The organism is Arthrobacter sp. StoSoilB13, from assembly GCF_019977255.1.
In the GTDB taxonomy this organism is placed as follows: Bacteria; Actinomycetota; Actinomycetes; order Actinomycetales; family Micrococcaceae; genus Arthrobacter.
The window spans coordinates 398961-455540 of record NZ_AP024649.1; the positions used below are offsets into that span (position 1 = coordinate 398961).

General features: G+C 60.4%; 56 protein-coding genes and 5 pseudogenes (2 of these 61 running past the window's edge). 29 read left to right on the forward strand and 32 right to left on the reverse strand.

Going from position 1 to position 56580, the window contains the following annotated elements; genetic code table 11:
- A protein-coding gene (locus LDP01_RS20420; protein WP_224094954.1) for an OLD family protein crosses the window boundary here: on the reverse strand, positions 1-535 show its 5' portion. The gene continues 1292 nt to the left of window position 1, outside the view; only the first 535 of its 1827 coding nucleotides appear in the window; it begins with the start codon at positions 533-535; its stop codon lies off the left edge, out of view.
- A 43-nt stretch (positions 536-578) separates the two neighbouring features.
- Positions 579-830: an ATP-binding protein gene (locus LDP01_RS24025; protein WP_224094956.1), complete on the reverse strand. Its 252-nt coding sequence runs from the start codon at positions 828-830 to the stop codon at positions 579-581.
- Positions 831-1133: 303 nt separating this feature from the next.
- On the opposite strand from LDP01_RS24025, the gene LDP01_RS20430 reads away from it, so the two are divergent.
- The 6 genes from LDP01_RS20430 (at position 1134) to LDP01_RS20455 (ending at position 8194) form a co-directional block, all read left to right on the forward strand.
- Positions 1134-3332 (forward strand): sigma factor-like helix-turn-helix DNA-binding protein, encoded by a 2199-nt coding sequence (locus tag LDP01_RS20430; RefSeq protein WP_224094958.1) that lies wholly within the window; start codon positions 1134-1136, stop codon positions 3330-3332.
- A 318-nt stretch (positions 3333-3650) separates the two neighbouring features.
- A complete protein-coding gene (locus tag LDP01_RS20435; protein ID WP_224094959.1) occupies positions 3651-5465 on the forward strand; it encodes a DEAD/DEAH box helicase family protein in 1815 nt (604 codons plus the stop codon).
- Positions 5466-5507: 42 nt separating this feature from the next.
- Positions 5508-5669, forward strand: a complete 162-nt coding sequence (locus tag LDP01_RS20440; RefSeq protein ID WP_224094961.1) for a hypothetical protein — start codon at positions 5508-5510, stop codon at positions 5667-5669.
- Complete coding sequence (locus LDP01_RS20445) at positions 5666-6760, forward strand: AAA family ATPase (protein ID WP_224094963.1); 1095 nt, start codon at positions 5666-5668, stop codon at positions 6758-6760. The genes LDP01_RS20440 and LDP01_RS20445 overlap by 4 nt, the downstream gene beginning before the upstream one ends.
- A gap of 37 nt (positions 6761-6797) precedes the next feature.
- Positions 6798-7727: a coiled-coil domain-containing protein gene (locus LDP01_RS20450; RefSeq protein ID WP_224094965.1), complete on the forward strand. Its 930-nt coding sequence runs from the start codon at positions 6798-6800 to the stop codon at positions 7725-7727.
- Complete coding sequence (locus LDP01_RS20455; protein ID WP_224094967.1) at positions 7724-8194, forward strand: DNA phosphorothioation-associated protein 4; 471 nt, start codon at positions 7724-7726, stop codon at positions 8192-8194. Before LDP01_RS20450 ends, LDP01_RS20455 begins: the two co-directional genes overlap by 4 nt.
- Before the next feature lie 93 nt (positions 8195-8287).
- On the opposite strand, the pseudogene LDP01_RS24030 reads toward LDP01_RS20455, so the two are convergent.
- From LDP01_RS24030 to dndB, 5 genes and pseudogenes are all read right to left on the reverse strand, one after another.
- A pseudogene (locus LDP01_RS24030) lies at positions 8288-9737 on the reverse strand (DNA phosphorothioation-associated putative methyltransferase).
- Positions 9734-10129, reverse strand: a complete 396-nt coding sequence (gene dndE / locus LDP01_RS20465) for a DNA sulfur modification protein DndE (RefSeq protein ID WP_224094969.1) — start codon at positions 10127-10129, stop codon at positions 9734-9736. The pseudogene LDP01_RS24030 and the gene dndE overlap by 4 nt, the downstream one beginning before the upstream one ends.
- Entirely contained in the window at positions 10129-12102 is a 1974-nt protein-coding gene (gene dndD / locus LDP01_RS20470; RefSeq protein ID WP_224094971.1) for a DNA sulfur modification protein DndD, read from the reverse strand. Before dndD ends, dndE begins: the two co-directional genes overlap by 1 nt.
- Entirely contained in the window at positions 12099-13643 is a 1545-nt protein-coding gene (dndC, locus tag LDP01_RS20475; protein ID WP_224094973.1) for a DNA phosphorothioation system sulfurtransferase DndC, read from the reverse strand. Before dndC ends, dndD begins: the two co-directional genes overlap by 4 nt.
- On the reverse strand, positions 13640-14785 hold the full coding sequence (gene dndB, locus LDP01_RS20480) for a DNA sulfur modification protein DndB (RefSeq protein ID WP_224094976.1): 1146 nt from the start codon (positions 14783-14785) through the stop codon (positions 13640-13642). Before dndB ends, dndC begins: the two co-directional genes overlap by 4 nt.
- Before the next feature lie 102 nt (positions 14786-14887).
- Between dndB and dndA the strand changes: the two genes are divergently transcribed.
- Positions 14888-16078 carry a cysteine desulfurase DndA gene (gene dndA, locus LDP01_RS20485; RefSeq protein ID WP_224094978.1) on the forward strand — a complete coding sequence of 397 codons (1191 nt, stop codon included), beginning with the start codon at positions 14888-14890 and terminating at the stop codon, positions 16076-16078.
- A gap of 1640 nt (positions 16079-17718) precedes the next feature.
- Here the strand turns inward: dndA and LDP01_RS20490 are convergent.
- From LDP01_RS20490 to LDP01_RS20500, 3 genes are all read right to left on the reverse strand, one after another.
- Entirely contained in the window at positions 17719-18042 is a 324-nt protein-coding gene (locus tag LDP01_RS20490; protein ID WP_224094979.1) for a helix-turn-helix domain-containing protein, read from the reverse strand.
- Entirely contained in the window at positions 18035-18472 is a 438-nt protein-coding gene (locus LDP01_RS20495) for a hypothetical protein (RefSeq protein ID WP_224094980.1), read from the reverse strand. Before LDP01_RS20495 ends, LDP01_RS20490 begins: the two co-directional genes overlap by 8 nt.
- Positions 18473-18605: 133 nt before the next feature.
- Positions 18606-18827 carry a helix-turn-helix domain-containing protein gene (locus LDP01_RS20500; RefSeq protein ID WP_224094981.1) on the reverse strand — a complete coding sequence of 74 codons (222 nt, stop codon included), beginning with the start codon at positions 18825-18827 and terminating at the stop codon, positions 18606-18608.
- A gap of 130 nt (positions 18828-18957) precedes the next feature.
- On the opposite strand from LDP01_RS20500, the gene LDP01_RS20505 reads away from it, so the two are divergent.
- From LDP01_RS20505 to LDP01_RS20515, 3 genes are all read left to right on the forward strand, one after another.
- Positions 18958-19794 (forward strand): hypothetical protein, encoded by an 837-nt coding sequence (locus LDP01_RS20505; RefSeq protein ID WP_224094982.1) that lies wholly within the window; start codon positions 18958-18960, stop codon positions 19792-19794.
- Entirely contained in the window at positions 19781-20680 is a 900-nt protein-coding gene (locus LDP01_RS20510) for a site-specific integrase (protein WP_224094983.1), read from the forward strand. Before LDP01_RS20505 ends, LDP01_RS20510 begins: the two co-directional genes overlap by 14 nt.
- Positions 20681-20921: 241 nt before the next feature.
- Positions 20922-21281, forward strand: coding sequence for a tyrosine-type recombinase/integrase (locus LDP01_RS20515; RefSeq protein WP_224094984.1), 360 nt, complete (start codon positions 20922-20924; stop codon positions 21279-21281).
- A gap of 314 nt (positions 21282-21595) precedes the next feature.
- Here the strand turns inward: LDP01_RS20515 and LDP01_RS23815 are convergent, their stop codons facing one another.
- The 4 genes and pseudogenes from LDP01_RS23815 to LDP01_RS20530 all read right to left on the reverse strand — a co-directional run bounded on the left by LDP01_RS23815 (position 21596) and on the right by LDP01_RS20530 (position 24862).
- On the reverse strand, positions 21596-21961 hold the full coding sequence (locus LDP01_RS23815) for an extracellular solute-binding protein (RefSeq protein WP_346658950.1): 366 nt from the start codon (positions 21959-21961) through the stop codon (positions 21596-21598).
- 91 nt (positions 21962-22052) lie between these two features.
- Positions 22053-22964 (reverse strand): annotated as a pseudogene (locus LDP01_RS20520) (extracellular solute-binding protein); the annotation flags it as partial.
- Positions 22965-23020: 56 nt separating this feature from the next.
- Positions 23021-23903 (reverse strand): annotated as a pseudogene (locus tag LDP01_RS20525) (carbohydrate ABC transporter permease).
- Positions 23900-24862 carry a carbohydrate ABC transporter permease gene (locus tag LDP01_RS20530; RefSeq protein WP_224094985.1) on the reverse strand — a complete coding sequence of 321 codons (963 nt, stop codon included), beginning with the start codon at positions 24860-24862 and terminating at the stop codon, positions 23900-23902. The pseudogene LDP01_RS20525 and the gene LDP01_RS20530 overlap by 4 nt, the downstream one beginning before the upstream one ends.
- 463 nt (positions 24863-25325) lie before the next feature.
- On the opposite strand from LDP01_RS20530, the gene LDP01_RS20535 reads away from it, so the two are divergent.
- Both LDP01_RS20535 and LDP01_RS20540 read left to right on the forward strand, forming a co-directional pair.
- Entirely contained in the window at positions 25326-26042 is a 717-nt protein-coding gene (locus LDP01_RS20535; protein WP_224095099.1) for an MgtC/SapB family protein, read from the forward strand.
- 8 nt (positions 26043-26050) lie between these two features.
- On the forward strand, positions 26051-26893 hold the full coding sequence (locus LDP01_RS20540; RefSeq protein ID WP_224094987.1) for a glycerophosphodiester phosphodiesterase: 843 nt from the start codon (positions 26051-26053) through the stop codon (positions 26891-26893).
- A gap of 125 nt (positions 26894-27018) precedes the next feature.
- Here the strand turns inward: LDP01_RS20540 and LDP01_RS20545 are convergent, their stop codons facing one another.
- Together LDP01_RS20545 and LDP01_RS20550 are read right to left on the reverse strand one after the other, a co-directional pair.
- A complete protein-coding gene (locus tag LDP01_RS20545; protein ID WP_224094989.1) occupies positions 27019-27636 on the reverse strand; it encodes a hypothetical protein in 618 nt (205 codons plus the stop codon).
- 331 nt (positions 27637-27967) lie between these two features.
- The gene (locus LDP01_RS20550) at positions 27968-28648 is read right to left on the reverse strand and encodes a DUF6318 family protein (RefSeq protein WP_224094991.1); all 681 of its coding nucleotides are present in this window, start codon (positions 28646-28648) and stop codon (positions 27968-27970) included.
- A gap of 176 nt (positions 28649-28824) precedes the next feature.
- Between LDP01_RS20550 and LDP01_RS20555 the strand changes: the two genes are divergently transcribed.
- From LDP01_RS20555 to LDP01_RS20590, 8 genes are all read left to right on the forward strand, one after another.
- Positions 28825-29388, forward strand: coding sequence for a hypothetical protein (locus tag LDP01_RS20555; protein ID WP_224094993.1), 564 nt, complete (start codon positions 28825-28827; stop codon positions 29386-29388).
- 79 nt (positions 29389-29467) lie between these two features.
- Positions 29468-29905, forward strand: coding sequence for an Asp23/Gls24 family envelope stress response protein (locus tag LDP01_RS20560; protein ID WP_223947702.1), 438 nt, complete (start codon positions 29468-29470; stop codon positions 29903-29905).
- Positions 29902-30093, forward strand: coding sequence for a hypothetical protein (locus LDP01_RS20565; RefSeq protein WP_216922303.1), 192 nt, complete (start codon positions 29902-29904; stop codon positions 30091-30093). Before LDP01_RS20560 ends, LDP01_RS20565 begins: the two co-directional genes overlap by 4 nt.
- Positions 30090-30470 carry a hypothetical protein gene (locus LDP01_RS20570; RefSeq protein WP_224094995.1) on the forward strand — a complete coding sequence of 127 codons (381 nt, stop codon included), beginning with the start codon at positions 30090-30092 and terminating at the stop codon, positions 30468-30470. Before LDP01_RS20565 ends, LDP01_RS20570 begins: the two co-directional genes overlap by 4 nt.
- Positions 30467-31111, forward strand: coding sequence for a DUF6286 domain-containing protein (locus LDP01_RS20575; RefSeq protein WP_224094997.1), 645 nt, complete (start codon positions 30467-30469; stop codon positions 31109-31111). The genes LDP01_RS20570 and LDP01_RS20575 overlap by 4 nt, the downstream gene beginning before the upstream one ends.
- Positions 31108-31719, forward strand: coding sequence for a hypothetical protein (locus LDP01_RS20580; protein WP_224094999.1), 612 nt, complete (start codon positions 31108-31110; stop codon positions 31717-31719). Before LDP01_RS20575 ends, LDP01_RS20580 begins: the two co-directional genes overlap by 4 nt.
- A 171-nt stretch (positions 31720-31890) precedes the next feature.
- Entirely contained in the window at positions 31891-32226 is a 336-nt protein-coding gene (locus LDP01_RS20585) for a hypothetical protein (protein WP_224095001.1), read from the forward strand.
- 202 nt (positions 32227-32428) lie between these two features.
- Positions 32429-33082, forward strand: a complete 654-nt coding sequence (locus LDP01_RS20590) for a DNA alkylation repair protein (protein WP_224095100.1) — start codon at positions 32429-32431, stop codon at positions 33080-33082.
- On the opposite strand, the gene LDP01_RS20595 is transcribed toward LDP01_RS20590, so the two are convergent.
- Entirely contained in the window at positions 33079-33483 is a 405-nt protein-coding gene (locus LDP01_RS20595) for a helix-turn-helix domain-containing protein (protein WP_224095002.1), read from the reverse strand. The genes LDP01_RS20590 and LDP01_RS20595 overlap by 4 nt on opposite strands.
- A 296-nt stretch (positions 33484-33779) precedes the next feature.
- On the opposite strand from LDP01_RS20595, the gene LDP01_RS20600 reads away from it, so the two are divergent.
- The 4 genes from LDP01_RS20600 to LDP01_RS20615 all read left to right on the forward strand — a co-directional run bounded on the left by LDP01_RS20600 (position 33780) and on the right by LDP01_RS20615 (position 38323).
- Positions 33780-35120 (forward strand): ABC transporter substrate-binding protein, encoded by a 1341-nt coding sequence (locus tag LDP01_RS20600; RefSeq protein ID WP_224095003.1) that lies wholly within the window; start codon positions 33780-33782, stop codon positions 35118-35120.
- A 96-nt stretch (positions 35121-35216) separates the two neighbouring features.
- A complete protein-coding gene (locus LDP01_RS20605) occupies positions 35217-36182 on the forward strand; it encodes a carbohydrate ABC transporter permease (RefSeq protein ID WP_224095004.1) in 966 nt (321 codons plus the stop codon).
- Positions 36179-37144, forward strand: a complete 966-nt coding sequence (locus LDP01_RS20610) for a carbohydrate ABC transporter permease (RefSeq protein ID WP_224095005.1) — start codon at positions 36179-36181, stop codon at positions 37142-37144. The genes LDP01_RS20605 and LDP01_RS20610 overlap by 4 nt, the downstream gene beginning before the upstream one ends.
- A gap of 126 nt (positions 37145-37270) precedes the next feature.
- Complete coding sequence (locus LDP01_RS20615) at positions 37271-38323, forward strand: LacI family DNA-binding transcriptional regulator (RefSeq protein WP_224095006.1); 1053 nt, start codon at positions 37271-37273, stop codon at positions 38321-38323.
- A 14-nt stretch (positions 38324-38337) separates the two neighbouring features.
- Here LDP01_RS20615 and LDP01_RS20620 read toward each other — a convergent pair.
- The 5 genes and pseudogenes from LDP01_RS20620 to LDP01_RS20640 form a co-directional block, all read right to left on the reverse strand.
- A pseudogene (locus tag LDP01_RS20620) lies at positions 38338-39255 on the reverse strand (DUF8083 family protein); the annotation flags it as partial.
- A 33-nt stretch (positions 39256-39288) separates the two neighbouring features.
- Positions 39289-40095 carry an exodeoxyribonuclease III gene (locus LDP01_RS20625; RefSeq protein WP_224095007.1) on the reverse strand — a complete coding sequence of 269 codons (807 nt, stop codon included), beginning with the start codon at positions 40093-40095 and terminating at the stop codon, positions 39289-39291.
- Positions 40096-40179: 84 nt separating this feature from the next.
- Entirely contained in the window at positions 40180-40746 is a 567-nt protein-coding gene (locus tag LDP01_RS20630; RefSeq protein WP_224095008.1) for an HdeD family acid-resistance protein, read from the reverse strand.
- A gap of 70 nt (positions 40747-40816) precedes the next feature.
- Positions 40817-41443 (reverse strand): response regulator, encoded by a 627-nt coding sequence (locus LDP01_RS20635; protein WP_224095010.1) that lies wholly within the window; start codon positions 41441-41443, stop codon positions 40817-40819.
- Positions 41440-42768, reverse strand: a complete 1329-nt coding sequence (locus LDP01_RS20640; RefSeq protein WP_224095012.1) for a sensor histidine kinase — start codon at positions 42766-42768, stop codon at positions 41440-41442. The genes LDP01_RS20635 and LDP01_RS20640 overlap by 4 nt, the downstream gene beginning before the upstream one ends.
- Before the next feature lie 208 nt (positions 42769-42976).
- On the opposite strand from LDP01_RS20640, the pseudogene LDP01_RS20645 reads away from it, so the two are divergent.
- Together LDP01_RS20645 and LDP01_RS20650 are read left to right on the forward strand one after the other, a co-directional pair.
- Positions 42977-43556: pseudogene (locus LDP01_RS20645) on the forward strand (heme-binding protein).
- A gap of 19 nt (positions 43557-43575) precedes the next feature.
- On the forward strand, positions 43576-44307 hold the full coding sequence (locus LDP01_RS20650; protein WP_527249109.1) for an ankyrin repeat domain-containing protein: 732 nt from the start codon (positions 43576-43578) through the stop codon (positions 44305-44307).
- Positions 44308-44396: 89 nt separating this feature from the next.
- Here the strand turns inward: LDP01_RS20650 and LDP01_RS20655 are convergent, their stop codons facing one another.
- Genes LDP01_RS20655 through LDP01_RS20665 form a run of 3 tightly spaced genes read right to left on the reverse strand, consistent with a single transcriptional unit; the run spans position 44397 to position 47060 of the window.
- A complete protein-coding gene (locus tag LDP01_RS20655; protein ID WP_224095016.1) occupies positions 44397-45611 on the reverse strand; it encodes an acetyl-CoA acetyltransferase in 1215 nt (404 codons plus the stop codon).
- Positions 45608-46306 carry a CoA transferase subunit B gene (locus tag LDP01_RS20660; RefSeq protein ID WP_224095018.1) on the reverse strand — a complete coding sequence of 233 codons (699 nt, stop codon included), beginning with the start codon at positions 46304-46306 and terminating at the stop codon, positions 45608-45610. Before LDP01_RS20660 ends, LDP01_RS20655 begins: the two co-directional genes overlap by 4 nt.
- Before the next feature lie 37 nt (positions 46307-46343).
- The gene (locus LDP01_RS20665; RefSeq protein WP_224095019.1) at positions 46344-47060 is read right to left on the reverse strand and encodes a CoA transferase subunit A; all 717 of its coding nucleotides are present in this window, start codon (positions 47058-47060) and stop codon (positions 46344-46346) included.
- A gap of 177 nt (positions 47061-47237) precedes the next feature.
- Between LDP01_RS20665 and LDP01_RS20670 the strand changes: the two genes are divergently transcribed.
- Complete coding sequence (locus tag LDP01_RS20670; RefSeq protein WP_224095020.1) at positions 47238-48032, forward strand: IclR family transcriptional regulator; 795 nt, start codon at positions 47238-47240, stop codon at positions 48030-48032.
- A gap of 57 nt (positions 48033-48089) precedes the next feature.
- Here the strand turns inward: LDP01_RS20670 and LDP01_RS20675 are convergent, their stop codons facing one another.
- On the reverse strand, positions 48090-48662 hold the full coding sequence (locus LDP01_RS20675) for a GNAT family N-acetyltransferase (protein WP_224095021.1): 573 nt from the start codon (positions 48660-48662) through the stop codon (positions 48090-48092).
- A 205-nt stretch (positions 48663-48867) separates the two neighbouring features.
- On the opposite strand from LDP01_RS20675, the gene LDP01_RS20680 reads away from it, so the two are divergent.
- On the forward strand, positions 48868-49242 hold the full coding sequence (locus tag LDP01_RS20680; protein WP_224095022.1) for a VOC family protein: 375 nt from the start codon (positions 48868-48870) through the stop codon (positions 49240-49242).
- A gap of 88 nt (positions 49243-49330) precedes the next feature.
- On the opposite strand, the gene LDP01_RS20685 is transcribed toward LDP01_RS20680, so the two are convergent.
- Entirely contained in the window at positions 49331-51103 is a 1773-nt protein-coding gene (locus LDP01_RS20685) for a cytochrome c biogenesis protein DipZ (protein ID WP_224095023.1), read from the reverse strand.
- A gap of 245 nt (positions 51104-51348) precedes the next feature.
- Here LDP01_RS20685 and LDP01_RS20690 point away from each other — a divergent pair, with 245 nt between their 5' ends.
- On the forward strand, positions 51349-52026 hold the full coding sequence (locus LDP01_RS20690) for a fasciclin domain-containing protein (protein WP_224095024.1): 678 nt from the start codon (positions 51349-51351) through the stop codon (positions 52024-52026).
- A gap of 103 nt (positions 52027-52129) precedes the next feature.
- Here LDP01_RS20690 and LDP01_RS20695 read toward each other — a convergent pair whose 3' ends face one another.
- The 5 genes from LDP01_RS20695 to fdhD all read right to left on the reverse strand — a co-directional run.
- On the reverse strand, positions 52130-52315 hold the full coding sequence (locus LDP01_RS20695) for a hypothetical protein (protein WP_224095026.1): 186 nt from the start codon (positions 52313-52315) through the stop codon (positions 52130-52132).
- Between the two features lie 11 nt (positions 52316-52326).
- On the reverse strand, positions 52327-54348 hold the full coding sequence (locus LDP01_RS20700; RefSeq protein WP_224095027.1) for a BCCT family transporter: 2022 nt from the start codon (positions 54346-54348) through the stop codon (positions 52327-52329).
- A gap of 37 nt (positions 54349-54385) precedes the next feature.
- Complete coding sequence (locus LDP01_RS20705; protein WP_224095030.1) at positions 54386-54523, reverse strand: hypothetical protein; 138 nt, start codon at positions 54521-54523, stop codon at positions 54386-54388.
- Positions 54524-54807: 284 nt separating this feature from the next.
- Positions 54808-55614, reverse strand: a complete 807-nt coding sequence (locus LDP01_RS20710) for an IclR family transcriptional regulator (protein ID WP_224095032.1) — start codon at positions 55612-55614, stop codon at positions 54808-54810.
- Between the two features lie 190 nt (positions 55615-55804).
- Positions 55805-56580, reverse strand: partial view of a formate dehydrogenase accessory sulfurtransferase FdhD gene (fdhD, locus tag LDP01_RS20715; protein WP_224095034.1) — the 3' portion only. Its footprint extends 106 nt past the window's final position; only the last 776 of its 882 coding nucleotides appear in the window; its start codon lies beyond the right edge, outside the window; its stop codon occupies positions 55805-55807.

A 56580-nucleotide genomic window follows, 5' to 3' on the forward strand; every position in this document is an offset into this window, starting at 1 on the left:
TGTTGGTGGTGTCACGCGTACTCTCCACAGATCCGCTATCGGAAATGACGTGAACCGGGGAGACTTCAATTCTGCCGAACGCTGAAACAGGCACAGGGAAACGCGATGGCCACTGAGAAAAGTAGTTCCGGTCAATGACTCGGCCACGTGTCGCCACACGGCTCCAAGGCGTCGTGTCGAAGGAACGGATGGGGTTATGAGCCAAGGATTCGACTACCGCGTCCTGGTATTGGCTCTCTCCGGTCGCAATCATCTCCGAGAGAAACTTGCGCTGAAGGTCGTGCCAGTCTTGGAGGTTCTCATGGTCGGCGTCTGTCAGTTGCAAACTCAGGTATGAGCCCCATGCAGGCTGTGCAATGCTGCCAATCGGAACCAAGCTGAAGGTTATGGACTGCTGAGAAGCAAGCGGTTCTCGATCCCAGATCCAGTCCTCGTCGAGTTCTTGGCTCAGAAACTCGTTTATCAGCCATTTCCACCGCGTGAGGCGCGTGTCATGCGAGGGAAGAGATCCCACGACTTCGTCTGCGGGAAGCATGGAACTATAAAGCGATGCCTCAAAGGTGGAGTCTTCGAAGGCATCAGGAGCCTCCTGAAGGGGGCGTTAGCCGCACATGTAGGCACGAGCGATCCGAAGCGACGCCCGAAGATTGGCGCGGACCGATTCCTCGGAGCACCGACTCTGCTTCCTTCAAAATGGTTGATTTGCCACTGCCGTTTAGGCCGTAAAGGACGGAGAGACCTTCGCTGAGGTCGAGGTGGACCGCGTCTACGGGTTTAGGGCCGAAAAGACTGATGCCAATAAGCTCGAAACCTTCTCCTTTGAGTGACACTTTTCCCTTTCATTTGCCTTCCACGGCGGGCCAGTGAGTCCACCCTAGTCTTTGGGTGCTTGCCAGCGCAGGATCGAGGAAGTGGACACGCGGCTCTGATCCTGAAGGCAGCTGGCGATGCCTAACCTGGTACTTCTCCGCTTTATATAGCAGCGCGGTGTCGCTGTCTTCTTGTCTCCCCCAAGACTCCCGGGCTTAACACGTGGCAGTTTTCTGTCACGGTGTGTGGCTTATGCGGTCATACAGGTTCGGGGGAGTAGATTTGGCTGTTGAGAGAAGTATGGGGGAAGTGAAATTCATCGCATGACCGAAGACTTTTTGCCGGGCTTTGAGGACCAGCGTCCCCGCACTTGGCTTGACGCGTTCCCATGGCTACCCGGGGTTGCCGAGCCCAACGCCCTTCCGATGTGGGAGGATGCGATCGACGGCAACACTGTGACGGCCCGTGTCCAGAGACTGGGACAGCTCTCGGGACTTGCTATGGAACGGCTCACTCAGTGGACCCTTGGCCAGATCTTTCCTGGCCTCACCCCTGAGCTGAATCTGCTCGAAATCCGGCTGCCGGCACGCGCGGTCAACGCCCTAGGAAGCCATGGCTGCAATACGGCAGCAGATCTGATCCCTGTCAGGCTAGAAGAAATGATGCGGTGGCGCAGCGTCGGCGTCGGGACTATAGATTCTATTCTGCAAGCTCTAGCGGACGCCTCGACCTCTATGGCAACGCCGGCAGTGACTACTTTTACAACATCGAGTAAGCAGCCGCAGCTGGAAGTGCCCACGCCCCGCTTAACGTCCGTGATCGATGATTTCAAGCGGATTGCTGCTTGGTATGCCCTAGTCGGGCTGCCGAAGCAGCCCTTGCTTGGGGCACCGCTGGCTCCAGGAAGTCCTAAAGAAGTAGTCGAGGCCCGCCAACGGCTCGAACTGCTGCAGGCAAGGGCATTGCTTAATGGCGAGTCCGGGAGTGACGTCGCTGTCTTCTTCGACAAGGCCTTGGCCACTCTGGATGACCGCGCAGTCAACGTTCTCGCGAACAGGGTGTTTGCCGACGTCCCCCTTACCTTGGACGAACTCGGCAGGGTCCACGGCATTACTCGTGAACGTGTCCGTCAGATCGAAGGCAAGGCTCGTGGGGTTATGCTCGGTTTCATTTCGGAGGGCGGCCCATTGGCGATGGTCGCGGATGCCGCCCGAACGCTTATCGGAACGATTCGCCCCCTCGAAGACCTGCTTTCCTTAATCCCTTCCCTTGGAAAGACAGTCGAGGCTGTGGGTCAGCCGGCGTGGCGGGTGCTCGACGGGCTTGACGACGCATACGAGATTGAGGACGGCTGGTGCGCGGTGCCCACCATGCAGTCCGCTGAGACGGTCACTCGGGCGCAACTCGAGGAACGGGTTGACCAATACGGGGTGGCCCGCCTCGTCGAGCTTGACCTGATCGAAACCGGCCGCCCGGAGCAACTGTCAGATCTGACGGCCTCCTGGCTGCGGCGATGCGGCTACATCGTCGAGGATGATGCTGTTTTCACACGTGTGCAGTCTGTGGGTGATTATGCAGCCGCTGTGCTGTCCGTGACAGGCTCCCCAATGGGCGCCCAGGAAATCGTAGACCGCTTCGTATTTGATCGCACTGTTGGCTCACTCAAGAATGCGATGAGTCAAGACGACCGCTTTGAACGAATCGACCGAGACCGTTGGGCCCTCAAGGAATGGGGAATGGAGGCCTACGCCGGCATACGCTCCGTAATTCGCGAACAGGTGGCACGGAACGGGGGACGCGCCAATCTAAACGACCTAATTGAGCACATCACGGGCCGTTACACCGTGACAGCGAACAGCGTGGTCGCTTACGCCAGCATGAGACCGTTCGAAATTCAAAACGGGGTCGTCCGCCAGCATTCTGGAGATCACGAAATTCGGAAGACTCCTGCCAGTACACGCCGTCTCTTCCGCAGGCCTGATGCGTGGGCCTACCGGGTCCGCATCAGCACGGACCACCTTCGTGGCAGCGGCTCAGTCGCTCCCGTCGGGATTGCCGCGGCCGTTGGCCTCCAGCCGGGCGAGTCCCGTCAGTTGCCCTCGTCGCTTGGTCCACAGCTCATTGCGTGGACGGGCACGCAGCCCTCCTTTGGAACCATCCGCCGGTTCCTAATGGATCAAGACATCGCCGCCGGAACAGAAGCATTCCTGGTGCTCGGGGACGACGGTGGCTTCAGCTTCGAGCCCGCCCGTGAACCCGTCGGTGAGCCTCTTTCGGACGCTCTTAGCCTGGTGGGAGCGGGCGAAAATCTTGACCCAGATGCCGCCCGCCGAGCATTTGCCGTAGCTCTTGAAATGCCGGAATCTACCCCCGTTATAGGCCTAATAGGAGCGTACCGAGAGCGCGGCGATGACGACATCGCCGAATTGTTGATCAGCCTCCGTGAGCATCTAGACACCGTGGACAGGCCTAAGCCCCCGGAGCGCCGCGGTGACATCGAAGACATCCTGGACCTGCTCTGATGGGCGCACCGCTCGGACTCCGCTCACTGCGCCTAAAAGATCGCTACCGCAGTGATAGGGAAGATGTCGTCGCAAACTTCTTCGTGCCGGCCTTCACTGTTGCTTCCAGCTACAGCCGCGCAGTCGGTTACTTCACGTCGACCAGTCTGGCACTCTACGCCAGGGGAATTGAGACGTTCGCAGAGCGCGGTGGGACGATGCGCCTAATTGCATCGCCGCATCTGAATGAAGACGACATCGTTGACATCGAGCGGGGCTACGAGCTGCGCGATGTGATCGAGCGCGCCGCACTACGCGAACTCGATTCGGAAGATTCTGATGCTGTGTTGGAGGGCCTCGGGCTCCTGGGGCCGGCTCATCGCCGAAGGCCGTCTGGACATCAAGTTGGCATTCATAGAGCAAGAAGGCCGGATCGGCATCTATCACGAGAAAATCGGCGTATTCCGCGACGATCAAGGTGACCTGGTTGGTTTCACGGGTAGCAGCAACGAGACCTATGGCGGCCTGATGGCCAACTTTGAGTCGGTTGAGGTGTACCAGGGATGGGTGCCAGGCGATGGCGCGCGCGCGTTACGGCTGGAGGACGACTTCGAAGCGTTGTGGTCCAACCAGACACCATCCCTGAGCATCGAACCCTTCCCTGACGTGGCGCGTGAACGCTTGCTCAAGTTGGCAGAGGAGCGTCCGACAGCGACTCTGCCCGGGCGGGACTCGGCCCTAAATCCTCCACCAGAAGTGGCATCGGACCCGTCCCATCTCACCATCCCTGATTGGCTGACGGTCCGCGATTACCAACGCGAGGCCGTCGAATTGTGGCTGCGGAACCAAGGGCGGGGCATCCTGAAGATGGCGACCGGCACGGGTAAAACCAAGACTGCCATGATCGCTGCAACGCAGCTGAGTCGCGCCCTTAGAGAACACGAACAGCCGCTTGTGATGGTAATTGTTGCTCCGCAGTTGCACCTGGTGGACCAATGGATTACAGAGATCGAAGAGTTCGGCGTAAGGCCGATCGCAATATACGATGACAGCAAGAAGTGGCAGCCGACCGTTGAAAGCCAATTGACGTCTCTTCGGATGGGCCAGCGACCACTACTCGTAATGGTCGCAACCAACTCATCCTTCGCAGGTGCTAAGTTCCAGTCAGTGCTCTCACGCATTTCGCAGCCCCTTCTAGTGATAGGCGATGAGGCACACAACCTGGGGTCGGCCACCTACCTAGCGGCCTTACCCCAGAACGCAACGTATCGGCTGGCTCTGTCCGCCACACCGGAACGTTGGTTCGACGACGAAGGCACCGATGAGCTCATCCAGTACTTCGGCAAGATCATATTCGAGCTGCCGATGGACCGGGCAATCGCTATGGGCGCCCTCACCCGCTATCACTACTACCCGCGCCTGGTGGAGTTAGCTCCGGACGAAACTGAATACTACGTCGACCTAACCGGGCAAATTGCCAAACGGATTGCCTCAGGCGAGAGCATCACGGACGCAAAAGAGGATTCGGCACTTGGGCGGCTCTTGCGCGATCGAGCCAACATACTTGGGCATGCCGGGGGTAAGGTGGCTGCTCTCGAAGCAGACCTGAAGGAACATCGTGACAGCTGGTTCCAACTGGTCTACTGCGCTGAAGGTCGCCGTCCACGACCATTCGGCGAAGTTCCGGGCGAACGGCAGCTCTCCGAAGTCATGCAGATGATCGGCAACGGCCTGCTCCTCTCGGTCCACGACTATATTGGCGAGACGCTACGTCCTAAGCGCAAGGAACTACTTAGGAGGTTCAGCTCCGGCGACGACCTTCGGATCCTTGCAGCAATGAAATGTCTAGATGAGGGCGTCGACATCCCTGATGCGCGGATCGGATACTTGCTCGCCAGCAGCTCAAACCCTCGCCAGTTCATTCAGCGTCGAGGGCGACTGCTGCGCCGTGCTGAAGGCAAAACGCACGCCGTCATCTTTGATTACCTCGCGGTGCCGCCCGCTGATGCTCCAATCAATTTCGATGTCGAGCGAGCACTCCTGATTCGCGAATTCCAGCGCGCAAACGAGTTCGGTAAGTTGTCGGAGAACTACGAGGAAACTCTGCAGGTCCTGCGTCCGCTTAAGGAGCGGTACCAGCTGATGGACCTGTGATGACCAAGTGACAAATGCAAAAACCTGAAAGGAGGGAGCACGATGGCTGAGGCACGGAATGAGCGCCAGGTGCTAAATGAACTGACCAAAGAGGAGCAGCACCTGCTTAGGCGAGTGCTAGAGATCGAGAGGTCTAAATTGCACCTGTCCACCTACGACGCGACCGATGATTTGCTCACGGTAGTCAAGGAGATCCTGCCTTGAAATTGCAGTCCATCACCCTTACCAACTTCCGTCAGTTTGAAGGCGAACAAACATTCGACCTCACGACGGACAGTGTGCGCCCAGTGGCCATGCTTTTTGGCGCGAACGGCGCTGGCAAGACCACCTTTCTCAACGCATTCACTTGGTGCTTGTACGGTATTCTCTCGGACGACCTGGAACAGAAGAACCGGCTGGTCAGTGATGGCGCATGGGCTCGCACCGCCATTGGTGCCAGCGCAACTGCTGCGGTCGATATTCGCTTTGAGCACGAGGGGCTCAACTATCGGCTCTTACGCTCGATGAGCTTGCGCAAAGAATCGGACCTCCAACAGAGGGGTGCTCCCGAGCCCCAGTTGTGGGTAACCAACCCGGACGGCTCCTCCGAAGTCGTTGAGGGCCCGCAAGTCAAGGTTTCGAGCATCCTCCCCGAAAGCTTCAGTCGCTTCTTCTTCTTCAATGGCGAACGAATCGAGAAGCTGGTGGCGGGAGGTGCATATGCAGAGGCGCAAAAGGACATCAAGATGCTCCTGGGGCTCGAACAAGTGGAGAGAGCCCTTGTCCACCTCAAGAAGGTCGACAACAAAGTGACGGCCGAGCTGCGTAACAAGAACGGAGGGGCGTTATCGAAGATTCAGGAAGCCATCGACGATCTGAACGAGCGTGAGACAGCAAAAAAAGAAGCACTTATCGTGGCCGAGGGCCAGCATGCTGCGCTCACGGAAGAACGTGAAGGCGTCCTCGCTGTTCTTCGACAGCACGCCGAAGCTGCTCCCATACAAGAGAAGCGCGACCAGGTCGGTAGGGAGTTAGACCTCGCTCGTGATGAGTTGAAAGTGGCCCATGACAGACGAGCTACCCTGATCGGAACCCGCGGCTTTCTAGCCTTCACCGACCCTCTCTGCGAGAAGACAGAGGCAATGGCGCAGAGCCTGTACCGGCGGGGTGCTCTTCCGGCTCCCCTCAAGCGCGAGTTCGTCGACCAGCTGCTCGACGAACGAACCTGCATCTGCGGTACCGATTTGGTCGAGCACTCGCCAGCCTGGAAGCAAGTTCAGGAATGGAGGCACAAGGGCCGGACTCCAAGAGGTTGAGACAGCGTGGCAGAAATTGCGCGGCCAGATTGAGCTAATGGGAGGGGCGCGCAATGATCTTCGCGAAGCGCTTGCCAGTGTCACCCAAGAAATTGATGGCCTGAACGAGCGCATCAGCGAGCTGGTGGCTGAGAGCTCGGAACTTGACTACAAGCTACGAGACAGCAGACATGAGGAGGTCACACTCCTTGAGAGCAAGCGCATTGACCTCGACAATCGGATAGGCGCCCGCCAGCAGGAGATCGGTGGCCTGAAAACCGATCTGCAGACCATCGCAAAGGACCTGGATCACCAGAACCGAGAACGAAGCAAAGCCGAGATCGAGGACGAGCTGGCCGCTCGTGCTTTGGGCCGCTCAAACCTAGTCACTAACGTCCGTAAGGCCCTTGGGGAAATCTTGTCGATCCGCGAGGCGGACATGAGACGGCGCTTGGATGCGAAGCTGAAGGAGATCTACAGCGACATCACATTCAAGAAGTCCTACATCCCTACGCTCAGTGAGAACTTCGAGCTGTCTCTCCACGATGAAGCCACGAACCTTCCTGTCGGCAAGTCCACAGGGGAGAACCAAATACTCAGCTTGAGCTTTGTCGCAGCGGTCTCGACCTTGGCCCGAGAGAGCAAAGAGCTCCAGGATGCGGAAGCCAGCGGTGCACCGGACGCCGGGGTGTACCCGATCGTTATGGACGCCGCATTCGGATCACTCGACGTGAACTATCAGACGGCCGTTTCTAGGGCACTTGCCAAATTGGCTCCGCAATTGGTGGTTCTCGTGAGCAAGAGTCAAGGGCTGGGCACTGTGCTGACCGAGCTTCGCCCATTCCTCAGCCATCTAGGGGTTATCGAGAGTCACGCGGCCGGCGAAGGCGTTGAGGCAGAGGACATCGAGTTTAACGGGACACCTTACCCCTACATTCGGCCGTCGAAGACGGCGCACTCCAAGCTGCAGGAGATCGAAATCCGATGACAAGTTCACAAGCTGATGTTCGCGCAAGGCGCCCGCAAGATCACGCTGTACTCATCGAATTGATGCAGTCAGAGGCAGGCTTCCCGTACTATCGCGATGTTCTTCTCTTCGCTGCTGCCGTTGGTTGGAGTCAGGGTCGGCGGGTTCCGCTAAGTGGAACAGGAGGCGAGGGCATCCGAATCGACGTGCTGACCGGTCCGCTCTACAGCGATTCCTTGATCAGCATGATCGCTGTAAATACCGTCGCGGATGACCCCGAGGTCCTCGATGCACCCCGCCTTGAAGAACGAATTCGGATCTTCGAGGAATATGCCAACGGTGGGTTGGAGTACATCCAGGAGCAGATCAATACGCGCCACCAGACAGCGGCGCTGGTCGTGCTTGATGTAGTGGCCGATGCTTTAGCTCAAGACGGTGGCATCAAGCCCATGAGCGTCGACGAACTACTCGGCGGGGTGAAGTGGTAGACGGAACCACGTGCGCCATTAGACCCCAAATTGGGCTCAGGGGTGAGGAAGTCTGTGACACAGGAGGTCGGCTGCTAGAGCCGACTGCGTTAGTTAGCGACGAACGAGCCGGTGACCCTGAACCGTTACGTGCGCTGCCTCGAGTGTTTCCATCCACCCCTTAAGCGTTCCGATGCGCTCTGGATGGTCATAGAGGCCGGCTTTCATCTCTGCCCGTGTTAGGCGCTCGTACCGAGTTCGATTTGGGTCGTCAGGGCCCAGGAACTCTTCTTTGCGGTGAAGGAGGGGCGGATTTTCCGAAGTGCTGTAATCCCGGAAGTCGACCGTGAGATTCCGGAGGTTGACCGTGATGGCAGACTGAAGCGTCGGATGAGGGTTCCGGTCGAAGTCGGGATAGCTCAGGTATGAAACTTGGGGTTCTGCTACCGAAAGCTTGATCATGTTGGAGCGCTCGACGGTACCAGCAAGCACCCGAGCGCACCCTTCATACACCTGGAGCATGGGTGGGATCTTGGCCATTGCGGACTGGTGCACGTAAAGCGCACTCGGCGTCTGTTTCCCGATTTTTGAACTTCGGGCGCTTACATAGAGCTTTGCTTGATCGCCGCAGGCGAGGAGCAGTCGATCCGCCTCTAGGCATGCTTCCCGATAGGCACCGAAGAGCGTTCGAACGTCGGCCGCCAAGGACCTGTCCAACTGGGAAAAACTAGGTCGGCGGCCGAATCGGGACAGCGCCACGTAGATTAGGAGTTCGGCTCGCCGTCGGGCAGATACCTGTTCCCAGTAATTGTCCGAGGTGACTTGCCGGATCAGGTGCTCGGCGCGGCCCCAAGCTACCCAATGCTTCCTCAAGGGACAGAAGTTCGTTTCGCTGTAGTTCGATTTTCCGAGGCGCGCGGGCGTGCGCTTGCATGAAGGACAGAAGGGGAACAAGCATGTCCTGATGCTCTTCATAGAGGACATGAGGGTCGATTGTGATGCGTGGCCGGTAGGTGTACACCCTCGAAGCCACGAATCTTTGTGCTGCTGCCCCGTCTCGGAACACGTAAAAGATCCCTGGGGCAGCAGCGTATGGTTTGACGGAGAGTGTCTGCTCGATCAAATTGGCTAGTTCCGCTTGTTCGTAAAACTTTTGGAATGTGCCTGTGCGTGTGATGATCCCGTCTCCAAAGGGGCGCCCCGCAAGGTCTCGGCCATCCCACGTCAATCGAGCGGACACCACAAGCAACCCCATTGCGAGAGCCCACGCGGAACGAAGCGTTTGGGCACGTTCTTCCTGATTCTCGATGACGTTCAGAACATAACCCAGGTTCACGACCTCGGCGGAGCATCGGTCAACATTCGGGCGGTGTACCGGATCCCATCCGTCAACGGCGTAACCGAGAGTTCGAAGGTGCCGGATGTCATCGCCCTTGCCGCATCCGTAGTCGAACACGGTGCGGTCAGGAATCAACAAGCCGTCTGCAAGAGCCATTGATATCGGCCGGGAGAGACCGGCGCGCCGGAGCGCCGTCTTGTGACGTGCTACGGGCGGCCCAATCATGTCGTAGCCGGCGGCTCATTCAGACCGATACTGGCCATTCCAGCAACATCAGCGGACCGGGGGTCTCCGACAAGGTAGCTGATGCCCCGGTGCAGATGAAGCCGGAACTGCTGGGCCAGCGTCTCCTCGTCTGATGGGAGCCCATCATTGTGGCAGCGGAGCTTCACTAGGGCCCACAGGACGTCGCCGAAGTCGCCCCCGAAAGTGCGCCAATTCATTTCGACGTTGCTGTCCAGGATGAGTCTGAGAGTCGGCGGGGCGGCAGATTCGGCAAGTGAACGGCAGAGGGCCCAGCGGCAAAGGACATTCCAGTGCTGAATTCCCGTGCGGCGCTTCAGCGTGATGAGCTGGTCCCTTGCTGTTTGCGACAAACGAATGTGTTCGATCGGCATTATTTCTCCCAGAAGTAACCGGTTTCGACACGCGTGGCATTTGCACCGGCGTCGAATTCGAGGTGATATGTGCGGCCAGTGTGCGGGGAGACGCGGGCGAAGGCCTCCTCGTCGATCTCGGTGTCGGTTGACAGCAGCACTACCTGATGACTGGCATTTGGGAAGTAGCGCTCCAGCAAATGCTCACGGTGGGATCCGTCGAGACGACCGAGCGGCGTATCAATTACCACCGGAAGCGGCTGTCCCGATGCGCGCGCCAGGCCCCAGAGGAGTGCCACCGCCAGAAGTTGCCGTTCCCCGGCAGAAAGGTCCTTGGCGGGAAGGGGCCGACCGTTTGCACCGGTAAGCGACACCTCATGTGTCTCAGGGTCTATCTGAACATCGGTGATGAGATTATCCTTGCGGAGCAGCATGCCGAGTGCCTCTAGGATTAACTGCGAAATGCGCTTGAGATGCCGGCGTGCTGCGGCAATGCGCAGATCCTCCAGCGTCGCGCGGACGCGTTCGACGTGCTCAACTAGCCGTCGATCGTCGTCGGCAGCCAGATTCACCGAGGCCGCCTTGTCCAGCGCAGCCTCGTAAGCCGTGCTGGCTTTGGCGCGGCCCGCGCGAGCGGACGCGACCACTTCGAGCGCAACCGCGTGGGTTGCCTCAGCTCGAAGGAACGCGTCGCGAGCATCCTCACGCTGCTGACGGAGTGGGGCAAGCGCTTCTGGATCGGGAATGGCGGCCAGGACTCGCTCAGCCTGGTCTAGCTCAGCCTTGAGTTCTTCCCTCCGATCGACAGCCGATTGTAGGCGTTTGCGTGCTTCCGGGAGGTTCGCCAGCACGGCTTCCAGCCCTGACGGATCGCGGAATCCGATGATTTCCTCGGCATCTGCGACGACGCGTCGCCCTTCTCGATCGCCCCTGAGGAACTGTTCGACCGCGACAACCGTTGCCGTCTCCACGTTGGTGCCTCGAAGTTCCTGGAGCACAGCAGTATCACGCGCTTCGAATGCCTCGACCATCAGTGCGTTGCGCTCGGCATCCGCTTCCCGGCGCACCTGGCCACCCAACTGGTCAAGGAGTCCATCGAGTTGCAGCAGGGGGGAAGCCCCTGAAAGCTCGTGCCGAATGTGCTCTTCACACTGCGCCAGACCGGAGCGCACGATGCCTGCAGCTGCTTCCGCCGATTCGCGTCGATCGAGAAGATCGCCTCCTGCAGCGCGGTACGCTTCGGTTGCTTCATGGAGGACCTTCTGCCGGCGCTCCATTTCGGTCCGTCGACCTGCCTCGGCTTGGACTGCAGCTTCCTCTGCCTGGCGGCTGGCGGTCAGTAGCTGGTTCTTCTCTTCGACGCTTTGACGCAGACCGTCAGGGACCTTCTCACCCCTGTGGCGACGTTTAAGGACAGTGAGGTCTGTGCTGAGTCGTTCCACAAGGTCCAGACCAAGTAGCGCGGCAAGGGCAGAGCTGAGCACTTGACGGGAACGGTCCATGTCGGCGAGGGCCTCGATCTGCTCGCCGTCAAAGAAGAAGAGGCCGGCAATACCTCGCGGGAGGAACGTCTCAACGTGCTCACTCCAAGTCGAGGTCAATGACTGGTCGTACCGGCCGTCGACTGAAACCAGAAGGAGTTCACGGATCGAGGCACCCGCGCTCTTCCAGCTGCGACGCAACGTATACCTGTGTTCTTCTCCTTCCTGATGTGCAGTGAAGGTAAGTTCGATGGCAGCGCCCTCACTCACAGGAACGCCACGGTGAACCAACCCCCGGAGGTAGTTTTCGTAGCCGCCGGCACGCCGTCCTGTGCCTTGCGCGAGTGATCCGTAGAGCGCCAACTGGATGGACTCCAGAAAGGTGGTCTTGCCGGCACCGTTCAGTCCGCCAATCAGTACGATCGGCTTGTCTGCCGAAGGTGGAGTTAGGTCAATGACGTGACGCCCGGCAAAGGTGCCTACGTTGTGTAGGACGAGTTCATTCAGAATCACGAGGCCGGCTCCGAGACGGCGCGCACGTAGCCATCGGCGATGTCGAGTGGGTCAGGGTCACCTGGTTCAGTATCCTGCTCAGAACGATCCATGGCGGTCTTGCGCTTCTGCGCCCGAAGTGTGGCGTCCTCTTCATCGTCATAGAAACCACGACGAAGAGCTTTTTCCAGCGACTCAAATAGACCAGCGCGCCGCACTTGGGAGCGGTGGCGCTGCTCAATGTCCAAAAGCTCACGCACTAGCTCGAAATGCAAGCGATCTTCCCCGACGACATGCTGCAGAGCCTCGATCATGTCGGATCCGAGAGGCAGATGCTCATCGAGCGGTTTGCCTGGATATGGCTGGCCAAGCGCGGCCTGATAGAGACCGGGAAGATGGTCCTCAAATTCGTGCTTGTCAACGACCCAAATCCGCCGGATCTCCTCGAGCTCAGCCAGGGTCACCAGCTCCAGCGAGCGTACGTATTCCGGCCCGTTCTCCTGTATCCAGGCCTGTGCTTCCAGTAACCGCCTTAACCAGTCCTCACGCGCGGACTGCTTGTAGGGTCCCGGGATCGGCCGGTCATGGAAAAGCTGCACCGAGCCGTTCATGCGGCGGAAGTCTCTGAGGTGGCGGTCATCGCTGATATCGAGGGCATTGCGGAGTTCCAGAAGGGGCAGCATCCACTCCTTCTCTTCGTCGTTTTGGATCATGGCTGCCATGGATTTGTCCTGCTCCACAAGCGTGCAGGTCCAGCAGCCGAAGCGGCTGTCACCACAGCTGGGCGTCGAGGAATCTACGACAAGCGGGCACTCAGCGTCGGCCGAGGCGCCCTGGTACATCGTCAGGAGTTCCTTATTGGAGTATCCCCAGGGATTGGGGGACTGCATGAGGAACGTCCAGACGTCATCGGTCGTCCAGTTCTCAACTGGCGAATAGACAAGGGAGTTAGGCAGGGAGGCGTTTGGGCTGAGAAGGTCACGGACCCTCCGGGACTCAAGGGCTGACATTCGAGCGTTTCGACCGGAACTCTCAGCCTTGCGGGTGCCGAGCACCAAAATAGCCTCACCGTGGGAGCGCACCATCTCGCGGATGAAGGAGTTCGAGGGCTTGATCTTCAGCCGTTCGGTGCACCAGCGGAATTTCGGGCGGGGCGCCGGGTAACCGCGACCAATGAGATTTACCCAAAAAGTGTCGGTCACGGCAGGCGTCAGTCGGTGCGGAGTTAAGGGAAGTTGGTGGGTGTCGGCAGCACTGGCCATGACTTCGAGTGAGTGAGTCACCCATGCGGCGACCACGGGATTCTCGACAAGAGTATCTGTACTAATGACATGCACTGGCTTTGTTCGCTGCTGTGGTTCCAAACCCTGCAGCGCGAGCCAGACGAGCTGGAGCGTCGCCGTGGAGTCCTTACCGCCGGAGTAGCCGACAACCCAAGGTACGCCGTCAGCTAGATACAGCTGTTGCGTCTGGGCCACAAGCGCATCGACGGTAGCGGCGAAACCGAGTTCATCGAAGGCAGACCGGGTCTTGGGACGGATCGGCAATTGGATTGTCGTCATTTCTCTCCTCGGGTAAAAGCATCCTCGGCGCGCTGTTCGTCAGGGGGCAACGGCATGCCAAGTGCGGTTCGAATGTACGCGGTGGTCAGTTCCACGTTGGTTCGGCTCTTGCTGACCTTGCCAGCGGTTGTCGCGCGGCCTTCCCAGGTACCGGCGTTGTTGCGGTGCCAGTCAATGATGCGCAGCTTCTCCAATCGCTCCTCCCAGGTGGACGGGATGGGGTTCTCGCGAAGCAACGTATTGCCAACCCGCCCCAATGCGTGCAGGGCGATGCTGTGGGTGTGGATGAAGTCTTGACGCACTTCACCAGCCGTGACTTCGCCGCGGTAGACCTGTTGCCACACTGGGAACTGACCAGCAACAAGGCGCCAGAAGTCGGCCGCGAGGTCGACTCGTTCAGTCAACGAGTCGGGTTTAACTTCATTGAGCAGGGCAGTCGTGGCGGTGTGCAGCGCGGAGAGTGTGAAGAGCTTTCGCGACCGCGGGGCCAGGTTGCTGCTCTCCATCTCCGTCAGGTCGCTGAGGAGGGGGTTCTGGGAGACCACAAGCCTTGAGATGGCCGCCATCGGATCACGATGGTCATAGAGCACGCCAATCGACTTTGCCGGACGAATCGCGTAGCGATTTAGGTCAGCGAACATCTGCTGACAACGGCTGAGACCGACGTCAATGAACATGACGATTGCGATTGTCTCGTCACCAAGAGCGGGATTTTCGGTCAAAGCCTGCTGAATGGCGGCGCGGCGGTGCTGCCCGTCGTTGATCACAAAGGTGGCTGACATAGGGATCGTAAGCGTGCCGACGCGCTCCGTGGGGCCGATATCTCCCGAGGGCGACTCGAACCGCACGTCGGCGTTCACCGAGGCGGTTAGCGCTGAGAAGATGTAACTGTCCGGGTTTTCCACAATGTAGCGAGCCATCTCGGGCACACGGGCTTTATTGAGGGAGCGCTGCGCACGCATCTCCGGAGGCAACTCCTCCTCGTTGTATAGGAAGAGGCGGGGGACGATCCGCAGCGGACACATCGTCACGTAGTACTCGTGCCCTGCCTGGATCCCACGAATGGCGGGAAAGACATACTCAAACTCGCCAGCTTTGGCGCTGGTGCCCGCACCGCCATGGGCGTCGGAGCGTGACCTCATTTGTGGCATGCTCTGATTTAATCATGTTTGGATCAATACATCCAAACAACACTCAACGTTAGTTCCAAACAATAGCCCGTACGCTGAGCTAGGCTACTAGACATGACCGAAGTGCCCAATTCCGATTTTCATGCCGATACACCCTTTCCACCACACGCGCCCGTCTACTTGGACTTTAACGCCACGTCACCCGTTGATCCTCGCGTTGCGGAAGAGGTCATGACCTACATGGCGCATGAGTTTGGCAATGCCGGTAGTAGGACGCATTCGTACGGGCAGCGGGCGAAAGAGCGCGTAAAACAGGCCCGCGCCGAAGTCGCAGCTGTGGTAGCAGCGCAGGTCGACGAGGTCTTCTTTACCAGCGGCGCCACCGAGAGCAACAACCTAGCCATCCTAGGGATGGCCGCGCACGGCGAGGACACCGGCAAGCGCCACATCATCTCGACGCAGATCGAGCACAAAGCGGTCCTAGAGCCTCTTGAGGTTCTCCAAGCGCGCGGATTTGACGTCGAACTGCTGCCACCGACGGACGGAGGCTGGGTATCACCCGAAGCAGTCGCCGCCGCACTTCGTCCTGATACGTTGCTTGTGTCCGTGATGGCTGTCAACAATGAAACCGGGGTCATCCAGCCGCTTCATGAGATCGCCGAGGTGTTGTCTGGTCACGACGCGTATTTTCACGTGGATGCTGCCCAGGCATTCGGCAAGCTGATTGAGCCCCTCCGGAATGCACGGATCGATCTCCTTGCGGTTTCTGGGCACAAGATCGGCGGTCCAAAGGGCATCGGTGCGCTCATTTGCCGGCGCCGGGGTTACACCCGAGCTCCCCTCAAACCGCTCATGTTCGGCGGTGGGCAGGAACGGGGCCTGCGCCCCGGAACCCTTCCTGTCGCTCTCATTGCAGGCATGGGTACAGCCTCGGCCCTGGCGTTGAATGAAACCGAGGACCGACTGCGAGTTGCCATGGAAATCAAGGAAAAACTCCTCGCAGCCCTGGCCCCACTAGGCGTCGAGCTCAATGGCGATGTGCATCGAACGGTTGCCAGCACCTTGAACGTATCTATTCCAGGCGTGGATTCTGAGGCGGCCATTGTGGCGCTCAAGGATGTGGTGGCGCTATCGAACGGATCGGCCTGCACTTCCCAAGCCTACGAACCGAGCCACGTACTAACGGCTGCGGGGTTCCCGCAGAGCCGCGTGGAAGGAGCCCTCCGGCTCTCCTGGGGACCGGGAACCACTCAGGTACCGTACGAAGAGATCGCACGACGGCTGCGCGGACTACAGAAGCGTTAGCAGGGGCGACAGCGTTTTCGCCATAGTTCCGGCCATGGGCACGCCGTGCTCCACCCGGCCGTGTACTGAACGAGTCACCTTGGATGCGTACGCGGATGCGACCGGGAGAACTAGAGGTTGGCCACGCCACGAGGCGAGCGACCACGTGGCTATGCGACACGAATGACTATCGCCTTACTGCCCACTGGGGCCTTCGCCGCGACCGCCGCGCCGGCTGCGTTACAGTTGTCTGCTGTTGCGCTGACGTGACCTAAAGACCAACCCCGGCTCCTATGGTCAAGGTAACTTCCACTCCCAAATTCTAGGCACTGGTTGGCTGCATCCCAGCAATGACCGGTGATGACGTGCTTCGTCTCTTTGGCCCCAGTTCCAAGACCGCCCAGAGCGGCGGCTCATGTGTTCATGGCAGGCAAATTTTGCCACCCTATCCTCGGTCTGCGAATACTCGGCTACGCGTTAGGCCGCGGCCGGGAGAAATGGAGCTTGCGTGTGCCAACTCGATGTTGATCGTGATAACGTCCGCCGCCGTCGAGTTGAGCTTACGTGCCAGCCAACATGCCCTTGAGACAGAGCAACGGTCAACGGGGTTAAAAATCGTCCGCGAACCATACGGGTAAGAAAGGACCCCGACGCGTTCCTGCAGTCGGCTTCAGCAGAGTAAGGGCTTGCTAAACCCGTCTTGGGGGCGTTGTCAGAAATTCGCCGTCTGAGGCTGTTCTGTCCCTTTATCGGGCCGAACCCGCGACGAAAACGGAGACCCGCGACGTGGACTACTCGAACGCCACCCATTCGGCTTCCTAACCGGAAAAGTGTTGACGAGTGGCTGGCACGCTTGGCAGGGTGACTTGGATTGGGAAAAGCCTAACTGGTGGCCCCATGCTTCCTGTGCCGCGCAGCGAGAACAGAGTCCCAGCCTGATGTAGTGACGCTTGTTGGCGTCGAATGTCCTGGCCTGTCGAAGACTCTCCGGGCGGCATCGGGTGTTGGAAGTTTTTCGGTTCAAAGCTCTGCCTTTTACTAGTTAGTGGATGTCGAGGACCGCCGGGGCCCACAGGATTGTGGAATCGTTGAGTACGCGGAGCTTGCTCCGCCCTCCGGGCTGCACGGCGCTCCGCATGCCTTCACCAGTCCACACAAAAGGCGCGCCATTGCTGGGGTAAGCTGCAGGGCTTGCTGCCCTGCACCCGCCGCCGAAGGCAATTCCTCGGAGGAGGTGGGTGGGGACCTGCGGCAGCCAGGGAACCGCCTCCACGGTCGGTGTTGTTGGAATGCCCCGGCGCGGCAGCGGTTTTACGCGGACGTGTCGTCGGGGCCTCAGCTGAGGCCCAACGAACTTTCCTGTAGGGGACAAAGAGTGTCGGTAGTTGATGGAGGTAGTTGTCATTCAGGTAGTCCTCCCTTGGGGTAGTCCTACCTGAGGTAGTTGAGCGGTGACGTAGTTAGGGGGCGCCTTTCTCGGGGTAGCCCTGGATTCGAAAAGTAGGGGTCGGCCGACCGTTATAAATGCATCCGACCTACGCAGATAATTTGTGGGTGGGTGACTTTGTTTCCTTGCGTAGCTCACGTGCTTTGCCAGACCTGCTCGCCGGCTTGCCAGCGAGGGGGCTCGTCGAACGTGAGCCCCTCGCTGTCGCCTCCGTCTATGTCGACTTGCCTGGATCTTCCGTTGGGGAATCCTGACAAGGCTCGGTGATCGTGTAGATGATCGAGTTGTTGTTGCGGCCATTCTTGAGGAGGTAGCCAGCAGCTTCAGCGCGAACCGTATGCCTTGAAATCACCGGCTTCGAAAGACCTGTGGCCTTGGCAAGCGTCGTCAGCGAGGGCCATGCGGTGCCATCGGTATTGTCCGCGTAACTGGCAAGTGCCCAGCAGACGGCCCGAGCGCCCGTGGGAAGGTCGGAATTCGCCACCGCCTTCAGATACTGCAACGGACGCGACGGCCTGCGGGGAATCGGCTCAGTCACGGTTCTCCTTCGGAAGTTGGATCTGCCACTTGCCCGACTGGTTATACATGTTGCCCTGGTGGCGCCTCAGGTACCCTGCCGCCTGAAGCTCACGAAGTTCCGAGTGCACGCGAGGGTCGCGCGGTTCGCGCCCGATGTCGCGGTTCAGGTGCTGCCAATCGGTGAGGGCAGCGCGACCAATGTTGACGGACTGCGACAGAGTATTGGCGACCAGCAATGCTTCGGCACTGATGGCGTTGTCGCCGTTGACCGCAGCGATCCAGTTGTCCAGGTATGGGTTCAGACCTTGGCCCGAAAGTTCTGTGACGCTGCGCTGAGACGTCGAATGCGGCTCGAATTCGGCCTCGCTGAGGCGCCGAGCCAGCATGGTGGCCTGCCACTCGTCATCGCTCACGCGATGGGGATGGGTCTTGCGACGCGGAATAGACACATTTACCTCCATTTATCGAAGTTGCGGGTTAGTGGATGAATCGGCGGTGCGGTGCCGCGCCGATGCGATCGAGGAAGCGGAAGCATTTAACCGGTTGTGTACAGTCGTCCGGCTTCTCGAAGATTCGTTGGGGTCACTGCCGGCACTCATGTGCCGCCATGTAGGCATCCAGAGCCGCCACCGAATACCGCACCAGCCCACCGATCTTGATGAACCGGGGCCCAATCTTTGTGTTGTTGGCGAGCCAATGCGGGGGCACGTTCAGGTAGCTGGCGGCCTGGGGGCGGGTGAGATAGATCGACCCTGGTTGGGTCTCATCGAAGGCCTTGTCGGATCTTTCCTTTTGCTGCGCCACACGGACTCCCCTCACGGTGATATACTTTCATTTAGAGTCGTCGTCTTTGAATGAGTCCAACTTAGCGGCTTCGGTCATACCCGTCAACCCTGAATCCAAGAAGGCAGCTATGATCAGATATTGTGTGATCATGAACTCTGATGCTGCGGGTCCTGCCCTTCGGAAACTCACCGAAAACTTTGTCCGCCTCATGCGCCACAACGCTGGGCCGCGCGATAAGTCCTTGGGATCGCTCGAAAAGATTTATGAGGGCTTTGTTCTTTTGGTATTGCCGGTTGACGGGTGGGCGGTGGGGCTGGGTGTTGAGTTCACCCCCAATGTCTGGAGGATGGCAGAGGTTATTTTGCTCCCGTTTCGGCCAGGCAGCGATCTTCCTCCGCTGGCAGACCACGACCTGAAGTTGTACGTGGATGCGGCTGTCCGGCGCGCACGGGATAGCCAGCAGGCAGCGGCAGACCAAGTCAAGAAGGTGAAGAGAAACGCGGCCTTCGTTCAGGGAAGGTTCGAGGCTTGGCGAGACAAGACTGCCACGAAGACGAATGTCGAGTACGCCGCTTTGGCTGCCAAATATGCAGAACAAATCAGGACGGGTAACTCGCGCCCAACGGCAACGCTCGCAGAACTTGTTGACATGTCGCCCGCCGTGATGGCGCAGCGGATAAAGGAAACGCGCCGGCGATCCCTTCTCACGCCCGGTGAGCAGGGGCGGGCTTCCGGATCGCTGACACCGCTCGGCGCCCTTTTGACCGATCCCGACTTCCCCGGATTCCGTCAGCTGCTAATGGCCGGGATGACGCAGAGTGAAATCGCCAATAAGTACGGCATTAGTGAGCAGTACGTGTGGCATGGCCTCCTGGAAGAACAAGATCCCTGGGTGGACAGGGTCCTCATCGTCGGGGATGAGCAGAAGGTGCTCAAAGATCCCAAGGGCAGGAACGGCTGGAGTAATAGCGATGGGCATACGTAAGCTGGATTGGGCGGTTACCTACTCGGCGGTTTCCGGGAAGCGGCTTCGGCACGAATACGAAACTGAAGCCAAGGCCCGGCAATTTGCCGAGGTCCAAACCAGCCGTGCAAGGGAGCTCGGTTTACAGCTGCCCGCTGTGTCCAAACTCAGGTCCCGTCGCTGGGAGGTTGGTTATCAGGACCCCCAAGGAAAGTGGAAGACCAAGCGGGTCGGGACAAAAGAGCAGGCTGAGGAATTCCACAAGGATCAGACCAGATCGGTGCGGTCGGGGAGCTATGTGGATCCCAAATTGGCGGCGGGTATGACGGTCGCCCAGTTGTATGGAGTCTGGATTGCCAGGATTGAGACTGTTGGGGCAACTGGCAGGCGCCCCGCCACGCCCAAAACCGTCCAAGGATACGAGTGGCTTTACCGCCGCATGATCGAGCCGTATTGGGGCCAATTTCCCCTGAGCAACATAACGTATGCGGGGGTTGCTGAGTGGACCCAATCCATGAAGGGCGTCGATGGCCGGATAGCCGGTCTCGACACGAGGGCTCGTGCGTCGAAGCAATTCTCCAGGATGCTGGACCATGGCGTTGGCGTCCGGGTCCTTGCTGCGAATCCGGCCAAGGATGCCAGTGGTGCGCGTGACTATGTGCCCCTGACAAAAACTGCCCGTAAGCCCGTCTACCTAACGCGTCCTCAGCTCGAGCGGTTGGCCGCATGCTCAGGGCGCCATGAACTCTTGGTCCGCTTTACTGGGCTCACGGGTTTGAGATGGGGCGAAGTCACCGCCTTGGTTATTGGCGATCTCGATCTCGGCCCCAAGCCTTACGTATCCGTGTCCAAGGGCCTACTCAGAAGTCAACGGTCAGCTGGTCTTGGGAGAGACCAAGGGTCATGAATCCCGCGAGGTGCCACTGCCGGGCTCCTTGGTGCGCAGCCTTGGTGACCTTGTTGAAGGAAAGCCCCCGAACGAATTGTTGTTCCCTTCCGCGCTGGGTTCGCCCATGAGGAACTCCAACTTTACAAGGCGACATTTCGAACCCGCGAGGAGCCTGGCGGCCGCAAGTGTCAACCGGGTCCAGTCTGCACTTGGAATCACGGAGACGAGGCGAGGGCTGGCCTACTTTGGGGACTTGACCTTGGCCACCTTGACCGGTTTTCAATACGATCTGGAGTTGCAATGCCAAGGCTCTGTCGACGCTCCCACCTGGCTCGCGTTGTCGTCGCAAACTGGGATTACGGATGAACTTCGTGCCGAACTGCGAAGGTCGTCAAGCATTGCGCTGGAGTACGGGGACATGGATTTCCGTCCGCCGGTATTCCACGACCTTCGACACACGGCCGTTAGCCTGTACCTTTCCGTAACCAAAAACGTTAAGCACGTCCAGCGCATTGCCGGACACAAGGACGCCACGACCACGCTGAATACTTATGCCGAGCTCTTTGAAGATGATTTCTTCACCGCGGCCAACGGGCTCGACCGCTTGGTTGCAGAATGACTCATTGAGCAGGGCTCTGGTAAACCCTTGGTAGCCAAGCAAAAAATCAGGGTAACTGCAGGGAATCTGCCCTGGAAAGCGTTCGACTGAAAATCGAAAGGTCACCGGATCGACGCCGGTCGGAGCCACCACTGGGAAGCATCAGTTCTTCGGAACTGATGCTTTTCTCCTTTAACGCATCGCCGCTTCCGGGGGTTGTTGCTTTGTGATCTTCACGACACCTAAGTTGATCCAAGGAATTTGGGTGTCCGCAGCCATGTCGGGTGCGTAAGCGTAGGCACCCCCAACGATGCCTACGCTTACGCCGCCGGGGCTTACGATTTCAGCTTCGGTTTCACATCCTTGTTGTAAATGCCTTCCAACGTTCCCTTCAGCTCGGTCAGCGTTGCTTGCACATCGGCCTTTTCATTCATGATCCTGGTGGCTGCCTTGGCCAGCTCCTGGTCTCCGCCGGGAAGGAACGTTCGGGCAAAGTCCTGGGTGCGGGTCTCTTTGAGCTGGTCTACGACAGTTTGGAATTCCGGTGTCTGGGCAACAATCGCCGAGATATCTGCCGCCTCGGCCACAGGAAGGTAGCCGGTTGCGGCAGACAGAGTGGACGTGCTCTGCGCGTTCGTCATGAACGTGACGAACTTGGCTGCTGCAAGCTGCCGTTCGGGCGACGTTTTGCTGGCGATCACCAAGCCGGAACCGCCCGTGGGACAAACCTGCGACGCCGCGGCCCGATCCGCCCGGCAAGAATCCGACGTCGATCCTCATGTTTGCTTCTTTCGCAGCCTTTAGGGTGGCGGCGAGGTCGGCGGACGAGCTGATCGTGGCGCTGATTGCACCGGCTTGAAGGTCGGTAATGGCGTTCTTGGAGGAGACCCCGGCCCAGCCATTCTTCACAATGGAGTCCTGCACCCACTGCATCGCGGCAATAGATTGGCTTGAATTCGCCGTAATCTCCCACTCCTTGGACCAGCCGCCGCCTTGGCCCCACAGGACGTTTTGCAGGGTCCAGCCGGCGTAACCTGCGATCGCCGGGTACTGGTAGGCGTTTTGGTATCCGGAAGCTGAAGCATTCGCCGACTTGATCCTGGGTGCCCACTCGGCGAACTCTTCCCAGGTTTTTGGCGCCCGCTCGGGAACTCCGGCCGCCTTGAAGTGGTCCTTATTGAAGTAGAACAACGGGGTTGAACGGGCGTAGGGGACTGCCCACAGCTGATCAGAATATTCGTAATCGGCGATCAAACCGGACTTGTAGTCGGAGGAGCTGACATTGACGGCTTTGAGAAGCGCATTAATCGGAAGGATGGCGCCTGAAACCGCGTATCGGAACCACCACACGTCCGACGCCACAACCACGTCCGGGACTTCGCTCCCGGCCTGGGAGGTTTGGAACTTTTGCGCCACTTCCTCGTAGTTTGAGCCTCCGGTGATGAGGTTGACTTTGATATCCGGATTGGCCGCTTGGAAGGCCTCTATCAGCTTCTGCTCCGTATCCCGGGACTTACCGGGATGGCTGGACATGAAACTGATGCTTGGGGCAGGTTTGATCTTGGACCAATCCTCCGGGGAGAGCGCCTTTGCGGATGTGCTTCCGGCATCAGTCGAGGGACCGCCACAGGCTGCAAGCGCGACGGCGGTGACTGAAGCACCAGCCAAGCCGAGGAAATGCTTCCGGGAAAGTGTTTTTGACATAGGGGAAGTGCCTTTCTAGTGATCGAGGTGCCCAAGCAACCTCGAAGGGTGGAGTTTTAGCCTGTAACCGAGCCCTGGGTGAGTCCGGAGACGATGTATCGCTGCAGTGCGGCAAAGATGAGCAAGATCGGTAGAAGGACGATCACCGCGCCGGCCATGAGCATGCCCCAGTTCTGGGTGCTGCCATCGCTGTTAACCAGCTGCGTTAGACCCACAGGAAGGGTCATCATGTCTGGATGGTCGGTGACGATCAGTGGCCAGATGTACTCGTTCCATTCAGAAACGATTGTCACCAAAGCCACGGTGGCGATGCTCGGCACGGACACCGGGACAACGATCTTCCAGAGCTTGCGCCAGTGGCCCGCTCCGTCGATTTCCGCCGATTCCAGGATTGCCGGCGGCAGTGTGAGGAAATGCTGCCGGAGGAGGAAAGTGCCAAACGCCGTTCCCAGGGCCTGGAAGGATAATTCCCCAATACGTGTTGAGCCCTCCCATGCCTGCGATCAAAACGTAGTTGGGAAGCACGGAAACCTGCGGCGGGACCATCAGCGCAACCAGAATCAGGAGGAAGATCACCCTCTTGAAGGGGAAACGGACAAACACGAGTGCGTAGGCCGTGAAGACTGCAAGTACGCACTTAATGGTGGATCCGATGACCGTGACGATCACGCTGTTGAGGAAGAATCGCGCGAAGGGCACGGTGGATGCTGCGTCTGCGTAGTTCTGAAAGCTGGGGCTCTTCGGCAGCCAGGTCAGGTTTGTTGTCACGATCTCGCCGGGCGCTTTGAGGGAAGACAACATCATCCATAGGAGGGGCACGAAGACAACCATGGTTGCCAGCAGAAGGGGGACGTAACCCCCGGCAATCGTCTTGCCAAGGTTTTGCCAGGAGAACGGGCGGTCACGACGTGGTGTGGCTTTAACGGTGTTGGTGCTCATGAGTAGTGAACCTTTCGCTCCACGAAGCGCAACTGCACGGCCGTCATGACGAGCAAGCCGGCGAACAGCACAACCGAGATGGCCGCGGAGTATCCGGCCCGGTTGTAGGAGCCGAATGCCTGAAGGTAGGAGTCAAAGATCAGCGTGCTGGTTCCGTTGCCGGATGGAGTCATGATGCGGATGATGTCGAACGCCTGCAGGGAGCTCAGCAGTGAGGTGATCAGGAGGAAGAAGGTGGTGGGGGAAAGAAGGGGAAGCACCACCGACGTGAAGCGCCTCAGGCTACTGGCACCATCCAACGCGGCAGCCTCCAGGAGCTGGGTGGGAATGGATTGCAGACCTGCCAGATACACCACTGCGCAATAGCCGAGGTTCTTCCACACGTACACGATGATGACCATGAGCAGCGCGAGCTTAGGATCGTTGACCCACTGGGGACTCGCCTGGCCAACTGTGCGGAGCATCCACGAAAGGACGCCGTACGTCGGATCGAAAATGAACAACCACACCAAGCCGACGCCTACGCCGGAAAGGACATAGGGCGCGAAAACCACTGCCCGGGCGAATGTTGTGCCCTTCAGCCTCTGGTTAAGAGCCAACGCCACCAGCAGGCCCAGCATCATCGCACCGCCAACGGTGGTGATCGTAAATATGGCTGTTACGCCCAGCACGCTTGAAGCGTCGGGGGAGGTAAAGAACTCCACATAGTTACCCAGTCCCACACTCGTTGCTGTGGCTGCCCCGAGCGTCCAGTCGAGGGTGGAATAGTAGAAGTTGGTAACCAGCGGACGGTATGTAAAGAGGAGGATGAGCAGGACATTGGGTGCCGCAAAAGCGGCAAAAACCCATGCGTCCTTGCGTGTTCTCCGGTTCCACCGTCGGTTCTTCGGGGTGCTTATTGGCGGTCTGTGGACCGGTGCCCTGCTGGTTTGCGCATCACTTGTACCTAATCTGCCCATGGAAAACCCTCACGTTGACCCCCTCGTCATCGCTGTCCGGGCGACTTAGCACTTGCAAAAAAGCATTTGTTTCAAATTTGACCTGACAACCTAACTTCAGGTCATGGTCAACCTACACACAAAGATGGCTGATCACAAGACCCGATTTGGCGAGGGTGGAAATAGGCTTCCCTGGCGTGTTACTGGGTATTTTCAGTCACAAATACTGGCTGAAAATACCATGCTAATACGTCCTTACAAAGTTCCTCGACCAACTTGCACGAATGTGCAGAAGCGTTGACTGGTACGTTCCATGGCTTGAAGAATTAGCTGGAGGACCGGCTCGCGTCGTGCCTACCTTGGGCTGCTTTTGCATGGAACATCCGTATCGGACTGGATCTTCCACAAAGAGGACAGAAGAAGGGGGTTGATAACCGAATCGGAGCAGTAAGTGATCTTCAGCGCGGATACACAGTGGTGGCAGATGTGTCTGGCCTTGGCCGCAGCACTCGTCCTATCCACAGCCATAGGTTTTGAACGCCAGAGCAAGAACAAGTCTGCGGGCATGAGAACTCATGCCATGGTAGGACTTGGAGCCGCACTGTTCATGGTGGTGAGCAAATATGGCTTTAGCGACGTCCTGACAGTGGACCTGGTGAGGCTGGATCCCTCCCGCCTGGCGGCTCAAGTGGTTTCCGGCATTGGCTTCATAGGGGCGGGGCTGGTGTTCGTGCGTAGGAACCAAGTCCGCGGATTGACGACAGCAGCCTCCATCTGGGTTACAGCAGCAGTCGGAACGTCCGCCGGGGCAGGCCTCCTGCTTCCCGCGGTATTCGTCACCGCAGCCCACTTCGTCATCGTCTATGTCTATCCCGTGGTGACTGCGAAGCTCCGCTTTGGTTTGCCAAGCCAGTGGATGTTGAAAGTTACCTATATGGACGGTGTCGGAGCCCTGAGGGACGTGCTTCGAACGTGCACCGAGCAAGGTTTCCGTGTTCAAGGTTTCGCTACGACGCGGGGTTCGGCCGAGTCCAAGGGCGTGATGGACCGGTTGATGACTGCTACCGAAACCGCCGCCGCAGCTGACCTCATTGAGATAGAGCTGGAGATTGAAGGCACCATGGCAGCGTCGGACATCGTGGCCCAGCTGTCCCAGCTCACCACCGTTATTGAAGTTTCCGTCGTGGACGAATCGGAATAGGAAGATCAATGATCGAAATTCAGGGCCACCGGGGCGTTCTTGCCACACGGCACGGGAATACGTTGGCGAGCTTCGTCGAGGCACTTCGCCTTGGCGTTGATGCCATAGAAGTCGATGTCTGGCTCACGTCTGATATGCAATTGGTATTGAGGCACGACGCCGTCATCGGAACCGCCGACATCAGGTTGGAAAGCATGCTTCAGGCTGTAGTTGAGAAGCACCCGGCGACGATTACCGACGTCGATCCTGAAACGCGAGCGCCGTCGCTGTCCGAGACCCTTGCGTTGTTGCGATTCGCCAATGCCGCCGACGTCGTTCTGGACATTGAGGTCAAAACTGACGGTGCGGCCTGGGACCAGTATGGCCACGGAATGGTGACTGAATTGTCCAGGCTGCTGAAGGCTCACCAGGGTGAACAGGCCTTGCGCGTCCGCAGCTTCGATCCCCAAATCATTCGGGCACTGTCAGGAATGTTGCCTGGAGTTCCGCTGGTGGCGCTGAGCAGGGAGAGCCCCGTCCGGTCGGTAGGCCTCTATCCTTCTGCCGTTAAGGAATTTGTGATGGCTGCTTTGGCAACCGGCGCTTCCGCCATTGCGCCCGCCTTTGAAATTCTCGACGCCGGATTGGTCGCCGAGGCTCATGGCGCCGGCCTCAAGGTGTTCCCTTGGACTCTGGCGACAAGTGATGAAATCAGCGCAGCCGTCCAACTTGGAGTCGATGGGATCTGCGTCAACGATGTGGCCCTGGCCCGGCAAGTCCTGGGCGAATCGGGCGAACCTCTTGCCCCGTCCCGCGCCATCGCGTTGCCATTGCTGCACACGGTTTCGCCGCCGGACACGTGGTTCTCCTGATCCCCTTGGGTGTGTTCCTTTTGGGTGCTGTGGTTTCCTGACCTTCTTTGCGGGTCAACGCTGCTGTTTTCCGGCGATCTGGCTCCCTTTTAGTCTCAATGAGGGTCGGGAAGCTGCGGGCTCCGTCATTTTCCGGCGTTGGGGCAGCCCCAGGATGTGGGGTTTTCCTGGCAGGTGTCGGCGACGAGTGCTTTTTCTGTTTTCCAGACCTGGATGGTTTTCGGTGGGGTGGTCAGGTCCAGGGTTCCGTTGATGGGCAGGGGCGGGCCGTTGTTCACGGAGTAGGTGCCGGTGAAGCTGGTGGTGATCGTGGCGGGGTAGTTCCCTGTAGCCGTGTAGCTGTGGCTGGTGCGGGTGTCGTTGAGGAGCCAGTCGGCTTCGGGGATCGAATAGCCGGCTGCCGGGGTGGGGCCGAGGCTGGTGCCGTCGCCGAAGGTGTAGGTGAAGCTGGCCGGGGTTGCTCTCAGGTGGACGGTTTGGCCGAGGATGGTGATGTTGAAGGCTTGTTCGGTGCCGGTGGTGTAGAAGTTTGTTGGTCCGCCTTTGAGGGTGTGGGGGAAGGGTTGGGCCTGGAGGGTTCCCGGGTTCACGGGGAGCTGGCGGAAGTCGTTCAGGATCCGGGCTGCGATGTTCGCCAGGACGTTCTCGGGTTGGGCGTCGTACAGGCAGGTGGGTCCGCTGACGGGGATCCAGTTGGTCCAGCCGGGGTTGGTGATGGACTTGGGGGCTTGTTTCCAGATCACCGGTGTTCCTTCATCACCGCCCGGTGTTGTGGCAGGGCAGCTTAAGGCCAGGCAACCGGGATCGACGGTGTCGGGGCCGTCCGCCCGGCAGTGGGTGTCGGCCATGTACTGGTTGGGGTCGTCTGGTGCGGACGGGGCACCCTCAAGACTTGCATTAGCTTTCCCAGTACTTGGGTCTAGTTTGAACCGTGCTTCAACATCAACACCTCCATTGCGGGTGTTGTTTGACGCCCATAAGTCCTCGGCCTCGGCTGCCGCTGCCAGTACCAATGCCCCGATCAGAGCAAAAAAGATGGCCATCGAAGTGATGAGGTGTGCCTGATACAGCTCACTACGAAAGCAGGCCAAGGTCCACCACAGTCCATTTGTCATCTGCGAATTTGGCGAAGAATGCAAAAGCGTCGTTGCTCTGTTCGTCACTAGCTCGTCCCGCAGTTCCATCAGCGTTGTAATAGTTGATTGCTTCTTGCACTACTTGCACCTTCGCCCACGGGCCGCCGTTCTCTGCACCCCATTGCACTTCCACGACTGGCACGGAAATCTTGCCGCCAGCCAACCAACGCCCCTTGGTATATCCGTCTTCTCCCGATTCCTGAAGTCGAATGCAAAGCCTGCAGTCGCGGGAGATCAATGGAAGCCACGAGGACATGTCGCCCGTTTCATCCACATAAGAGAGTTGTGCGTACCAATACCGGATAAACGCCTCCAGCCCCTCCTTCGTGTTCTCCTTCGCCAACTCGGGCATAACAGGCACGGGCACGTTCTGCGCTTTGCCCTTCGCATTCGCGGGCTTGTAGACGCCGGAGGGAGCGGTGGTCGCGGAGGAACCAGCGGCGGAAGGTGAGCCGGACGCACCAGAGGTGGGGGACGCCGTCGTCGGGCCTGTTTCTGACGATGGTTTGCCCGGTGGGCTGCCGCCCTGGCAGCCAGTGAGCAGCAACGAAACCCCGAGCGCAGCAGCTGCCACGCGGACGATGAGAACAGTAAAAGAGGCAAACGAAAGGCGTGGCATGACAGGCTCCCCTGCGGCTGTTTGGTGATGTGTCCGCCAGTCTAGGTGGCGCGGGTTTAAAGGACCCTCTCGAAGAGAACTGCCTGTGGATAACCCGACCTCTGTTCACTGCAGGCCGCCAGGCGTATTCTTGCCCTCGCCGGTTCGTCATCGCACGCAATCCAATGGGGGACACCATGATCGAAACCACAGGCTCCAGCACGTCCAGGCTTCCTGGAAGGAATCGCAGGAAAGGTGCCGGCCGGCGAGGTACAAGCCCGCTGCTGATCGGGTGTCTTCTGATCGGAACGCTGGCGCTTAGTGCCTGCTCTTTCCCGCTGCCGGTTGCACAGCCCACGCCCATTGCGTCGTCGAACGCCCCAACGGCCAGCGGCCCACAATCCAGTGCCGAGCCGTCCGCGGAGATCAGTGCAAGCCCGGACGCGACCACAGGCACAGGCGGCGTCTATGGCGAGTTCGCTTCCTTGTCTGAAGCGTGCATCTCCGTCAGTGCCGCCATGCTGAGCGTGACCATCCTTCCGTTGGCGGCCTTGGTGGGCGGCGACCCGGAAGATATCAAGAAGGCCAAGGAAGAACTGTCGCAAATGCAGGGCAAGGTGCCTGACGAACTGAAGCCGAGCTTTGAGAAGCTGAGGGCGTATACGGAGTCCGCAGGAACGGATTTCCGCAAGTACGGGGAGCCTGAATTCGAGGAACTTATGAAGCCGATCCAGGACTGGATGGATAAGAACTGCAAGTAGCCGCCGCGCACACTCGCTTCTCTCACAAAGCGTCGGAGCTAGACGCTAGGGTGGTACTCAAGAGAAGGGGAGTGCTTCGATGTCAGATCAGAACTTGCAGATCGACCCTGCGCCTGAGGGCGAGGTCCTCGGTACCGGACGCACCATCATCTCCGAGGCGGCAGTGGCAAAAGTAGCCGGCATCGCTGCACGCGCGGTTCCAGGTGTCTACTCCCTGGGCTCAGGTCCATCCCGCGCGCTTGGCGCAATCCGTGACGCTGTTGGCAGTTCGGACCATGCCGCTGGTGTTCGCGCCGAAGTGGGCGAGACCCAGGTGGCGGTGGACATCAACCTTGTGGCTGTCTATGGGCATCCCTTGCACAGCGTCGCCAACCAGGTCCGCGCTGCTGTTTACCGGGCTGTTGAGGAGCTCGTCGGGCTGCAGGTCATCGAGGTCAACATCGAGATCAACGATGTCTATGTGGCCCCGCCACCCAAGCCCAAAACCGTCGTGGTCGAAAGGGAGGCACTGCAATGAGCATGACCGTTGTGGGAATCGCGATTGGCGCCTTCGTGGCGTTCATGTCCTTCCAATTCGGGCTGTGGGGCTTCCTTATCTCCCTGCTCTTCATGGGCATAGGCGCCCTCCTGGGCCGTGCAGCTGAAGGCAAGCTTGATCTTCGCAGCGTCCTGGACGCCATTACGGGCCGGCGCTCTTCGTCATGAGCGTGGCTGGGGCTGTGGAACCTACCACCAGCCTGGCCGGACATAACCGGATCAGTACCCAGGCTTTGACATCGCTGGCACAGGCCGCTGCCGCCGAGGCTCTCGGCGTGGAACCCAGCGACATCCGCGCAGATTGGTCGGACGACGACGGCCTGCTGGCTTTGTCTATCGTGGCACCTATCAGCATCCCCGCGTTGAGTGAAGTACTGCGCAATCCGGAGCGTGTCCAGGGCTTCGGCGGCTCCATCTGGGACCGTGCTGTGGCCGCAAAGGCAACGGTGTTGGAGCGTGTGACCCGGCTCAGTGGTTTCCGCATAAGCAGAGTGGATATCAGGATTAGTGGAGCCCACGTTTCAGAGGGAGGCCGCGTCCGGTGACACAGGACCAGCAAACAATCATTGAACCTTCTGACGCTGGCTCCGGAGCCAGCCCCATCGCCGGCGAGGACCCGGCAATGAGCCGTGTCCTGCGCAGGGAAACGCACTCGTCCCGGGCTGGAGCAGCCACCATCGCCGCCGTGCTGGTGATCATTCTCTGCGTCCTCGCGCTTCTGGAATCTGCGCTCCGCGCCATCGGCCAACCGCCATGGCTTATTGACCCAAGCACGGCAGCGGAGCGAATCATCGCACTTCCGGCGGGCATGCCGCCTCTTCTGCTTGGCGCCAGCGGTGCTGTCATTGCCATGGTCGGACTCTTTTTCCTCCTTCACGCTGTTTTACCAGGCAGACGGGCCCGGCATTTGCTGCGGGACCCACGCACCGCCGTCGTCGTTGATGACGAAGTGCTGGCCTCGGCACTTGCTCGTCGTGCGCGGACTGCCGCCAACGTGACACCGGAACAGGTCATGGTGATTGTGTCCAGGCAGTCAGTGGTGGTCAACGTCCGGCCCACCTCCGGCAGCAGGGTCAGCGAGGAAGCCGTCCTACAAGCAGTGCAGTCCGAACTCGATGAAATGTCCCCCTTTCCCATGCCCGCTGTTCGGGTGAACCTCTCTACGTCGGGGGTGGTCGGCGCATGAACGAAACACCGCGTGCCCTCAACCGGGTGCTTCTCTTCATCATTGGCGTGAAACTCCTGGCCGTTGGGCTGCTTCTTCTCCTGCTGGCGACTGTTCCGGCCGTAGCAACGTGGTGGCACGGCTGGGCCGCGGACATGTGGGCCCGTGCCGAGGATGCATTCCAGCGAACCCGGTTCCCCGGCCGTGAGGAAAGTTGGCTGTGGATTGTGGCCGGTGTGGTTTTGGTGGCCATCATTATTGCGATGGTCGCCTGGGTGTCGCAACAGGGTAAAGGCCGGGCCAACCTTCTGGTGGCCAGCGACGACGAGAGCCATGTGGACGGTGAGGTCCAGATCGGTGGCGGCGTCGCGGAACAGGCGCTCCGGGCAGCTTTGGCAGATCGGCCGGACCTCGCCGGCGCGTCTGTGGCCACGTATGAGGTCAAAGGCCAGCCCGGATTAAGGGTGCGCATCCAGCCCCGGCAGGGCGTGGCACCGCACCTCCTTGCTGCCGAAATTTCACGGCTGGTCGAAGCCCTGGACCTGGTGATCGGCAAGAAGACGCCCGTATTGGTCCATATGGCATCAGGGGCCCGTGCGAAATTTACAAAAGCTGAACGGGTTCGCTGACTGTCCTGGCTAATTTTGCCGAATATTTCACTCCTGGTGTTTTGCGTTGCTTAACCAGCGTGGATGCCAATAGTTTGAAAGTAGAGGGGGAAAACTCCCTGATGCGATTGATTGCTTTGTGGGATAAATCCCGGGAGTGATCAGCGTTCAACCGTCACGAAGGAGAGCACCATGAGTGAAGAAACCACGGGATCGGAAGCAGTGGAAGGCGCTGCGGGCAAGGCCAAGGATGTAGCTGGCGAGGCGCTTGAAAATGCTAAGGAATTTGCCGGCGAGGCCGCCGAAAATGTCAAGGAGTTCGCTGGAGCGGCTGCAGAAAACGTCAAGGAATTCGCAGGCGATGCAGCTGAAAACGTCAAGGAATTTTTCTCTGGTGACGTGGGGGAGAATGCTAAGGAACTTGCTGGTGACGTTGCCGGGAAATCCAGGGAAATCGCCGGAGATGTTACCGAAAACGTGAAGGGTCTCGGCTCCAAGATCGCAGGCCTGTTCAAGGGCGGGAAGTAGCCATAACTGCATGGCGCGGGGATGGCAGTTCAGGAACGTGCTGGACCGCACCCTATGAGCTGTCATCCCGCCTGCGGCTAATCGGCGACCCCGCACATCCACGCCTAGTAGGCTGAGTTTCACACGCGATGGACGGGAGGCTCCAGTGGTCGGGAAAACTGCGACTGGTACGGCTGCAACTGGGACGACGCTGGCCGGCGTGATGGCCGAGCTGGCCGCGCTGGAAGACCCGAGGTCGCGCGAGGTGAACGAAAAACACGGTGACGATCACGGTGTGAACCTCAGTAAATTGCGCGCGATTGCGAAGCGGTTGAAGATCCAGCCGGAGCTTTCGCGCGAGCTTTGGGAGACCGATGACACCGCGGCGAAGCTGCTGGCACTGCTGATTTGTCGGCCTAAGTCGTACGGATCCGAAGATCTGGACACCATGCTGCGCGAGGCCCGAACCCCCAAAGTCCATGACTGGCTCGTGAATTACGTGGTCAAGAAGAATCCGCACGCCGAAGAGCTGCGGGTGGCCTGGTTTGCGGACAAGGATCCCTTGGTGGCGAGTGCCGGTTGGGCGCTGACCTCGGAGCGCGTCGTCAAGGATCCGGCCGGCCTGGACATTACCGGGCTGCTGGATGCCATCGAGGAGGGGATGAAGGACGCCCCGGACCGCCTGCAGTGGGCGATGAACACCTGTCTTGCCCAGATCGGCATCGAACACCCGGAGTATCGCGCCCGCGCCTTGAGTATTGGTGAGCGCTTGGAGGTTCTGAAGGATTACCCAACTCCGCCCAACTGCACCTCTCCGTTCGCGCCTGCCTGGATCAACGAGATGGTGCGCCGGCAGCAACTGTCAGCAACCAGCTAGCCCCTGTTGCGGTGCATCATCCGGTACGTCAGTTCTGCGAGGAGCTCCTCGTCTGAAAGATGCGAGGCCCGGGCTATAGGGGCTGCCGGTACCATGACGCGAGGCCCCGGGGACTGCCGTGGCTCGTCGCTGCTGCGCATGTCGTCCGGAGTGATTTGGTCCGGAGCGAAGCTGGATTTTCCCTTGAGGACTTCAGACATGGATCCAGCGCGCCACCCCAGGGCGTGCTCGAGCTTGCGCTGATTGATTTCCTGGGTGCGGCGCGTACCGGATTCCAGCGTCCGTACAGTCTTGATTGCCGTCCCAGCCTGCTTGGCCAACTGCACCTGGCTCAGCCCCTGGGCCAGCCGTTCTTCTTTGATCAGGCGGCCGATAGTCTGGAGTGCTTCAAGTTCATCCACACTTCCCACTGTTGCATAGGCAATACTGGGCAAACAAATCTGATGACGTGCATGTTGGACCCACGACTTCCTCGTGCCCGTGCGGTGGCGGCCGCTGCAGGCGGCGGATTCAAGACGTCGACGACGGCGCCCGGCGATCGCTGCGGTGCAGTTCCGGCGCGATGCAAAGGTTACTTTGTATCGTTGTGGTTACGGTCGGTGTAAGCGCTTGCATTTCTATGGACAACCTCGCTAGTGTGAGGGCCACCACATCAATCGCGCCACGATTTTCTTGTACTCAGCGAGGAGTCTTCAGCATGAAAAAAACCAAGTACCTGCTCCCGGTCGCAGCGGCCGGCGTTCTGGCACTTACCATGTCCGCATGTAGCGGAAACAGCGGCGGCGGCGGAAGCACCGCGTCGGACGACTGTTCCGCATACGAAACCTACGGCAAGCACGACGGCAAGACAGTCTCCGTGTACTCCACGATCGTCGACGTCGAAGCGACAAACCTCGAGGAATCCTGGGCACAGTTCGAAAAGTGCACGGGCATTACGGTCAAGTACGAGGGCAGCAAGGAGTTCGAGACCCAGATCGGTGTCCGGGCCCAGTCCGGTACGGCCCCTGACGTAGCGATCTTCCCCCAGCCCGGTCTTCTGGCCACGCAGGCCAAGGCCGGTTACCTGAAGCCCGCTCCCAAGACTGTGTCCGATCTTGTGGACAAGAACTGGTCCGCAGACTGGAAGAAGTACGGCACGGTGGACGGCACGTTCTACGCCGCCCCGATGCTTGCGAACGTCAAGGGATACGTCTGGTACTCGCCCAAGACCTTCAAGGACAAGGGTTGGCAGGTCCCCAAGACGTGGGACGAAATGATGGACCTGACCAAGAAGATCGCCGACGACAAGACCATGAAGCCGTGGTGTGCCGGATTTGAATCGGGCGAAGCCACGGGTTGGCCGGGTACCGACTGGATCGAGGACGTTGTCCTGCGTGCCGAAGGCCCGGAAGTCTATGACAAGTGGATCACGCACCAGATTCCGTTCAATGACCCCAAGATCGTCAACTCCTTCAACAAGGTTGGCGACATCCTCCTCAACCCGGATTACGTCAACGGCGGCTTCGGTGACCCGCGCTCGATCTTGAGCACCGCGTTTGCCCAGGCTGGCCAGCCGGTTCTGGACGGACAGTGCGCCATGCACCACCAGGCATCGTTCCAGGCAGCCAACTGGCCTGCCGGTACCAACGTGGCCGAAGACGGCGACGTCTGGGCATTCATGACGCCTCCGGTGGATGAATCCAAGGGCACTGCCATCACCGGTGGTGGGGAGTCGGTCGCCGCTTACAAGGACACCCCTGAGGTCCAGGCATACCTGGCATTCATGGCTAGTGCGGACTTCGCCAACAACCGCGTGAAGCTCGGCGGCGCCATCAGTGCAAACAAGGGCCTTGACCCGAACAACGCACAGTCGGCCCTGGACAAGCAGTCCATCAAGCTCCTTCAGGATCCCAAGACCGTCTTCCGTTTTGACGGTTCGGACCTGATGCCGAGCGCTGTGGGTTCCAACTCGTTCTGGAAGGGCATCGTTGCCTGGATCAATGGCAGCTCCGCCCAGCAGGTAACTGACAGCATCGAGTCCAGCTGGCCCAAGGGCTAACTCCGAAAGCGCTGCCTCCCCTGCCTGGTTTGCCCAGTCGGGGAGGCAGCGTTTTTCCCGGAACCTAGTGATTCACTCACGCCCCGGAGGTTGGGTATGGAATTTATCGGAGGAAAACTCCTTCAAGTAGTGATCGCCCTGGCGATCTTTGCCGCTATTATCGGCATCCTCATGCTGGTGGTGGACAGAGCACCGAAATCAGTCAAGGACAAAGTTACGGTGGCAGGATTCCTGGCTCCCGCCGGAATCCTGATGCTGGTGGGCCTCGTGTACCCAGCGGTGCGCACGTCAATGTTGGCCTTCACGGACGCCAGTGGCCAAGGCAACGGATTCGACAACTTTGTTTGGATGTTTACCCAGCCTGAGGCTTTGACCACGCTGCGTAACACCATTATCTGGACCGTCCTGGTCCCCCTGTTGTCAACCTCTTTCGGCTTGGCCTACGCCGTCTTTATCGATAAGGCCCGCGGAGAGCGGGTTCTGAAGTCCCTGGTCTTCATGCCGATGGCCATCTCCTTTGTAGGCGCCGGTATCATCTGGAAGCTCGTGTATGACTACCGCGGCCCCGGCATCGAACAGACTGGCGTGATCAACTTCATCCGTGACGCACTGGGAATGAACCCCAAGCAGTTCCTCCTCGACGCCCCGGAAAACACGGTGTTCCTGATCATCGTGATGGTCTGGATCCAAACCGGCTTCGCCATGGTGATTCTCTCCGCGGCCATCAAGGGTGTCCCCGTGGAACTCATCGAGGCGGCCCGCTTGGATGGGGCCAACGCCTGGCAGCAGTTCCGCAACGTGACGGTCCCGGGTATCCGTGGGGCGCTGGTAGTGGTCCTGACTACTATTACGATCGCCACGTTGAAGGTATTCGACATTGTTCGAACCATGACGGCCGGTAACTACGACACGTCGGTTGTGGCCAACGAAATGTACACGCAGGCCTTCCGTGCCGGTGAGCCGGGACGAGGTGCCGCATTGGCCCTGATCCTGTTCCTCATGGTGCTGCCCATCGTCGTGTACAACGCTCGAGTCCTTCGCAAGCAAAGGGAGATCCATTGACAGCCACGCCAGCCCCGAAAGAGGCGTCCAAGGCCGCCACCCGGCAGCGTCCTGGATCGGACCCCACGGAGGACGCCCAGCCGATGATGCGCAGGGTCAAGACCAAGCTCACTTCCAAGTGGGCCACAGCGGCAGCGATCATCATCGCCGTCGTATGGTCTGTCCCGACTTTTGGCCTCTTTGTTACCTCATTCAGGCCTGCAGCCAAGCAAGTAGGCCCCCGCTCAAACGGCTGGTGGAACGCCTTCCTTGACTGGGACTTCACCTTCAAGAACTATGTGGATGTCCTTACCCCGGCGGGCTCGCAGTCTGCCAACCTTTCCCAGTACTTCATCAACTCCGTGGCGATCGTCATTCCAGTCACCATCTTTGTGCTGGTACTGGCGTCCATGGCCGCCTATGTTTTCGCATGGGGGAAGTTCAAGGGCCGCGACGCACTCTTCATTTTCGTTTTTGCCCTGCAGATCATCCCGCTCCAGATGGCACTGATTCCGCTCCTGCAACTCTTCACGCAAACCCTGCATTTGCCTGCGGGTTCGTATGCGCAGCTGTGGATCGCCCACACCATGTTCGGCCTTCCCCTGGGTATTTTCCTCCTCCACAACTTCATCTCCGAGATCCCGGGTGAAGTTATCGAGGCAGCAAGGGTGGACGGTGCGGGACACAGCACCATTTTCTGGCGGATCATCCTGCCGCTTTCCGTTCCGGCACTGGCTTCGCTGGCGATCTTCCAGTTCCTGTGGGTCTGGAACGACCTCCTGGTTGCGCTGGTGTTCTCCGGCGGAACGGCCGACGTAGCACCTATCACCCAGCGTCTGGCCGAGATTTCCGGCACGCGCGGTGCCAGGGACTACTTGAACCCGGCCGCGGCCTTCGTGTCGATCATCATCCCGCTTCTGGTGTTCTTCGGCCTGCAGCGGTACTTCGTCCGGGGCCTGCTGTCCGGCGGTCTCAAGGGCTAGACAATTGCAGCGTTGGTTACGCAGCGGAACGACTCCGCTGCGTAACCAAGGCCTGCACAAAATAGACTGATTCTTCGCCATGAGACAGAGAACGGCGAAGTGAAGGCAGCCGGAGAGGGGGGGCCTGTGACACGAACAACGGGTAGGTCCCAGCGCGGTGGTCATACAGGCGTCAGCATCGAGGACGTCGCAGCAGCAGCGGGAGTGTCCACGGCTACCGTTTCCAGGGCCGTCAGGGGACTGCCACGGGTTTCGCCGGCAACCCGTGAAAAGATCCTGGAAGTGGCGGCGTCGCTGGGTTATGTGGCGTCGTCGTCGGCGTCGGGTCTGGCCACCGGGCGCACGCGCACCATCGGTGTCCTGGCGCCCTTCGTCAGCCGTTGGTTCTTCTCCAAGGCAATCGAAGGCGCGGACAGGGAACTGCACTCACGCAAGTACAACCTCTCCCTGTTCAACCTTGGCGGCCATGGCAGCAATCGCGAGCGGCTCTTCAGCTCCACCATGGTGTACAAACAGATCGACGCCCTGCTGGTGCTGTGTATGGCGCTCAGCGAGGACGAACTGGAACACCTCCACAAGATCGACATCCCGTTGGTGGTTGTTGGCGGACACGTTGAGGATTGTGCCTACATCGGTATCAACGATTACGACGCCGCAACCACCGCCGTGCGGCACCTGCTGGACCTCGGACACAAGGACATTGCCCTGCTCCATGGCGATGACGAGACAGACCTGAACTTCGACGTTCCCCGCGTCCGGATCCGCGCCTTCCAGGACGTCATGACCGACGCCGGCTTGGAAGTCCGTCCCGAGTGGGACGAATGGGGTGACTTCACGGTTGCCAGCGGGCAGCAGGCATTCAACCGGCTCTGGAGCCAGCCCGGACGCAAGCCTACGGCCATTTTCTGTTCCTCTGATGAGATGGCCATGGGGGTCATCTTCGAAGCCACGCGACACGGCGTTCGGGTGCCCGCGGACCTCTCAGTCATCGGAATCGACGACCACGACTTCTCCGAAGCCCTGGGCTTGACAACGGTGGGTCAACGGCCGGACGACCAAGCCGAACTGGGCACCAAGATGCTTTTGGACGAACTCGATGGCATCGCCGGTGCCGTGCATTCAGAGGTAGCGCCGCACCAATTGATTGTCCGGGAGACAACAGCACCGCCGTGCCGGTGATGACAGCCTACGAGGGCCCGCGCCAACTGCCGGATGGGGATCCAGCGCGAGGCCAGCCGGCGATAGGCTGCCGCTGCGCCCGTCATATCTCCCTCAGCGAGGCACTCGATCCCGAGGCGAACATCCATGGGGGATTCGTCCGGGTACACCTTGTCCGCCACAGCTCCGTAATCCAACTCCACCATGGACTGGACATGGAACAGCTCCAGCCACTCGGTGAGCTGCGTGAGATCGTCCAGCATGTCCAGGTCCGGGGCTGCCAAAGCCAGATGGGCTACGGCGAAGCGTGCCCTGTCCAGGGCCTCCGTCAACGGCGTCCACACCCGGACAGTGAGGATGTGCCCGTCCGATTCCACCACATCCTTGCGGTCAGACTCAGCGAAAAGCGAGAACCAACTAAAAGGGATACCCCAGGTGGAGGCCCGGGTGTGGACCCGCTTGGCTTCCTCCCCGGCGTTGATGCGATCGATCCGCGCTTGGTGCTTGTCCCGCTGCGAAACCGGAATCAGCAGATCGGCCAGCGGGCTGTGCACACCATCCATGAGGGCATTCGCTGCCAACCCGGCGCGAATCACCAGTTGGCTGGGGCAGTAAAGCAGCCGTCCGGCGTCGTGGGCGTCCTTATCCTGGGCCGACGCGCCGGTGGCGGCATCTGTGGAACTGTCCGCCGCAGTGTGCCGCCCGCCAGGGACGCGCGTCATTCGCACCAGATCAGTCCGGCCGGTGGGGAAGGGGTCCCCGCCCGTCCGGGTGATGCGGCCCAGCGAGGCTTGGAGCTCAGCGTTTTCGACGGCGGCCCGGGACCGGATCTTGCTGCTGTCCGCCACGAGCTGGCGCTGCTGCTCCGGCGGAAACGCCTCAAGGGGCTCGTAGATGCGCAGGGACGAAGAGAACGGCAGTCCTGCCTGGCCCCTATACAGGTTTCCAGTCATCTCCAGCCGGCCCCTTTCGTCCATTAGCGGTGATTAGTCTGCAAGCTCCACGATCACGGGAGCATGGTCGGAAGCGCCCTTGCCCTTACGTTCCTCGCGGTCGATGGAGGCACCGGTGACCCGGGCAGCAAGCGCCGGGGAAGCCAGGCAGAAGTCGATGCGCATGCCTTCCTTCTTGGGGAAGCGCAGCTGCGTGTAGTCCCAGTACGTGTAGACGCCAGGGCCGGGTGTGTAGGGGCGAACGACGTCGGTGTAACCGGCCGCTTCGAAGGCGTGGAAAGCGGCGCGCTCCGGCTCGCTGACGTGCGTGAAGTTGTTGTTACGGAACAGTTCGATGTCCCAGACGTCGTCATCGAACGGTGCAATGTTCCAGTCGCCCATGAGCGCCACCTGGGCGGTGGGCTCGGTCTTGAGCCACTCCGCGGCGTTGCCTTGAAGGACGTCAAGCCACTTGAGCTTATACGGCATGTGTTCGTCGTCCAGGGAGCGGCCATTGGGAACATACAGGCTCCAAATGCGGATTCCGCCGCAGGTGGCGGCAATAGCGCGGGATTCCTGCGCGGGATCCTTGCCTGCCTTGCCGAACATCGGCTGGTCCAGGAAAGTGCGTTCTACATCCTCCAGCCCAACGCGGGACGCAATGGCGACGCCGTTCCACTGGTTCACGCCGAAGTGCGCAACCTCGTAGCCCATGCGCTCAAAGAGCTCCCACGGGAAGTTATCGTCCTTGCACTTGGTCTCCTGGATGGCCAGGACATCACAGTCACTGCGCTCAAGCCACGCTTCCACGCGGTCGGCACGGGCACGGAGGGAGTTCACATTCCAGGTAGCTATCTTCACAGCCACTAACTTACCGAACTTGGCGCCAAGCGCATCCCCTCATGAAGGATTGCCCGCCGTGACAAGTTCGCTGCGGGGGGGCTATCAGTGGGCGTACATGAAGGCAGACGAGGCGCCCCTGCGCATCTTGATGCCGCAAACGATCAACAACAGCCCCGCAACAGCGGAGAATGCTGCCAGCAAACCCACCACGCCCAGGAAGCCGAGACCGGGGTTGATCAGGACGAAGAGTCCAAAAAGTGCAGTCACAAGACCCGTCAGCAGCCAGACCCCCCATCCATTAACGGAGTTCCTTGCAGCAAAGGCGAAGACGATTTCGGAAAGCCCCAGGACCAAGGCCCAGAGCCCAATCAGGATGCCAAGTGCTGCAGCTGTGATTCCCGGCCATGCAACCGCCACCAAACCCGCGGCGATGGAGATGAAGCCGCCCACCATCGTCCAGCCGGAATGGCGTGAAGGGTCATAAAAGTAGTGGGCTACGTTGGTGAGGCCGTCCACGATTGCGAAGATACCGAACACGATAACCAGCCCGAAGACCGTGGCTACCGGCAAAGATGCCACGAGGAAGGCAAAGAGTACGGCCAGAATTCCGCGGACCAGCAGGGCGGTTCCGGAATGTTTGAACATCTTGCGTGCCGAAGCGTCGGACATAGTGCCAGCTTAATCGAAGGCGGGCTGTGGATATATAGCAATGAGCCTTGAATCGTCAGGCGCGGCCTGCCTACCGCATGCCCTCACGACGGATGGCCGTTGCGATGGCCGCCGCCCGCGTCTCCACGCCGAGCTTGGCATAAATGTGGGCCAGATGGGTTTTGACGGTTGCTTCCGAAATGAAGAGGCGTTTGCCCAGATCGCGGTTGCTGAGGCCCTCCGTCAGGAGGCTCAGGAGCTCTGCCTCCCGGGGTGTGAGGATTTCGTCCGGGTTCCGCAGCTGTTGGAAAAGCCGGGACGCAACGGGCGCGCTCATCACGCTTTTGCCCTGCACGGCGCCTCTCACAGCTGCAAAGATCTCTTCCGGTGCAGCGTCCTTGAGCAGGTACCCCATGGCGCCGGCATCGACGGCACGGACGATGTCGGCGTCGGAATCGTAGGTGGTGAAGACGATCACCACTTGGCGGGGATTGCTCTGCCGCAACTGTTTGATGGCCTCGATGCCGTCCATTCCCGCACCCATCGCAAGGTCCATGAGAACCACTGCGGGTGAGTGCTGTTGAGCCGCTTCCAACGCTTCCTCACCGGATGCCGCTTCGCCGACGACGACGATATCCGCCTGGGTGCCCAACAGCGCCTTCAGCCCGCTCCGGACCACCGTATGGTCGTCCACAAGGAGTACGGAAATGGTAGTCACAGGGACTCCTTCGATGAATCTTCGGGCGAGGTATCTTCCGTCGGGGTATCTTCGGCCGGGGTATCTTCGGGCAGAGCCGGCAATGGCAGCTGGGCCGCGATGATCGTACCTTCACCCGGGGTGCTCTCCACGGACAATTCTCCGCCTAGTTGCTCAATGCGTTGCCGCATGGCGCGCAGGCCGTATCCTCCCGATTCCGACGGCGGAGGTACCGCTCCTGGATCAAAGCCGCGGCCGTCGTCGAACACGTCCAGGGTGATCGCATCCGGCAGGTACCCAAGAGTCACGCTGGCGTTGTCCGCGTGGGCATGAAGTTTGATGTTGGCCACGGCGCTCTGGGCCACGCGGAGCAGGGCGTGCCGGACCTCGGCCGGGATGGGACGGGTCTCGCCGGTGACCTGCACGCGGACGTGGTCCAGATACGTCCGGGCGGCGCGTTCCAAGGCCTCGTGAAGGGGCGCAGTCTCCAGGCCAGGTGCCGAGAGCTCGTGCACCAGGCTCCGGGTGTCGGCAAGATTTCCGCGGAGGAGGCTGGTTGCTTTGCTGACCTCGTGATGCGCCGCAGGATCAGGCCAGGAACGTTGGGCTGCCTCCAAGTGGAGCAAGCCGCTCGCGAGGCCCTGGGTGATGGTGTCGTGGATTTCACGTGAAACACGCTCGCGCTCCGCCGCGATCCCTGCCGTCCGTTCACTCGCCGCCAGCTGTTCCTGAGCTTGGGATACGTCTTCGAAGAGCATTCGCTGGAGGGCACTGTCGCGCTCGATCTTGTCGTAAACCAGCGTCAACAGCGCGCCGGCAGCGAGCGGTCCCAGCAGCATGGCGACGTCCGTCCATCCGCTCATACGGAAAAGCCCGACGGCGGTGGCCGCCGCCGTCGCGCCACCAGCCAGATACGCGGTCCACCCTCGGAACGCGGTGCGGCTGAGGAAGAAAATGGCGAATGAACACCACGCGAAGCTGGGTGCCGCGATCACCAGAGCCGACCAAACCCCCACCAAGGCAAACATCCACAGCTTGCGGTTCAGGGTTTGTTGGCTCTGCCCAGCCTGGCGGTGATCGGTGAGGTGGCGGTGTTGGGTGGGCTGGCGGTGTTGGGCCAGCAACGCCGTCACGACGTACAGAGCACACACGGCGACCGCCAAGGCCACAGTCCACAGGTTGTCCGCGGGGGAGTGGCGCATGACGTAACGGACAGCAGAGGCGACTATCAGCACGGCAAAGCCCAGGTGCACCACCGCATCGATGCGGGTATCGATCCGGCTTGGCTCGATACTGCTGGGCTCGGGCCGGGTGCTGGAATCCGGCCGCTGAAGGGCTTCTGGCATTGGGTGGTTCCCGTTTCCGTTCCGGTCGGTAGTAGGCGCTCTTTCCATGCTAGATCCCGTGTGATTGCTGGTCTCTCCACCTTTTGGCTGATACGGCTGGCGGAAAGGCTGACCTTGGAACCGGCTCACGGCCGATGCCTGCCCGGAGCTGCCCCGGAAGCATGGATATGTACCCGAAATTGCCGATGCGTGCCACGAGGAGAACTCCATGAAGAAGTCCAACAAGATGATCGCTGCCGCCGCTGCTGGAGCGCTGTTGCTCACAGGCGGGGTTACGGCAGTAGCCAATGCTGTGGCCCCCGGGGGCCGCGCCTGTTACCGCACCTGCCGCACCGCTAGCTGGGGAAGTCCAGCCTGCTCCTGAGAATGTGGTTGCGCAGAACCGAATCACGGTCGGAGCGTCGAGTGCGGCGGTAAATGCGGCGCTTGCCAAGTGCCAGGCGGACAAGCTTCCGTTCGTGACCGTCGCCCTTGTAGATCGCTTCGGTACGGTCCAGGCCCTTCTCCGCGGCGACAACGCCGCCGAGCACACCATCGAAGCCGCCAAGCAGAAGGCTTACACGGCGGCTGCCTTTGGTGCCCCCACCAGCGAACTGGCCAAGCGCATCAACGGCACCGGGCCTTCTATCGCGGACCTTCCCGGCACGCTTTTCCTGGCTGGCGGTGTCCCGTTGAAGGTCAACGGCGTATCCGTGGCTGGCATCGGCGTCGGCGGTGCTCCCGACGGCGCCATGGACGAGGCGTGCGCGACCGCGGGTGCCGAGGCTTTGGCCACAGCTGCGAAGTAGCCTCGAAGGTATGGGTTCCATGAAGGCGCGCGGTCTAGCTGTGAGCTCCGCAATCGGCGCAGGTTTGCTGGTCGCCGGGCTTCTGGCTGGCTGCGCGCCGTCCTCGCCTGTGGACTCACAGACGTCCGGTTCGCAAACAGCGAGTACGACGGCGGCCGCCTCACCTGACAGCCCGGCACCCACCCAAGTGACGCCGTCGAGTGTCAGTCCGGTCCCGACGTCGTCCGTTGCCTTGCCACCCAAACTGTCACCGGAGGCCCAAATGGAAACCGACAGGCTCCTGATCCTCGCCGCGAAAGCCAACGATCCCGTGCGGGTCCGCGAGCTCATCGCCGCTGGCGGCAACGTCAATGCCAAGGACGACATCCAGGACTCGGCGTTCTTGTACGCAGGGGCCGAAGGCTTCAACGAGGTGCTGCAGCTGACCCTGGCTGCCGGGGCCGATGTCCGTAGCATCAACCGATACGGCGGCACAGCCCTGATTCCCGCGAGCGAGCATGGGCACACCGAAACTGTACGCATCCTCATCGCCGCGGGCGTGCCTGTGAACCACGTGAACAACCTGGGCTGGACGGCCATGCAGGAAGCCATCCTGCTCAACAACGGCGGCCCGAACCAGCAAGACGTGGTCCGGCAGCTGCTGGCCGCGGGAGCTGATCCGGATATCCGTGATCCCCAAGGCCGAACCGCCCTGCAGAACGCAGAGCGGCTCGGGTTCACGGAGATCGCGGCTCTGATCCGGAACCGCTGACCGCCCCCGACCGCCCCCGCCAGCCCAACTAGGTCGCATTAGTGCGCGTTTTGACGGCTCTAAACGCGCACTACTGCGACTCAGATGGGCTAAAGGGACTCGAGGATGCTGACGTAGTTGGCGATGCCCACTCCGCCCATGTTCTGGACGGCGCCCCGCCGCGCATTGGGAAGCTGCATGTCGCCGGCGGTCCCCGTGAGCTGCATGGCCGCAATGACATGCTGCGACACCCCAGTTGCGCCCACAGGATGCCCCTTCGCCTTAAGGCCTCCAGACACGTTCACGGGAAGTTTGCCGTCCTTGTATACCCAGCCCTCCTGGACAGCGCGCGAGCCCTCGCCGCGGGGAGTCAGGCCCATGGCCTCGTACATGATGAGCTCGGCGATGGTGAAGCAGTCGTGGACTTCGGCGAAGTCCAGTCCATCGATGCCCACCCCCGCCATTCCCAGCGCGCGCTCCCACGATGCTCGGGTGGCGGCGAATTCGGTGGGATCGCGCTTCTCCGCGGGGAAGAAATCGTTCGCATGACCGAAGCCAGCCAAGCGCACAGGCGAGGTCGCGCCGGCGGTTGCCGACGTTGAAATCACGACGGCGGCCGCACCGTCCGAGACCGGCGAACAGTCCGTGCGGCGCAAGGGGTCCGCGACCATCGGGTTCTTGTCCGAGATGGTGCGGCAGAATTCCTCCCCAAAGTCCCGGTGCATCTGGGCGTAGGGATTGTCCATTCCGTTGTGGTGGTTCTTGGCTGCAATGGAACCGAGGACATCGCCCAGGCCCCCGGGGTAGTTGGCGGCGTCAATGCCCGTGCCGTACCGCTTCCCGTAGTGCTTCGCCACCTCGGCGAACAACCCCGTGAACCCTGTGGTGGAGGCCTTGCCCGCCATCTCGTACGACGCACCAAGCAAAGCCGCCCCCACGACGTCCGCTCCGGCGTCGGTCATTTTTTCCGCGCCGATCACCAAGACATTGCGGGCAGTTCCAGCGAGCACAGCCTTCACGCCTTGCTGAAACGCCGCGGAACCGGAGGCGCAAGCGTTCTCCGTGCGCGTTGCAGGGACATTGGCCAGGTCTGCAGAGAGTTGCAGTGCCAAGGACGACGTGAAACCCAGCGGTTGCATGCCCGAGTTGAACTGGCCGAGGTAGATCTCGTCGATGTCCTTCGGTTCCAGCCCCGAGTTACGAATGGCTTCCCCGGCTACATGGACGATCAGGGACTCCAAAGTCTCGTCCGTGAGTTTGCCAAACTTGCTATGGCCCCACCCGGTGAGCAGGATGTCCTTGCCGAACTGGTCTTTCAGGCTCATGCGTTTACTCCTTCGAGGGTGCTTTCTTCTTCAGACTCGAGCGCAACAGCGAACTCGGCTTCGGTCTTACTGCGTATCTCTTCCACGGTGACGCCCGGGGCGAGGCGGGTCAGCAGAAGTCGCGTGCCGCCGTCGTGGTTTTCCGGGTTCGGCGCTATGTCGAAGACGGCGAGGTCCGTGATGATCCGGTCAACGCACTTGAGCCCCGTGAGCGGCAGTGTGCATTCGGTGACGATCTTGGCCGAGCCGTCCTTGGCGTTGTGCTCGGTGAGGACCACCACCCGAGGCGTCCCGGCCACCAGGTCCATCGCGCCGCCCATGCCCTTGACCATCTTGCCGGGGATGGTCCAGTTGGCGAGGTCGCCGCCGCCGGACACCTGCATCGCGCCCAGGATGGCCACCTTTACATGCCCGCCGCGGATCATGCCGAACGAGGTAGCGGAATCGAAGATGCTGCCTCCCGGGGTGATGGTCACGGTCTGCTTGCCGGCGTTGATGAGGTCGGCGTCTTCCTCGCCCTTGTACGGAAACGGGCCCATTCCGAGCAGGCCGTTCTCGCTCTGGAGGACAACCCGCACGCCATCGGGCAGGTTATTGGCAACCAGCGTGGGGATGCCGATGCCGAGGTTGACGTAGTCGCCGTCGTTCAATTCTTCAGCCGCAATGGCGGCCATCTGGTCTCGTGTCCAAGCCATGATTGTGCTCCTTGTTCCTTAAACCGTTAGCGCTTCTTTAGACCGTTACCGCTTCGCGCCGGGGGCGGACTGTGCGCTGTTCGATGTCCTTAACCCGTGCGCTGGCCTGCACCAGTCGCTGGACGTAGACGCCTGGAGTGACGATGTGATTGGGGTCGAGCACGCCGGGCTGCACAATGACCTCCGCCTCAGCGATGGTGACGGCGCCGGCTGTTGCCACCACCGGGTTGAAGTTCCTCGCCGTGTAGCGGTAGATCAGGTTTCCATCAGTGTCCGCGGTGTGCGCATGAACCAGCGCGACGTCGGCGGTGATGGCGCGCTCGCGGACGTAAGTCACGCCGTCGAACTCCTCCAACGGCTTGCCCTCGGCAACAAGCGTGCCCACGCCGGTCCGCGTGTAGAAGGCAGGGATGCCGGCGCCGCCCGCACGGAGGCGTTCGGCAAGGGTGCCTTGGGGAGTGAACTCGACGTCGAGCTTGCCGGCGAGGTACTGCTCGGCGAAAAGCTTGTTCTCGCCGACGTAGGAAGCGATGACTTTCCTGACCTGGCCTGCCTCGATCAGCACACCGAGCCCCTTGCCATCCACCCCCATGTTGTTGGAGACGATGGTTAGGTCCTTGGCGCCCGACTCACGGACGGCATCGATCAGGTCGGCGGGGATGCCACTCAGGCCAAAACCCCCGACGGCGATCGTCAGGCCGTCTGCCATCAAGTCCTGGAGCGCTTGGGTTGCGCTGGCGTGCATCTTCGACATGGGAGCTCTTCTTTGAGTGTTCGTGGTGGACGTATCCACGTTGTGGACCTGTGACCTGTAGAGGAGCCTAGGTTTCATCCCACCCAGGGTCAACGAGCAGACTGCTTGGCTACTCACGGTGTGGACTGTAGGCTCAATGGTGTCCATATTGTGGATGAAATCTTCAAAGGAGCACCTGTGCCGGAACAGAAATCCACGCAAAACCCAGTCCAGGGCGCCCAGGTCGTAGGCCGGGTTGCCCTGCTGCTGAGGCTTGTTGGGCGCAAACCCGAGGGGACGTCGTTGGCCGGGTTGGTTCGGGAATCAGGGCTGACGCGGCCAACAGTGCACCGGCTGCTGACGTCCCTTGCCGCGGAGGGTTTGCTGGAGCACGATTCAGCCGCCGGGAAGTGGGTTCTGGGGCCGGAGATCTTCCTCCTTGGATCGGTAGCGGCGGCACGCTTCCCCATGGAGGATATTGCCCGGCCCAGCCTGCGCCGGCTCGCCGCGGAGACTGGCGAGAGCGCGTTCTTCTCCATCCGTCGCGGCAACGAAACCGTCTGCGTGTTGCGCGAGGAAGGCTCGTTCCCGGTGAGATCCTTCGTGCTGCATGAAGGCGTACGTTTTCCGTTGGGAGTTGCGTCGGCAGGAACGGCCATCATGGCTTTCCTGCCCGCCGATGAGCAGGAAACCCTGCTGAAGGACTGGCCCGCGCACGCTGGCGACTTTGCCGTGGGACACCCGGCCGACGTGGTTCGGGACAACCTTGAGCGCACCCGGCTCACGGGCTACTCGGTAAATCCGGGGCTGATCCTTGAAGGAAGCTGGGGGATGGGCGCGGCCGTTTTTGACCAGCAGGGGCGCCCCGCATGGGCCCTTTCCTTGACGGGGATCGAACCCCGGTTCCGTCCTGATCGACAGGAATTCCTCGGCAAATTGCTGCTTGAGGAAGCTCACCGGATGACCGCGAAACTGCAAGGCTCACCCAACTGAGTCGCAGTTGAGCGCGTTTTGACGGCTCTAAACGCGCTCTAATGCGACTCAGTTGGGTCAGCGCAGGTCCAGGCGCATGAGTACCCTGGGGAAACCGTTGAGGACGGACGTTGTCTCTGCGACCTTTGTGAAGCCGGCTTTCTCGAACAGTCTGCGGGTCCCCACGTACGCCATGGTCAAGTCCACCTTGCTGCCCTTGTTGTCCACTGGATAGCCCTCAATGGCTGGCGCGCCGTACTCGCGGGCCATCTCGATGGCACCCTCCAGCAGATGATGGGAGATGCCCTTGCCTCGATGCCCGGGCCGCACCCTGATGCACCAGACAGACCAGACGGCGGCGTCGTCCACATGTGGAATCTTCCGGTTCGTTGCGAAGCTGGTGTCGGCCCGGGGGTGAACGGCAGCCCACCCAACTACTTCGCCGCCGTCGTAAGCGAGAACGCCTGGTGGCGGATCCTCCGCCACCAGCTTTTCCACGAACTTTCCCCGTTCCTCCCGCTGGAGCGCAAGATTTTGTTTCGAGGGAATCCGGTAGCTCAGGCACCAGCACACGTTGGCGTCCGGACGTTTGGGGCCGACGATGGTTTTCACGTCCTCGAACACCGTTGCCGGGCGAACCTCGATTGCCATGCCGCCCATCCTGTCACCGCCGCCCAACTCTTCGCTAGACTGGCGGACGTGATGACCGGATCGGGCACCTGCCCTGCACGGATTGGCTACCCGGCCGACCTCTGACGCGCTCTGTCAGCCAGAGCGGTGGCGTCCCGCGCGCTCCTCCCTGTGGATCGATGAATTTCAGCCCATCGATTTCTAACCCACATCCAAGGAGTCATGCATGCCCGCACATTTCAACCACACCATCATTGCGTCCATCGATCGCGCCGCCTCGGCCGGGTTCTACAGGTCCATCCTCGAAGCGGACGAAGCACCCGGTTGGGGACCCTTCACCAACCTGACCTTGGCTGGCGGCGTAATGCTCCAATTCGCTGAGCCCCCGGTCGAGATCCAGATGCAGCATTATGCCTTCCTCGTTGACGACCAGCATTTTGACCGTGCCTACCAGCGGCTGGTGAGTGCCGGCGTCGAGCATTGGGCGGATCCTCAGATGACCCGTCCAGGCGAGACCAATACGGAGCACGGTGGCCGCGGTGTCTATTTCAAGGACCCCTCTGGCCACGCGCTGGAGCTGATCACGAAGCCGTATTTCTAACGATGAAGCGGAAGCTGGATAGGGGGCCGCGGCGTGGAGGGCATCGCGAAGCGGGCACGGCCCCCCTATCCAGCTTCCAGCGTGCACCCTATCCGAACGTGAAGGAGTACGCCTGGATGCCCTGCGGGACCTTGACCTCGAGCTTGCCCTCGCGGATTTCGGGGTCGTCCACGATCTGATGTAGTGTGGGCGTCCCTGAGACCGCCACGGACGTGGTCTTGCCATCGCGGACAACATCGATCATGCCTTCACCACTGACCACGATGTACACCTGTTTGGCGTGGTAGTTCAGGGCAATGGAAGAGCCGGCGCCGGCAGGAGTTATGGATTGTGTTCCGAGATCCCACGGACCCTTCAAGGAAAAGCTGTCGCCGGGTTGGTCTGCCGGCACTGTATACAGCCCAACCCCGGCTTTATAGGGTTCCGTGCCCGCATAGTTGACCTTCTTGGTGGTGCCCAAGTACGTCTCCGGAGTGGTGGCACCTGCTACCGGGCCGTCGTCGGACGCTTCAGTGGGCGCGGGGAGTGCCGCTGAAGGGTTGGCCTCTTGCAGGAGTTTGCGGATCAGTTTCTCAGTGGTCTGGTAGCCGCCCTCGCCGAATTTGATGTGCCGGACAGTTCCCTCGGAGTCGATCAGGTAGTGGGCAGGCCAGTAACGGTTGCGGTAGTTGGTCCACGTGGAGAGGGTGTTGTCGATGGCTACGGGGTAGGTGATGCCCAGGTCCATCGCGCCGGACATGACGTTGCGGGTTTCTTTCTCGAACGCGTACTCGGGGGAGTGGATCCCGATGATTTCCAGGCCGGAGTCCTTGTACTTGCTGTACCAGTCCGTGAGGTGCGGAACGGAGCGCTGGCAGTTGATGCAGGAGTAGGCCCAGAAATCCACCAGGACTACCTTGCCCTTAAGGTCCTTCAAGTTCACGGCCTCCCCGCCGGGGGTGTTGAACCATTCCTGGATGCCCTTGATATCCGGCGCTATGCCGCACGATTCGAGCTCGGTGGCACCGTTGCTGCACTTGTCCAGTTCACGGTTTTGGTCATTTACCAGTCCACCAAGATCGAGGGCCTTCTTCACGGCCTCGTTGTCCTGAACTTGTTCCTGGAGTGTGGAGGTGTAGTCGGGCACGAGTTTTTGCAGTAGCTGGGGAAGGTTGAACACCAACCCGATTGCCAGGGCGATCATCATGATGCCACCGGCTATGCGGATCTTGCGCTGGTTCTTGCGAAACGCCTTGACCCGCTCTGCGACGCGACGCCCAGCCAGCGCGAACACCAGCAGCGGAATGGCTGCCCCCACGGCAAATGTCAACGTGAGGACGATAGTTTCGGGGCCCACTTGTCCCGTGGCGCCGGCCACGGCAATGGCGGCAAGCACTGGTCCTGCACAGGGGACATAGACGACGCCGAGCGCCAGTCCCAGCACCAACCCACCGTTCTCAGTACCAACCTTTCGCTGCGGGATCCAGGAGAACGGCTTCTCCAGGATGTGCTGGAAGCGATCGAAAATCAGGCCGCAACCAATCAGCACCAGCACCACCAGCCCGATCCATCGAAGCAGGTCCTGCGGCAGGTTCACCAGGGTCAGCAGGAACGAACCAACCAGCGTAAAGGTGCTGAAGCTGATGACCAGGCCCAGGATCACCAGGTACGGGCGCAGGCCCGCCCGCCGTCGCTGCCTGGACCGGGTCTTAAGATCGACGGCGGATGGCGGCACCTCTGTTACCGCGGAGCTGGTTGGAGAGCCTTTGCGTGCACCCTGAACACCTCCGGAAAGAAAGATGACGGGCAGGACGGGCAGGATGCAGGGCGAGATACCTGTAATCAACCCGCCCAACAGGCCGATAAGTGCTAGTTGCAGCATTGCGTCTCCCAACGTTCGCCGGACCGGCCCTTAAGGGTGCCGGCTCCGGATATCTGTAGGCAGTTCGGAGCCGCAGCCGCGATGGCTTGGTTTAAAAACTTTTTCAATCCGCACCCATCCACGCCGGTGCGACCTCCGAATAGCTGGTGAGGCACAAACCGCCGGCAACGCAGATGCAGCGCCGGGGAGCCAGTGCCCACACCCAATGGACCCAATGCCCTGGTTCCACGAACAAGGAGAATGACATGTTGTCCACAAAGCGCCCCGCCCTCGCCTTCGTTGGCCTCACTGCCGCCGCCCTTCTCGGACTCACCGCTTGTGGTGGTTCAAGCAGTTCCAGCACACCTTCGTCGTCGTCCGCCGCCCCGGAGATGACGTCCGCGGCACCGTCGCCGTCGGCTTCATCCATGACCAGTGCCGCCATGGATCCCGCGCGTGATCTTGTTGGCCCCGGCTGTGCCGGTTACGCCGCACAGGTTCCGGATGGTGCCGGTTCGGTGGTGGGAATGGCCCAGGACCCGGTGGCCGTTGCCGCTTCGAACAACCCGCTGCTTAAGACCCTCACTGCCGCTGTTTCCGGCAAGCTCAACCCGAAAGTGGACCTGGTCTCCACCTTGAACGGCAGTGAATTCACAGTCTTTGCACCTGTTGACGATGCTTTCGCAAAGATCGACCCCGCCACGATTGAGACGCTCAAGACGGACGATGCCCTGCTGAGCAAGATCCTCACCTACCACGTAGTCCCAGGCCAGCTGACTCCGGACCAGGTGGTCGGAACACACAAGACGGTCCAAGGTGGCGAAGTGACGGTTGGCGGTAGCAAGGATGCCCTCACAGTTGACGGAGCCAACGTGATCTGTGGCGGCGTCCACACGGCCAACGCAACGGTTTACCTGATCGACTCCGTGCTGATGCCCAAGTAACCCGATGCCCAAGTAACCCGCCAGTCCGCAAACAAAAAGCAGGCGCCGGAATCTGAACTGCTCAGATTCCGGCGCCTGCTTTTTTGGGTCTGGAAATGAATGGTTAGTGCTTGCCCAGGTCGCTATCGACGTAGGAGCCCTGGACCGTGGCGGTGGTTCCACAAGTGCAACCACCGTCGACCTGGAGCTTGACCGTTACGGGTTTCGTGGCATCCAGGGTGAAGCTCACGGTGTCCCCGGAATCGCTGGAGACACGCAGGGTGCTTTGGTGTTCATGGGTTTGCGACATGGCGGGATACCTTACTTGTCGGTCGGCTGGGTGCGGGGAGGCTGAACCGTGGGGATGGTTCCGGTCGGAGTTCCCCCGGGACAGTCGGAATCCGGGCAGTCTTCCGCGCACTCGTGCCTGGTGACCAGATCGAATTGAACGCCCCGATGTTGTTCCACGCCCGTACGAATCGCACGTTCAACAACGGATGTCGCCAAGCGCTTCCGCAGTGACAGAGGATCACGGCGCAGATCCTTCGTCAGGGCGAAACAGAGCAGCAGCATGACAATGACAAACGGCAGGGCGGCAACAATCGTGACTCTTTGGAGCCCGGCCAATGCCTCGGATGGTTCGTCGCCGCCGGCCAGGAGCATAACCGCTGCTACTGCACCGGTAAGGCTTCCCCAGAAGATCACTACTCCGCGGCGGGGATGTTCGGCTCCGTTGGAGCTGAGCGACCCCATGACGATGGAGGCTGCGTCGGCACCAGTGATGAAGAAGATTGCCACCAGCACCATGGCCAGCACGATCACTGCTGCGGTGGCCCAGCCGGGCATGCCCAGGTTCTTGACGAGATCGAAGAGTGCGCCGTCGAAATTGACGGAAGGCACGCCGTTGGTCATGGTCACCAGGCCGGGTGTGCCGGCCTTGTCAGCTTCCTGCTGGACATGGAAGGCAGCTCCACCGAAGATACCGAACCAGATAACGCTGACGATGCTTGGCACCAGCAGAACGCCGGTCACGAACTGGCGGATGGTCCGGCCGCGGCTGATGCGCGCAATGAACATGCCGACGAAGGGCGTCCAGGAGATCCACCAGGCCCAGTAGAAAATGGTCCAACTGGTCATCCAGCTACGCAGTGCTTCGTCCCCGACCGCTTCGGTCCGGGACGACATTTCTGCCAGGTCCCTGGCGTAGTCGCCGATTGCGGAAGGGATCAGGTTCAGGATGAACAGGGTAGGGCCGGCAACAAAGACGATGATTGCCAGGACGACTGCCAGCACCATGTTGATGTTGGAAAGCCACTGGATGCCACGGCTGATTCCGGAGACTGCTGATGCGACGAAGCAGAAGGTGAGGATGGCCACGATCACCACGAGTACCGGGGTGCCGATCTCGCCCACCCAGCCGTTGGAGGTCATGCCGCTGCCGATCTGGAGGGCGCCGAGGCCCAGGGAAGCGGCGGTACCGAACAGCGTGGCAAAGATGGCCAGGATGTTGATGAATTTCCCGAGGGGGCCTTCCACCATCCTGATGCCGAACAGCGATGTGAACGCTGCGGAGACCAGCTGTCTGCGGCCCAGGCGGTAGGTGCCGTATGCCATGGCAATGCCCACCACTGCGTACATGGCCCATGGGTGCAGGGTCCAATGGAAGATCGAGGTGGCCATCGCAGTCTGGATGGCAGCAGGGGTGCGGCCGTCCACAGTGCCTGGTGGTGGCGAGATGTAGTGGTAGAGCGGTTCAGCCACGCCATAGAACATGAGCCCGATGCCCATGCCGGCGGCGAACATCATCGCTACCCAGGAGACAGTACGGAACTCCGGCTTCTCGCCATCCTTGCCCAGCGGGATGTTGCCGAACTTGCCCAGGGCGAGCCAGAGGACGAAGACGACGAACAAAGAGGCAAGAACCATGAAGAGCCAACCGGTGTATTCCATGACCCAGTTCAGGGCGCCTTTGGAAGATTCGGAAAGGCTGTCCCGGCCGACGAAGCCCCAGACCACGAAGGCGACGGCGATGGCGCCCGTGATTCCGAAGGTGACTTTGTCCAGCGTAAGTTTGCGGTTCCGGCGGGCGCTGACTGCCTGCTCGGTCCTCGCATGGCGCAGTTCTTCCAGGATCTGTGCGTATTCCTCAGTATCCGGCAGTGCTTCTGCGCCTTCGCCCTCATCGTCGAGGACTGCGGGGTTGGTTTCATCCGGGGAGACGCTGATGACGTCTCCAGGGTTCTCCAGACGGTTTGTCTTACGTGATGAGGGAGTGTCAGCCAGGTTATCGTTGGCGGGCAATTCCTCGGGAGTTAAAGGCTTTAAATCACTATTTATAGCCATGAGCGGGTCCTTTGCTCGGCGAGTCATGGGCTTGGGTTTATACATGGCCCTGGAGGGTGGGGCCGGATGGAAGGTTGGGGGCTTCCTCCGGTTGGATGACCATGATGGTTGGAGCAGTATCGAGCCGTAGCGCCTCCCCGGGAGCGAGTTCACCAGTGGGGCAGGCCTTGCACATGTGCACCTCTTTTAGTCGGGGAACGGGTTTCTGGTCGCTTTGGCTGAATCGCCTTCGTGCGTTTCGCAAGAATCAACAGTTCTCGCGCTAAGCAACAGAGTGCGCCCCGTCACAGGGCAATGTCAAGGTGTTTCTGCTCCATTTCGCGGCACCTTGACAGCGCCGCCGACATGCGCAGTCTGTTGCACATCGTGGCTACTGTTGCGTAACAAGCGATTTTCCCGCCCAAAAATGGACATGCTGTTGCCCGCGGTTTGAAGCGTCTAGAAGCGGCCTGGCAGCGCCTAGCGGCGCCGGTAGCCCATTTTGGCGCTGATGGTGAAGCCAGCCTCACGGAGGGCGTCTATGAGCCCTGGGTGCTCCTCCGGGGCAAAGCGGAAGGCGGGGCCGGAGATACTCACCGCAGCGATGACATTGCCCATGTGGTTAAAGATGGGCACGGCTACCGCCGTCAGGCCGATCTCGAACTCTTCATGCACGACTGCGTAGCCGTTCCGTGCGACGTCGAGCAGCTGCTTCTCCAGCTCCGCGCGATTGGTGATGGTGCGCGGTGTGCGGGCAGGCAGGCCGACTGTCTTGAGGACCTGGTTCCGCTCATCGGCCGTCAGCGCGGCCAAAAGCACTTTGCCGCTGGACGTCGCATGCAGCGGGGTCAGGCTTCCCACCCAGTCGTAGGTGGCAAGCGTTGAGGGGCCCATGGCCTGATCCACGTTGACTGCATAGTTGGACCGAAGCACGGCGAGGTTGACCGTTTCCTTGTACTCACCCGCAAGTGCTTCCAGTACTTCCCTGGCCTCGTGCACGACGCTCAGCCTGCCGGGGATGGAGGTCGCCAGCCGAAGGATTCCGAAGCCCAGCTGGTACTTGCCCCTCTCGCTGTTCTGCCGCACAAGCTCGCGGTTTACCAGCGAGCCCACAAGCCTGGACACCGTGGATTTATGGACGCCCATTTCGTCAGCGATTTCACTGACGCCGGCATCCCCTTCGCGTGCAAGGATTTCCAGGATTTGCAGCGCGCGGTCCACTGATTGGACGCCGCCGCCTTGGGCGTCTGCGTCCTTCTCGATGTCTGGATTGTTGCGTGGGGCCATGATGCCTCGTGTCGTTGTCCCAAGCAGGCGGCCGGGGCTGTAAAGCCCTGCCCGGCATGCTCCTCGTCTTTTCCTCATCCTAGTCCGACACGGAACGGGCCTTGAAACACGCGGGGAGTTTGTGCACAGCAAACGCACCCTATCGGCATCAACAGGGCTTTAGCTGCGTGCAAACGCGGAAAACGGGCGGTCAGAGCCCGGCGTAGACCTCCTCACGTGCTGCTTTGCGGGGGCGGATCAATCTTTCGCGTCCGGCGTAGACGTTGAGGCTGTGACCACGGCTGAAGCCAACCAGGGTCACGCCGGTCTCAGTGGCGAGGTCGGCGGCAAGGCTGGAGGGTGCGCTCACGGCTGACAGGACGGGGATGCCGGCGAGGGCAGCCTTCTGGACCAGCTCGAACGATGCACGTCCTGAAACCTGCAGGACCAAGCCTGTCAGGGGCAGCAGATCCTGGCGCAGTGCCCAGCCCACTACTTTGTCCACGGCGTTGTGGCGGCCCACGTCCTCCCGCAAACAGAGGAGCTCGGGGCTGGCGCCGTCCACCCTGAAGAGCCCGGCGGCGTGGACGCCACCGGTCCTGTCAAACACCGCCTGGGCTTCCCGGAGGCGCTCAGGCAGTTCGGCCAGGATGTCAACGGGAACCCGCAGCGGGTCCTGGGAGGGATCGAAATGAACGGTCTTGCAGACGGCTTCGATGGAGTCCGTTCCACAGATGCCGCACGAGCTGGAGGTGTAGACGTGCCGCATGGTGTCCGGCATCTGCACGTCGGAGCGAAGCTGGGCCTCCACAACGTTGAAGGTTTGCGTTCCGTCCTTCTGGCCGGCACAAAAACGCAGGGAGATCAGCTCGGACTGGCTGCGGATGATGCCCTCGGACACCAGGAATCCGGCTACGAGGTCAAAGTCGTCTCCTGGAGTCCTCATGGTCACGGCGAAGGAGCGGCCGCCGATCCTGATTTCCAGGG

Bases quoted from the DNA above. Each gene is read 5' to 3' on its own strand.
- LDP01_RS20565 (WP_216922303.1), top strand. From the start codon at position 29,902: ATGAGCATGACCGTTGTGGGAATCGCGATTGGCGCCTTCGTGGCGTTC.
- LDP01_RS20570 (WP_224094995.1), top strand. From the start codon at position 30,090: ATGAGCGTGGCTGGGGCTGTGGAACCTACCACCAGCCTGGCCGGACAT.
- LDP01_RS20550 (WP_224094991.1), bottom strand. From the start codon at position 28,648: ATGCCACGCCTTTCGTTTGCCTCTTTTACTGTTCTCATCGTCCGCGTG.
- dndC (WP_224094973.1), bottom strand. From the start codon at position 13,643: ATGACGACAATCCAATTGCCGATCCGTCCCAAGACCCGGTCTGCCTTC.
- dndB (WP_224094976.1), bottom strand. From the start codon at position 14,785: ATGAGGTCACGCTCCGACGCCCATGGCGGTGCGGGCACCAGCGCCAAA.
- LDP01_RS20700 (WP_224095027.1), bottom strand. From the start codon at position 54,348: ATGGCTATAAATAGTGATTTAAAGCCTTTAACTCCCGAGGAATTGCCC.
- LDP01_RS20665 (WP_224095019.1), bottom strand. From the start codon at position 47,060: ATGTCGAAGATGCACGCCAGCGCAACCCAAGCGCTCCAGGACTTGATG.
- LDP01_RS20600 (WP_224095003.1), top strand. From the start codon at position 33,780: ATGAAAAAAACCAAGTACCTGCTCCCGGTCGCAGCGGCCGGCGTTCTG.
- LDP01_RS20690 (WP_224095024.1), top strand. From the start codon at position 51,349: ATGTTGTCCACAAAGCGCCCCGCCCTCGCCTTCGTTGGCCTCACTGCC.
- LDP01_RS20505 (WP_224094982.1), top strand. From the start codon at position 18,958: ATGAACTCTGATGCTGCGGGTCCTGCCCTTCGGAAACTCACCGAAAAC.
- LDP01_RS20585 (WP_224095001.1), top strand. From the start codon at position 31,891: ATGAGTGAAGAAACCACGGGATCGGAAGCAGTGGAAGGCGCTGCGGGC.
- LDP01_RS20650 (WP_527249109.1), top strand. From the start codon at position 43,576: ATGAAGGCGCGCGGTCTAGCTGTGAGCTCCGCAATCGGCGCAGGTTTG.
- LDP01_RS20580 (WP_224094999.1), top strand. From the start codon at position 31,108: ATGAACGAAACACCGCGTGCCCTCAACCGGGTGCTTCTCTTCATCATT.
- dndE (WP_224094969.1), bottom strand. From the start codon at position 10,129: ATGCCGATCGAACACATTCGTTTGTCGCAAACAGCAAGGGACCAGCTC.
- LDP01_RS20530 (WP_224094985.1), bottom strand. From the start codon at position 24,862: ATGGGCAGATTAGGTACAAGTGATGCGCAAACCAGCAGGGCACCGGTC.
- LDP01_RS20705 (WP_224095030.1), bottom strand. From the start codon at position 54,523: ATGTGCAAGGCCTGCCCCACTGGTGAACTCGCTCCCGGGGAGGCGCTA.
- LDP01_RS20680 (WP_224095022.1), top strand. From the start codon at position 48,868: ATGCCCGCACATTTCAACCACACCATCATTGCGTCCATCGATCGCGCC.
- LDP01_RS20430 (WP_224094958.1), top strand. From the start codon at position 1,134: ATGACCGAAGACTTTTTGCCGGGCTTTGAGGACCAGCGTCCCCGCACT.
- LDP01_RS20640 (WP_224095012.1), bottom strand. From the start codon at position 42,768: ATGCCAGAAGCCCTTCAGCGGCCGGATTCCAGCACCCGGCCCGAGCCC.
- LDP01_RS20655 (WP_224095016.1), bottom strand. From the start codon at position 45,611: ATGAGCCTGAAAGACCAGTTCGGCAAGGACATCCTGCTCACCGGGTGG.
- LDP01_RS20695 (WP_224095026.1), bottom strand. From the start codon at position 52,315: ATGTCGCAAACCCATGAACACCAAAGCACCCTGCGTGTCTCCAGCGAT.
- LDP01_RS20560 (WP_223947702.1), top strand. From the start codon at position 29,468: ATGTCAGATCAGAACTTGCAGATCGACCCTGCGCCTGAGGGCGAGGTC.
- LDP01_RS20685 (WP_224095023.1), bottom strand. From the start codon at position 51,103: ATGCTGCAACTAGCACTTATCGGCCTGTTGGGCGGGTTGATTACAGGT.
- LDP01_RS20630 (WP_224095008.1), bottom strand. From the start codon at position 40,746: ATGTCCGACGCTTCGGCACGCAAGATGTTCAAACATTCCGGAACCGCC.
- LDP01_RS20660 (WP_224095018.1), bottom strand. From the start codon at position 46,306: ATGGCTTGGACACGAGACCAGATGGCCGCCATTGCGGCTGAAGAATTG.
- LDP01_RS20435 (WP_224094959.1), top strand. From the start codon at position 3,651: ATGCTGTGTTGGAGGGCCTCGGGCTCCTGGGGCCGGCTCATCGCCGAA.
- LDP01_RS20555 (WP_224094993.1), top strand. From the start codon at position 28,825: ATGATCGAAACCACAGGCTCCAGCACGTCCAGGCTTCCTGGAAGGAAT.
- LDP01_RS20710 (WP_224095032.1), bottom strand. From the start codon at position 55,614: ATGGCCCCACGCAACAATCCAGACATCGAGAAGGACGCAGACGCCCAA.
- dndA (WP_224094978.1), top strand. From the start codon at position 14,888: ATGACCGAAGTGCCCAATTCCGATTTTCATGCCGATACACCCTTTCCA.
- LDP01_RS20455 (WP_224094967.1), top strand. From the start codon at position 7,724: ATGACAAGTTCACAAGCTGATGTTCGCGCAAGGCGCCCGCAAGATCAC.
- LDP01_RS20440 (WP_224094961.1), top strand. From the start codon at position 5,508: ATGGCTGAGGCACGGAATGAGCGCCAGGTGCTAAATGAACTGACCAAA.
- LDP01_RS20510 (WP_224094983.1), top strand. From the start codon at position 19,781: ATGGGCATACGTAAGCTGGATTGGGCGGTTACCTACTCGGCGGTTTCC.
- LDP01_RS20535 (WP_224095099.1), top strand. From the start codon at position 25,326: ATGTGTCTGGCCTTGGCCGCAGCACTCGTCCTATCCACAGCCATAGGT.
- LDP01_RS20675 (WP_224095021.1), bottom strand. From the start codon at position 48,662: ATGGCAATCGAGGTTCGCCCGGCAACGGTGTTCGAGGACGTGAAAACC.
- LDP01_RS20540 (WP_224094987.1), top strand. From the start codon at position 26,051: ATGATCGAAATTCAGGGCCACCGGGGCGTTCTTGCCACACGGCACGGG.
- LDP01_RS20450 (WP_224094965.1), top strand. From the start codon at position 6,798: ATGGGAGGGGCGCGCAATGATCTTCGCGAAGCGCTTGCCAGTGTCACC.
- LDP01_RS20590 (WP_224095100.1), top strand. From the start codon at position 32,429: ATGGCCGAGCTGGCCGCGCTGGAAGACCCGAGGTCGCGCGAGGTGAAC.
- LDP01_RS20605 (WP_224095004.1), top strand. From the start codon at position 35,217: ATGGAATTTATCGGAGGAAAACTCCTTCAAGTAGTGATCGCCCTGGCG.